A 54,741-nucleotide genomic window follows, 5' to 3' on the forward strand; every position below is an offset into this window, starting at 1 on the left:
CGCCGGACCCGTTACCGCACCCTCGGCACCGGACCGCCCGGGTCGCTGTCGTCTTCGCCGTCGCGCTGCTCGCGCTGGTCGTGCTGGCGCTGGTGTCGTCGGTGCTGGGTCAGGTGCCGACCACCGCGGCCGAGGTGCTGGGCAGCGTCGCGCACCGGATCGGGCTCGATCTCGGCCCCCTGCCCGCCCATCCGGCGGGCGAGGTGACGCTGTGGGAGGTGCGATTCCCCCGGGTGGCCCTCGCGATCCTGGTCGGCGCCGCGCTGGCGACGGCGGGAGCGTTGCTGCAGGGCGTGTTCGCCAACCCGCTCGCCGAACCCGGCGTGATCGGTGTGTCGGCGGGCGCCGCGGTCGGCGCGGGCACGGTCATCGTGGTCGGTGGCGCGTTCGTCGCGGCCTGGTCGGTGGCCGCCGCGGCGTTCGTCGCGGGCCTGCTCACCACAGTGCTCGTGTACCTGCTGTCCCGGTCGGGTGGGCGGACCGAGGTGGTGACGCTGATCCTGACCGGTGTCGCGATCAACGCGTTCGCGGGCGGTCTGATCGCCCTGCTGCTGTTCGTGGCCACTCCCGCCGCGCGCGATCAGATCGTGTTCTGGCAGCTGGGCAGCCTCAACGGCGCCACCTGGCAGGCCGTGGCGATCGTGGCCGTACTCACCGCGGCAGGGGTGCTCGCCGCCGTCCTGATCGCGCCACGCCTGGATCTGCTCGCCCTCGGCGACTCCGCCGCCCGGCACCTCGGTGTCGATGTCGAGCGGTTGCGCAGGCAGGTCATCGTGGTGGTGGCCGTGCTGACCGCCGCGGGTGTGGCGTTCAGCGGCATCATCCTGTTCGTCGGGCTCATCGTGCCGCACGTGGTCCGGATGCTGGTCGGGCCGGGCCATCGAGTGCTGGTGCCGCTGAGCGCGATCGTCGGCGCGGTGGTGCTGCTCGGGGCCGACGTCCTCGCGCGCACCCTGGTCGACAATGCCGACCTGCCCCTGGGCATGTTGACCTCGCTCATCGGCGGCCCGTTCTTCTTCTGGCTGCTGCGCCGCACCCGGGCCCGCGCGGGAGGCTGGGGATGACCGACATCCGACCCCACGATCCGGCGGTGGCCACACCGGTGACGCCCCCGCGCCGCGCCCGGTCCTGGCGCAGCCTGTTCGCCCGGACACCCGATGTGCCGCACCGGCCCGCACCCGGCACGGTGACCCTGCGCGCGGCCGGACTGACCGTTCGGCGGGGTAGCCGGACCGTACTCGAGAACATCGACTTCCAGGTGGCGGCGGGCGAGATCGTCGCCCTGGTCGGCCCGAACGGGGCAGGCAAGTCGAGCCTGCTCGCCGCGCTGGCCGGGGAACTCGAACCCGATTCCGGCGCCGTGCGGCTCGAAGGGCACGCGCTGTCCCACTGGACCCCTGCCGACATGGCTCGTCGCCGCGCGGTGCTGCCGCAGTCGCACGCGGTCGGATTCCCGTTCACCGCACGCGAAGTCGTCGCGATGGGCCGCGCACCGTGGCTGCACACCCCCGCCGCCGACCACGACGACGAGCTCATCGCCGCCGCGCTGGCGGCCACCGACGTCACCCACCTGGCCGAGCGGATCTTCCCGTCGCTGTCCGGCGGCGAACGCGCCAGGGTCGCGCTGGCGCGAGTTCTCGCCCAGGACACCGCCACCCTCTTGCTCGACGAGCCCACCGCCGCTCTCGATCTCGGCCACCAGGAGGCCGTGCTGCGCTTGGCCGCGACCCGCGCGACCGAGGGCGCGGCCGTGGTGGTCGTCGTCCACGATCTCGGGGTCGCCGCCGCTTACGCCGACCGGGTCACGGTGCTGGATGCCGGTCGGGTCGCCGCAGACGGCCCACCGCGCACGGTCCTGACCCCCGCACTCCTCACCGAGGTCTACCGTCACCCCGTCGACGTCTTCGATCACCCGGTCACCGGCGCCCAACTCGTCCTGCCCGAGCGTGGTCAGCACTGATCGCGAATTCGGGTCGAGTTATTGACCCAGAGGTATAGAATCTCTACGGTGACACCATGGCCAGGCCACGCAACTTCGACGCCGACACGGTGATCGATCGCGCCATGGACCAGTTCTGGTCCTACGGCTACGCCAACACCTCCCCCGCGCAACTCGCCGACGCCACCGGCATCGGCAAAGGCAGTCTCTACAACACCTTCGGCAGCAAGCGCGCGCTGTTCGATCAGGCGCTCGAACGCTACGGGCACAACGGCGTCGCCATGGCCGAGGACTACATGTCGCGCCCTGGCACCACCCGCGACTGTCTGCGTGCCTACCTGCGCGCCGCCGTGGATCTCGACTTCACCACACCGGTCCGGCGCGGCTGCCTGGCGGTCAATACCGCCGCCGAGTTCGGTGGCCAGGACCCGGCGATCACCGAGACCCTGCGTGGCATCGAGCGCCGCATCGTCGCGACACTGGCCGCCCGGATCGACCGAGGTCGCCGCGACGGCGATGTCGACGCCGCCGTCGATCCGGGCGCGGTCGCCGCCCTCCTGTTCACCACCAGCGCCGGCTTGCGCATCATGGCCAAGACCAACGACGCCCCCGAGCTCTACCGTCTCGTCGATGTCGCGCTGACCGTCCTCTGATCTCCCACTCGGCCATCGAGTGGCTTCCGCCTGTCCGAATATTTGACCTGTAGTTCAAGAAAGGTAGTTTCATGGATCTCGCACTCACCGGCAAGACCGCGGTCGTCACCGGGGCCTCCCGTGGCATCGGCTTGGCCGTCGCCGAAGCCTTCGCCGAGGCAGGCGTCCGCGTCGTCGGCGCGGCCCGCACCATCACCCCCGAACTCGAGAAGGTCTCGGCCGCTACGGTTTCCGCCGACCTCAGCACCCGGGACGGTGCGGTCACGGTCATCGACACCGCGCTCGAGGAACTCGGCGGCATCGACATCCTGGTCAACAACGTCGGCGGCGGCGACCCGGAATGGCTCGACCTGGACGGGTTCCTCCACAGCACCGACGACCAATGGCGCCACTACCTCGACCTCAACCTCTTCAGCGCGATCTGGGCCACCCGAGCCGCCCTGCCCAGCCTCCTCGACCGGCGGGGCGTCATCGTCAACGTGTCCTCGATCAACGCCCACGTCCCCGGCTCCGGTCCGGTCGGCTACAGCGAGGCCAAGGCCGCCCTGGCGTCGTTCGGCAAGCGTCTCAGCGAAGAGTTCGGTCCGCGAGGGGTGCGGGTCAACACGGTCTCCCCCGGCCCGGTCGGGACCCGGATCTGGCGCGACGAGCATCGCATCGGCGCCAAACTGGCCTCCGCCCAAGGAGTATCGCAGGAACAGTTCCTCGACGCGCTGCCCGCACAGTTCGACATCGCCTCCCGCCGCATCACCGAACCCGAGGAGGTCGCCGCCCTGATCACGTTCCTCGCCTCCGGCAGAGCCGCCAACATCGTCGGCGCCGACTTCGTCATCGACGGCGGCATCATCAAGACCACCTGATCCCCACCCGGCGGCTGGCCCGTACTCACGCGTCCGCCGCCCGGGTTCAGCCTCACAGCTCGCATGCGCGCCACCACTCGTGCGCAATGGCGATGTCCGCTGAGGTCACGGCGTGACCGACGGATAGCACACGATGGGTCACCGGCGCACCCGCACGACGCAGCCGTCCGGCCAATCGCCGACCGTCGCCAGCTGACCTGCGGTCGTCGTTCGCGCCGTCGACGATCAGCACCGGCGTGCGATCCGACCGGTAGCGATCGTCGTCGGCGAACGGCGACAGTGGCCGGAACAGAATCGCCCCCGCCAGCAACTCGGGGCGGGCCATCAGCAACGCCGCGGCCATGATCGCACCGTTGGAGAACCCGATCACGACCGGCAGGCGGGTGAGATGGAGTCGGGAGCACGACGTTTCGATGAACTCGGCCAGCACCGGCACCCGGGCGTCCAGGTCCGTTTCGTCCACCCGGCGATCCGGAAAGCGACGGAAGAAAGCGTACCCGCCATCCGTGACGACGGTTCCACGGATACCAAGTCGCGCCGCTCCCGGCGCGATGTCCTCGGCCCACGGCAGCAGGTCGGATTCGGTGCCGTCCGAGCCGTGTAGCAGAACGAGCGGAGCACGAGCGGTGTCGATACCGGAGAGGAATCGGTAGGCATGCGACAGTTTCGGCACGGAACCATCCAACACCTCGGTGCCGGCGAGACCCTGGTCAGCGCCGGATGATCTCGAGCAACGCCGGGTGCGGACCGTGCTGGGGTGTGCCCGTGGAGGGGAGGCTCTTTCGGCACCGAGGTCTGTGACAAACGGCCCTGCCTTCGCCAGCGACGCGGGGAGTGTAGTTGGAGGCATCCACGGTGAAGAGAAACACTCGCGGCGGCGTCGGCAGGGCCGGTTCGCATGATCATCGCGTCGTTGCGGTCATGCAGAGGGAGGTGGGTGCGATCAAGACGGTGACAGGGCTCCTGCCGCTGGCGGTCGTTCTCTTGGTGGTGGTCGTCCTGGTCTGGTGGTTGCTGGACCGCGACAGTCCCATGGGTGCGTGGTTGGTCGCGGCGATCCTGTTCGCACACGGCTGGGTGCATCTGGTCTTTCTGTTTCGGGCACCCCCGCGCGGGTCCGCTGACACGGATGCGGACAACTCGTTCGATACGGATCACTCGTGGTTGATCGGTCGGGGAATCGACAGCCGACTCGTGTACTCGGCGGGTCCGGTGCTGGCCGTGGTCACGTTCGTAGCACTGGCCGCGGCCGCGCTGGCGGTGCTCGGATGGCTGGTCCCGGACACCTGGTGGACCGGTCTCACATCGGCCGGAGTCGCCGGTTCCACAGTGTTGCTCGTGTTGTTCTTCGCGCCCACCCTCGTACTCGGGTTCATCATCAACGCCGGCCTGATTGCCTTGGCGTTCCAGACAGCCTGGGTGGTGCCGCGGTGACATCGACCCGCACGCCGCGATGTTGTCTGGAACGGCACCCGCAGCGGCGGGACTCGTCGCGATAGCCGCGCGATTTGTGGGCACGAAACCCGTCGGTGCATCGGCGAAGATTTTCCGGCCCGAGGAATCGGTAGGCATGCGACGGTTTCGGCACGGGGACATTCAACCGGCACGGGCTCGCCGGCAGGAAGATGCCGGCGAGCCTGCGATCAGCGCCAGATGATCTTGAGCAGGGCCGGGGTGAGGACCATGCGGATGATGGTCGCGTCGATGATGAGGGCCACGATCATGCCGTAGGCGATGTACTTCATCAGGACCAGATCGGAGAAGCCGAACGCACCGGTCACCACGATGAGGATCGCCGCGGCCGAGGTGATCACGCCGCCGGTGTGGGCGACGCCGTAGCGGATGGATTCGGTGGCGTCGGCGCCCGATGCCCGTTTCTCCGCGATCCGCGACAGCAGGAACACCTCGTAGTCGGTCGACAACCCGAAGATCACGGTGACGATCAACGCCACCACCGCGAACATCAGCGGGCCGGGCGTGAACTGGAAGGTCCCGGCGCCATGGCCTTCCACGAAGATCCAGGTGAGCACGCCCAGCGTCGAGACCAGGCTCAGCGCGCTCATCGCGACGGCCTTCACGGCCAGGATCACCGACCGGAACGCGATCACCATCATCGCCAGCGCCGCCGCCATCAGAATCGCCAGCAGCAGTGGCAAGCCGTCGATGAGGCCGTTGATACTGTCGCGTTCCAGCGCCGGGATACCGGCGACCATGATCCGCACGCCCGGTGGTTCGGGCAGGGCCCGCAGGGTGTCGATCACCCGGTCGGCGTCGCGCTTGTCGCCCAGCCCGGCCGAGAGCACGTTGACCCCGTCCTTCGTCGGCGCCGCGGGTTCGAACCGCCCGGTCAGCCCGGGCACCTGATTGGCCTCGTACCGGATGTCGCTGAGCTGCTGCGGCGTCGCGTTCACCACGACCAGCTTCAGCGGTTCGGTGCGGAACCCGGGAAACAGATGGTCGAAGTCCTCCTGCGCGACGCGCGCCGGATTGTCCGCGGCCAGGTACTTCTCGCTGATCCCGCCGAACTCGATATGGCGCAGCGGGATGCTCAACGCCAGCAGGCCGAGCACGATCGGGATGACGACCGCCCACGGCCGCCGCATCGCCCACTGCGCCAGCCGGGAGAAGAACCCGGCATCGATCTCGGCCTCGGTCTTGCTGCGGGAGAACCGCTTCCAGCCCAGCCAGTCGATGCGGCGGCCCGCGATGCTCAACGCGGCGGGCAGTGCGGTCACCGACAGCAGCGCCGCCAGCATCACCGCGGAGATGCCGCCGTAGGGCACCGACCGCAGCACGCCGTTGGGGAAGATGAACAACGCGCCGAGACTGATCGCGATGATCGCGGCGGAGAACAACACGGTGCGGCCCGCGGTCGCGACGGTGCGCGCGGTCGCCTCCTCCACGCTGCGCCCCGCCGCCAGCTCCTCCCGGAACCGGGTGACCGTGAAGAGCCCGTAGTCGATCGCCAAGCCGAGGCTGACCAGCGTCATCACCGCGCTGGCGAACACGTTGACCTCGATATGGGCGGTGAGGAACCGCAGGATGCCGGAGGTGCCGAGGACGGTGAGCCCGCCGATCATCACCGGCAGCAACGCCCCGATGACGCCGCCGAACACGAAGTACAGCAGGATCGCCACGATCGGCAGCGCGATGATCTCCGCCCGTCGGATGTCGTGCTGCATACCGATATTGATGCCCTCGACCACCGGCTGGAGCCCGGCCAGTTGCACGGTCGTGCCGCCCGGTCCCGCTCCGGCAACATCGGCGTTCAGATGCGGTTTGAGGGCCAGGTAGTTGTTGACCGTCGCCGTTCCGCCGCCACCGGCCAGACCGATACTGGCGAAGGCGTGCTGCTTGGTGGGGTCGGAAGCGTTCGCCGAGAAGGGACTGTCCCAGTAGCTGTCGATCTTGTGGATGCGCTCGCCGTAGCGTGCGCGCAGGTCCGCCAGCGCGGCGACGACGGGGCCACGCACCCCGGGATCGTCGACGGTGGTGCCAGGTGGCGCGGTGTAGATGACGATCAGGTCGCCGTCGGTGTCGCGGCCGAAGATGTCGTCGGCCAGCTTCGAGGCCGCCACCGACTCGCTGGACTCGTCGAACCAGCCCTCCTGGGTGTAGCGGCCGGCCATATCGCGGCCGAACCAGCCCGAGATCAGCACCGTCAGGACGAACACGCCGAGCACGAGGTAGCGGTGGCGGTGGACGAATCGGCCCCACCGCATCGCGCGCGATTCCCGCATCGTCAGCCGCAGGCGGCGGTGCGGTAGTCGGCCGAGCGCAGGATGCCGCACAGATCGGTGCGCGAGATCTTCCACTTCCCGTCGAGCAGCACGAAATGCACGATAGTGGTGCGGATGTTGGTGCCCGAACCGTCCTTGTCCAGGCGCATGGTGGCGGTCAGGGTGCCGTCACGATTGTCGAAGACCGGGTCGACGACGCCGTACACCGCGTGCGGGTTGTCGCGCAGCGCTTTGTACATATCGGGGATGGCGTCCTTGAACGCGGCGCCGTCCTCGATCAGGTCGGTGCGTTCGACATCGGGCAGGTTCGGGTCGAGCGCGCGCTTGATCTGCGCGTCGAGTTCCGCGGCGGTCGGCAGCGGCACATTGGCCTTGCTCGACGACACCGCGATGGAGGCGGACAGGGAAGCGTTGGCCGAAGACCGTGCGGCGTCGACCGAGGCCTCGTCGGTGCCTCCACCGCATGCGGTGAGAGCGACGAGGGCCGTGAGGCAGGCGGTGGCCGCAGCGGCCCTGGCGAAAAATGTGGAAGACATCACCATCTACATACCATCAATGACGGCACTGATCCGGCCCAGGATGCTCCGCACGGTCGTGGTGTCCCGCGGCGCGGCCCTCGGGACCGGGATCGCGTCGTGGATCAGATCGCGGACGAACGCGGTGACACTGCGCTCGTCCCCGAGGTCGATATCGGTGACCGGTGCCTGCGCGGTGGCGACCACATCATCGGCGCCGGGCACGGCTTCACCCAGGTCGGGGCGGTAGATCTGCAGCGTGAGGGTGGCGCGGCGGGTGCGGAAGGCGAACAGGCGGCCGTCGTCGGTGGTGCCGAAGCCGTGGGCGAACGGGCCCACGGTGATGTCATCGATGCCGAACCCCGCGGTTGTCCGGTCGGTCATCGCGATGATCTCCTGCCGTTCGCCGGTAACGGATTGTCGACACGTCAACAGTAACCCCCGTCACCGACAGGCCCGACGTGCGCCACCCGGTCGGAGCTACCGGTGAGTCATCATGGTCAGATGGTGATCAGCGGTCACCTCGTGAGATTAGGAGTTCGGTGCATGCGCCCTCGCGGCTCGGTCGCCTCAGCGCTGGTCGGCGCGGCGGCACTGGTATTGCTGACCGGATGCGCCGGTGAGGACGGCGCCCCGGACGTACCGACCAGAGAACCCGCCACCGCGGCCGTCTCCCCCGCCACCGCTACCGCCCCGGCGGGGCAGGTCGTCCCCGCCGCCGCCACGAAAGCCTTGCTGGCCGAACGCGAGACCGGCCGTCTTGCCGCGCTCGACACCGCGGGCACCACACTGTCGCTGATCGACCCGGCCGCGCCCACCGCCGCGCGGACCGTCACCCTGCCCGCCGCGGGCGCCGCCCTCGCCCAGGGCAAGCCGGGCGAAGTCCTCGTCGCCGCGCCGAACCGCGTGCTGCGGGTGGACGCGAGCGCGGGCACCGTCACCGAGGTCGCCGTCGACGGTGACGTGCACAGCGTGCAAACACGCACCGACGGCAACCTCGTGGTCGGCACGGCCGATGGCACGATCGTCGAACTACGCCCCGACGGCAGCGTCGCGCGCACCGTCACCGGCCTCGTCTCGGCCGACGCGATCGCGCTGACCGGCGAGCACATCACCGTCCTCGACCGCAAGCAGACCGCCGTCGTCAGCGTTCGCGACGACGCCCTCGGCCTGATGCTGCGCGCGGGCGACGGCGCCGCCAACGCGATCGCCGACCCGGAGGGACGGATCATCGTCACCGACACCGCGGGCGGCGAACTGCTGGTCTACTCGGCCGGTCCGCTCGTCCTGCGGCAGCGTTTCCCGGTAGCATCATCGCCTTACGCGCTCGCCTACGATCCGCGGTCCAGCACGGTGTGGGTGACCTGCACGCAGAGCAACGAGGTGGTCGGATACGACCTGTCGACCGGGATCGGCGTCGAGGTGGGGCGGTTCCCCACTCTGCGACAGCCCGACGCGGTGACCGTCGACCCCCGCACCGGCGACCTGTTCGTGGCCTCGGCCACGGGCGACGGTCTGCAGCGGATCGGCGCGGACGAGCGGAAGAGAGGGCAGTGATGGCCGCCAGATCTCACGGTTCGCGCTCGGCGGTACCGCCGAGCTGGGAAACCAGCAACGACGACTACGAATACGTCCCCCTGCGTCTGCCACCGGAGGTCACCCGGGTCACCGCCTCGATGCGGTTGGCCATTCAGGCCGAGTTCGGTGGCTGGGAGTTGTCGCGCGTGCGCGCCTACACCGACGGCAGCCGCCGGGTGTTGTTGCGCCGCCGCAAGAATGCCGTCCTGCCTGTGCCCGAGCCCGGAATGTGAGCCGACCCATGTACGCCCTGCTACTACGCCTGATGTTCCTGATCCCGCCGGAGCGGGTGCACCACCTGGTGTTCTCCGCCCTGCGGTTCGCCACCTGGTTCCCGCCGACCCGCTGGCTCGCGCGCAAGTTGACCGTCGTCGACGATCCGATCCTGGCCACCACGGCCTTCGGTGTCGACTTCCCCGCCCCGCTGGGACTGGCCGCCGGTTTCGACAAGAACGCCGACGGCGCGAACACCTGGGGCTCGCTCGGATTCGGTTTCGCCGAGATCGGCACCGTCACCGCGCACGCGCAGCCGGGTAACCCGGCCCCGCGCCTGTTCCGGCTGCCCGCCGACCACGGTCTGATCAACCGGATGGGTTTCAACAACCACGGTGCCGCGGCCGCCGCCGCCCGCCTGCACGGCGCGCACCCCACGGTCCCGATCGGCGCGAACATCGGCAAGACGAAGGTCACCGAACCCGAGGCCGCGGCCGGCGATTACGCCACCAGCGCCCGGTTGCTCGGCCCGCTCGCCGATTTCGTGGTCGTCAACGTCTCGTCCCCGAACACGCCCGGTCTGCGTGACCTGCAGGCGGTCGAGTCGCTGCGCCCGATCCTGCAGGCCGTGCTGGACAGCGTCAGCGTCCCGGTGTTGGTGAAGATCGCCCCCGACCTGTCCGACGACGACATCGACGCGGTCGCCGACCTGGCCGTCGAGCTGGGTCTGGCCGGCATCGTCGCCACCAACACCACCATCCGCCGCGACGGTCTGGCCACGCGTGCCGCCGAGGTGGAGGCGATGGGCGCGGGCGGCCTGTCCGGTGCGCCGGTCGCCGAGCGCTCCCTGGAAGTCCTGCGCCGCCTCTACGCCCGTGTCGGCGACCGGCTGGTCCTGATCTCGGTCGGCGGCATCGAAACCCCCGAGCAGGCCTGGGCCCGTATCCTCGCCGGCGCCACCCTGCTGCAGGGCTACACCGGCTTCATCTACGGCGGCCCGTTCTGGACCACCCGGATCCACCGCGGCATCGCCGCCAACCTGCGGGCGGGTGGTTTCCGTTCGCTGGCCGACGCGGTCGGCGCCGAGCACCGCGCCCCCTCGGCCTGAGGGTCTATCCGTAGTACGCCCGGGGTGCCCGGTCGTCGCTTCCCAGCAGCCGCGTCGGCCGCAGCCTGCTCGGGAAGTGGGCGGGCGCCGGTGGGTCGTGCACGGAATCGCCGGCCGCTCGGGATCGCTCGTCGACACGTTTGGCGAGCTTGATCAGCGCCTGCTGCCAGATGATGCCGAGCACGTCCGCGCGGGCGCTGATCTCGGCGTGCGCGAGGCGATCGTGGGCGGCCGCGAGGTCGCTGACGAGTTCGTCGAGTTCCATCCCCGCCCACGCCTGTTCTCGGGTGACGGTGAACTCGGGCAGCCAGCTCAACCGCCAGGTATCGGGTCCGATGCGTTGCGCGAATTCCGGCGTGCGGTCGCTGCGCAGCGTGTCGTCGGTGCTGTGAATAGTCATCGCGGACCTGCCTTCCCCGGCGGGGAGTCACACCCTCCGAGAGTCTGGCGGGGCATGCGCTCCCCGTATCCCAGTGTGGCATTTGCCTTTTGTTGCGGTCAATTGCCATTGTAGAGAGGTAATTGCCGCAAACCGGGCGCGGCAAACCCGGCATTGTGGCGATCGCAGTACGGCGTCCGCCGCCTCACCGGGGCGCGGGGCCGCCGTCAGGTCATGGGAGGCAGCATGCCGATGGTCCCTCAGGATGCTCGCGTCGCCGCCATTCGCAGCATCCTGACCAGGCTGGGCAAGTACTCGGGCCTGAGCGCAGAACGGCTGCGGCACACCGAGATCGACGCCGCGCCCCTGCTCGAGCTGCTGTCGGTGCGTCGACACGCGCGGCGAACCGGGGCCGGTCCCGAGGAGTCGATCCTGCCGGTGGTGCGTGAGGTCGCGCAGTGGCTGCCCCCGACCGACCGGCTGATCGTGGACGCCGCGCTCTCGCTCGGCCTGTTCCGTGACCGTCCCGGCGTCGGTATCGATGTCGAACGCCTCTATGCGGACAACCTCGGCGAACGTCGAGAGGCCTTGACCGAGCAGTGGGTCGCCCTGCACACCCAGCTCGACGTGGACCCGGTTCCCGAGGCGCCGACCGTCAAACGCCTGCGCACGGTGTCCGAGCACGGCGCCTTCACCGCGCTGGCCGGCCTGCTGGCCACCGACTCCGGCTATCCGATGGCCGGACCGGCCACCGGTCAGCCCGCGGAGGCGGTGTCGGCGCCGCGTGGTGTCGTCACCGTGCTCGGCGACGCGGTCATCGACCACCTCTACCGGGTGGATGCCTTCCCCGCCGCCGACGGCGCGGCCAACGGCAGTTTCACCGGGCATCCCGGCGGCAAGGGCCTCAACCGAGCCGTCGCCGCCGCCCGCCTCGGTATCGACGTGCATCTGGTGGCCGCGGTCGGCGGCGACGAGTACGGGCGCCGGATCCTGGAGTTCATCGAGGCCGAACGGGTCCGGCTGGACCTGATCAAGGTGGTGCCGTTCGCGCCGTCGCTGGTGACCGCGGTGGTGCTGACACCCAACGGCGAGTCCCGCATGATCGGCTGCCGCGACAGCCGGGTCCAGCTCCAGGACGAGGACGTACACCGGCCCGAACTGCGGTCCGCACTGGAAGCCTCCGACGTGGTGATCCTGAGCTTCGAGCCGCCGACGGCGATCATCGAGCAGGTGCTGTCGGTGGTGGCGCAGATCCATCCCAAGCCGCCGGTCATCGTGTGCCCGACGCCGTCGATGGCGGTGCCGCAGAGCCTCTATCAGTACCTGGGCGTGGTCGACTATCTGGTCGGCACCGCGGGTCAGCTCGCGGCGATGCTGCCCGACGTTCCCGCCGAGTCCGCCGACGACATCGCCCGGCTGCTGCGCGGCCTCGGCGTCGGCACCGTGTGCACGGTCGAGAACTTCCGCTGCGCCGTCTCCTCCGACACGGTCGAGACCGTCGTCGACCACTTTCCGCAGGTGCTCAAAGCCTCGGTGGGTGCCGCGGCGGCGTTCACCGCCGCCCTCGCCTACCGGCTCGTCAACGCCCGAACCCCGCTGGTCGCAGCCGATTACGTGTGGACGACGGCGGCGATGATCCCGACGCAGAAACTGGGCGCGGTGGCGGTATCGATGCCCAGTGTCGACGAGATCGACCGCATCGTCCGGCTGTACGCGGCCCCGGGACCGGACCAGGGGTAAAGTCGCGGCGTTCATCTCGCACGCCCAGTCCGACGACGGCGGTCGCGCCGCCCTGTCCCCGCACGGAGGATCGTTGACCATACTGTCGTTCGGCAGTGCCAGAACCGGGCGTGCCGGTGCCGACACCGCGCACCGACTGAGTCGCCGGGGCAGCGACCTCCCGGTCCGGGTCATCGAGATCGCCGATCCCACCGACGGCGGCTATCTGCTCGTCTTCGGCGAACCACGCGACGGCTGCCTCGTGCGGGTGCATTCGCGCTGCCTCTACGGCGAAGGCCTGGGCTCCGACGACTGCGATTGCGGTGCGGAACTGGCGACCTCGATGGACCGGATCCAGGCCGAGGGCGCCGGTGTCCTCGCCTATCTCGAGCAGGAGGGTCGCGGCGCGGGCCTGCTGTGGAAGGCCCGCGGATATCGCGAGAGCGAACGCACCGGCGCCGACACCTTCGACAGCTATCAGCGCTTGGGTCTCGACCCCGACACCCGGCGCTACGACGCCGCCGCGACCGCGGTACGCGAACTCGGGCTCACTCGAGTCCGGCTGCTGACCAACAACCCCGACAAGTGTCGTGCCCTGGACCGCGCGGGCATCGCCGTCGACCCCGTGGCCCTGACCATCACCTTGCATACGGCCCGGGGCAGGCAATACCTGCAGGCCAAGCGCCGACATCGCGCCCACACCATCCCGGCCGATCCGCTCGCCGAGGCGGCACCGAACGCCGCGTCCCCGTCTCGGTGGTGGCCACGTCGTCGGCGGTAACCGCCGCCACAATCCCGTATGTCCGGTTACGATGAGTGAGCTGTGCCACTGTGATGCCCATCGCTCGAGATGATGAGAGGGATTCACTCGCATTGGCTCGGCATCCGGAACGGCCTATTCGGGAACAGGGATATGACAGACATCGGTTTCGCGCACGCCTCGGGCGTCACGGTGCACACCGTGCCCGCCGCCTTCCAGCAGACCGCCGCGTTGCGGCCCGACCAGATCGCCTTGCGCACGGTCGGCGGCACCCAGCAGATCACCTGGGCGGAGTACGCGACACGGGTGCGGGCGCTGGCCGCCGGCCTGGCGAAACTCGGTGTGCGCCACGGTGACGCGGTCGGCATCATGCTCACCAACCGCCCCGAGTTCAATCTGATCGACACCGCGGCCCTGCACCTGGGCGCGACGCCGTTCTCGGTGTACAACACCAGCTCCCCCGAGCAGATCGCGCACGTGTTCGCCAACGCGGGCAACAAGGTGGTGGTCACCGAGCAGGCCTTCCTCGACGTCATCCGGGAATCCGGCGCCGAGGTCGAGCACACCGTGCTGGTCGACGGCACCGCCGAAGGCACCCTCGGCCTGGCCCAGCTGGAATCCGATCCGGAGCCCGACTTCGACTTCGACGCCGCGTGGCAGGCCGTGCAGCCGGGCGATCTGGCCACCCTGATCTACACCTCCGGCACGACCGGCCCGTCCAAGGGCGTCGAGCTCACCCAGAGCAATGTGATCGCGCAGGTCGTCGGCCTGGTGTCCGGTCCGCTGCCGGTCGGTTTCGACGACCGCGCGGTGTCGTACCTGCCCGCCGCGCACGTCGCCGACCGCATCTCCGCGCACGCGATGAGCCTGCTCACCGGCATCCAGATCACCACCGTGCCCGACCCGCGCGAGATCGCCGCCGCGCTGCCCGACGCCCGTCCCACCGTGTTCTTCGGTGTGCCGCGGGTGTGGCAGAAGATCAAGGCGGGCATCGAGAACAAGCTCGCGGTCGAGCCGAGCCCGGTGAAGAAGGCGCTGGCCAACTGGGCGATCGGGGTCGGTGTCGCGCAGGCCAAGGCCAAGCTGTCCGGTGAGGGCGGCTCGCTGCTGCTCGGCGTGCAGCACAAGGCCGCCGACGCCCTGGTGCTGTCAAAGCTGCGCGAGGCGCTCGGTTTCGGTGAGCTGAAGGTCGCCGCGTCCGGTGCCGCCCCGGTGCCCGCGGAGACCCTGGAGTACTTCCTGGGCCTCGGATTCGCGGTCAGCGAGGTGTGGGGCATGTCCGAGACCACCGGTGTCGGTACCTTCACCGATCTGGACAAGCCGCGTCCCGGCTCGGTCGGTCGCGTCATGGACGGTGTCGAGCTGCGGCTCGACGCCGACGGTGAGGTACTGATCCGCGGACCGATCGTCACCCCCGGCTACCGCAACATGCCCGACAAGACCGCCGAGGCGATCGACGACGCCGGCTGGCTGCACACCGGCGACATCGGCACCCTCGACGCCGACGGGTACCTGCGCATCGTCGACCGCAAGAAGGAACTGATCATCAGCGAGGCGGGCAAGAACATCGCCCCCTCCAACATCGAGAACGCGATGAAGGCCGCGTCCTCGATGATCGGTCAGGCCGTCGCGATCGGCGAGGCCCGCCCCTACATCACCGCGCTGATCATGCTCGATCCCGATGTCGCGGCATTGCGTGCCAAGGAGTTCGGTGCCACCGACGCGACCCACGCCGAGCTCGCCCGGCGCAGCGAGATCGTCGAGGAGGTCAAGGCCGCGGTGTCGGCGGGCAACCGCAAGCTGTCCCGGGTGGAGCAGATCAAGCGCTTCGTGATCGTGGAAACCCTGTGGGAGCCGGGCGGTGACGAACTGACCCCGAAGATGTCGCTCAAGCGCACCCCGATCGCGGCCAAGTACGCCGAGCACATCGAGCAGCTGTACGCCGCGACGCCGGCCGAACACGTCGTCAATGTGAAGTAGCACGAGAACGGCCGTGGCCCCGGGAATTCCGACTCCCGGGGCCACCGCCGTATGTGCTCAGTTCTGCTCGTAGGTCCCGATCAGAGTGGCCCGGCCGAGCGTGTGGAAGAACAGGTTGAACCCGAGGTAGGCCGGCGTCGCGTCCGGCCCGACTTCCAGCTCGGGCACGTCGACGGCGTGCACCACCACGAAGTACCGGTGCGGGCCGTGGCCCTGCGGCGGCGCGGCGCCGACGAAGCCCGGGAAACCGCCGTCGTTGCGCAGCGTGACCGCGCCCGCGGGCAGGGTGCCACCTTCACTGCCCGCGCCGGCGTCGAGCTCGGTGACCGAGGCGGGGATGTTGGCCACCGCCCAATGCCAGAAGCCCGAGGCGGTCGGCGCGTCCGGGTCGTAGACGGTGACCGCGAAGCTTTGTGTGCCCTCGGGGAAACCGGACCAGCTCAGCTGGGGCGAGACGTCTTTGCCGCCCGCGCCGAACACGCCGGACACCTGGTCGTTGGCCAGCGGCTGACCATCGGTGATGTCGGCGGAGGTGACGGTGAACGACGGAACCTGCGGCAGTGCGTCATACGGGTTGTAGCTCATGGGGTCTCCGATTCGTGGCGTCGGTGCTCAGCTGTGCAGGAGGAAGTGTTCCAGGACCCGGGTGCCGAATTCCAGTGACCGCACCGGGACCCGCTCGTCCACCCCGTGGAACAGGGCGGTGAAGTCCAGTTCCGGCGGCAGCTGCAGCGGCGCGAAGCCGAAGCAGCGAATACCCAACCGCGCGAACGCTTTCGCATCGGTGCCGCCGGAGAGCATGTAGGGCACGGTGCGCCCGTCGGCGTCGTGGGCCAGCACCGCGTCGTTCATGGCGTCGACGAGGTGGCCGTCGAAGGTGGTCTCGTAGGAGTCGAGCTTGGTGATCCACTCGCGTTCGACGTCCGGGCCGATGAGCTCGTCGACCTCGCGTTCGAACGCGGCCTGCCGCCCCGGCACCACGCGACAGTCCACCACGGCCTCCGCGGTCTGCGGGATGACATTGGCCTTGTAGCCCGCCTGCAGCATCGTCGGATTGGCCGTATCGCGCAGGGTGGCGCCGATGATGCGGGAGATGGTGCCGAGCTTGGCGAGCTGACCCTCGATATCGGGGCCCTCCGGGTCGAACTGCAACCCGCTCTCCTCGCTGACCGCGGCGAGGAACTCGGCCACCGAGTCCGACAGCACCACCGGGAAGGTGTGCCTGCCCAGCCGCGCGACGGCCTCGGCGAGGATGGTGACGGCATTGTCGTCGTGCAGGAACGAACCGTGCCCGGCGCGGGCCTTGGCCCGCAACCGCATCCAGCCCAGACCCTTCTCGGCGGTCTCCACCAGATAGAGCCTGCGTTCGGTGCCGTCGGGGCGCGGCACGGTCAGCGAGAAGCCGCCGACCTCGCCGACCGCCTCGGTGACCCCGTCGAACAGGTCGGGCCGGTTGTCCACCAGCCACTGCGACCCCCATTTGCCGCCGTTCTCCTCGTCGGCGAGGAAGGCGAACACCAGGTCGCGTGGCGGGACGGTGCCCTCGGCCTTGAACTGGCGGGCCAGGGCCAGCGTCATGCCGACCATGTCCTTCATGTCGATCGCGCCGCGGCCCCACACGTAGCCGTCGCGGACCGCGCCGGAGAACGGGTGCACGCTCCAGTCGGCGGCCTCGGCGGGCACGACGTCGAGGTGTCCGTGGATCATCAGCGCGCCCCGGCTGGAGTCGGCGCCCTTCAATCGCGCGAAGACGTTGCCGCGACCGGGCGCGCCCGACTCGACGTACTCGGTCTCGTAGCCGACCTCCTGCAATTGCGCGGCCACCCACTCCGCGCACTCGCGTTCGCCTTTGGTGGTCGCCAGCTCACCGGTGTTGGAGGTGTCGAACCGGATCAGCGCACTGACCAGCTCCACCACCTCGTCCACCGCGCGGGACCGTTCGTTCGAACCAGAACTCTCGCCAGATGCCGACACGTCCCCTTTCCTACCACCCCGGCGGTGTCCCCCGCGCCGACTCCCCTGGCTCACGCGGATTCCGCCGCTGCTGGCGACTACTGCTCGTGCTGAGCCGAATTCCCCGGATTCGCGTGTCCGCTGCCCGGCGTGTTTGGCTGTGGCGATGAGATCGCAGGTCGTTCGGGTCGGGACGCTGCTGCTGGCGGGCGCCGCGACGGCGGCGGGTGCGCTGGGTGTGGCGTTGCGTTACCTCGACTGGTCGGCGGAACCGCTGGTGCTCGCCGCGTCCGGCGCGCCCTACCTGATGGGCGGGGCGATTCTGGGCGCGGTGGGGTTCGCGGTGACCCGGCAGTGGGTCGCGACCGGCGCCGCGGTCGTGGTCGCCGGACTCGGTGTGGCGACGCAGGCGCCGTTGTACTTCGCCGACGGCGGGGGCGAGGGGCCGGCGATCACGGTGATGCAGGCGAATCTGCTGTTCGACGGCGCCGACCCGGGCGCGCTGGTGGCACAGGTGCGCTCGCGCGATGTCGCGGTGCTCACCGTCAACGAACTCACGCGTACCGCCGTGACCGAACTGGGGCGCGCGGGCCTGGACGAGGTGTTGCCGTACCACTATCTCGCCCCGGGGCAGACCGCGAGCGGGACCGGGATCTGGAGTCGATTCCCGTTGTCGGACACCGTCGAATACGACGGGTATGTCCTCAATCAGATCTCGGCGACCGCCATGATTCCGCAGGTCGGGCCGGTCTCGGTCTACGCGGTGCATCCGGTCCCGCCGGTCTACGACACCGGAGTGTGGGCCGACGAATTGTCCCGGCTCGGCGAGGTCCTACGCCGGTCCCCGGCCGATCGCCCGGTGATAGTGGGCGGGGATTTCAACGCTACCTACGACCACGCGCGGTTCCGGGCGCTGGCATCGGGCCGGTTCGCCGATGCCGCCGCGCAGGCCGGTGCCGGGCACCTGGTCACCTACCCGACGGATAAACGTCTGCCGCCACTGATCGGCATCGACCACGTGCTGCTCGCCGGGGCGCACGCCACCGCGGTGACGACCGTCGCGCTGCCCGGCGCCGATCACAAAGCGCTGGTGGCTCGCGTCGTGCTCGTCCGCTAGCGGGATCGCTCAGCCCGCGGCATGGTCGCGGGCCGCGAGGAGCGCGTCGATCCGTGCTCCGACCGCACGGCCGGCCGCGTGCAGCGGTTCGGCCGAGCGCATGGTTCTGGCCAGCACGAACGCGCCTTCCAGGGAGCTGAGCAGGCCGAGGACGAGGTCGCGGGCGTCGGCGGTGTCCAGACCACGGCGCACGAAATAGGCGGTGCCCTGGTCGATCCAGTCCGCGACGACCTCAGCGGCGACGGCCCGGAGCTCCGGTTCGCTGTCGGCGATCTCCCCGGCGACCGTGCCGACCGGGCACATGTTGATCCACCCCGACTCGGCCATCGTGCGCGCGGCATCGTCGAACGCCGCGGGCACCGCGACACGCAGATCGGGGTGTGGGTCCATCAGCAGGGGCAGCAGCTGGATGTAGGCGGCGCCGGAGCTGCGCAGCGCCTCCGCCGCGATCTGCACCTTGCCGTGCGGAAAGTGGTGGTAGAGCGACCCCATCGGCGCCTGTGCGGCGGCGGTGATCTGTTTGACGGTGATCGCGCTGTAGCCGTGCGTGCGCATCAGCTCGGCGACCGCGACGACCAGCCGATCCCGGGTAGCCGTTGACATCTTCTCGCTCACCACACCAGACTAGAGCAAACACACTAGAGCGAACACTCTAACGCTGGAGGGTCTCATGCCGACCGTCGATCTGCCCGCGGGCCGCATCCACTTCCACGAACGCGGCGAGGGCCCACCGGTCGTGCTGCTGCACGGTCTGCTGATGAACCACACCGTGTGGGATCACATCCTGGACCTGCTCCCGACCGGCTTCCGCTATGTACTGCCCGATCTGCCGCTGGGGGCGCATCCGGAACCGTTGCGGCCCGGCACCGACTTGAGCCTGCGCGGCCTCAACCAGCTCGTCGCCGACTTCCTCGCCGCCCTCGACCTGCGCGAGGTGACCCTCGTGCACTCCGACTGGGGCGGCGCCCTGTTTCTCACCGCCTACGATCTCGACGAGCGCGTCGGCCGGCTGATCGTCTTCCCTAGCGAGGCGTTCGACAACTTCCCGCCCGGCCTGCCCGGCAAGACCGCGACACTGGCCGCCTACCTGCCCGGCGGTGTCACCCTGGCACTGCGCCAGCTCCGCATCCGATGGTTGCGTGACAGTCCGCTGATGTTCGGCTGGATGGCGAAATACCCCCTGCCCGACGATCTCGTCCACGGCTGGACCGAACCGGGTCTGCGCGATCGGGGCATCCGCGCCGACGTGCTCGCCTACATGCGGTCGGGCTTGCGCAAGCCCGACCTCGTCACCGCAACCGAGGCGCTGCGCCGCTTCCGGGGCGAGGCCCTGATCTTGTGGTCGTCGGCGGGCAAGGTCATGCCGCGCGAGCACGGCCGTCGCCTGGCCGACCTCATCCCGCGCGCCCGGCTGGTCGAGATCGACGACGCCTACGTCCTGTCGATGCTCGACCAGCCCACCGCGGTCGCCGCCGCCGTCACGGAGTTCCTCGCCACCACCTCGGCGCAGCCGACCGAGCGCTGAGGTCGCTCAGGTCTGCTGCACCGGGTCGTAGGCGTCGGCGCCGAGCCCGAACGTCCACGCGACGCCTTCGCGGGCAGTGCGGGTGGTCGGCGGGACGCGCAGCCAGTACACGCGATGCGTACCGTCGGGCTCCGGCGTCGAATTCACCACCTCGACCATGACGACGTCCTCGTCGCCGACGAGATCGATGCGCCACAGAACGCCGGTCTCGTCGCGGTGCACGGGCCGAGCGTCGGATTCGGTCAGGTACCGGTCGTAGCCGTAGTGCTCGAGCATGACCCGGCGCAGTTCGGCGTTCTCTTCGTCGCGGATGCGCTGCGGCGTCAGCGAGTTCAGGCTGTCCAGGAACTCGGCGGGCACCGGCATGCCGCGCCACGCGTGCAAGGCGAAGCCGTCGGCGTAGGCCAGGGCGGGTCCGTCGGCGCGGTCGAGGCGCCCGGCCTCGTCGCGATGCAGCGCGATCGGGCGTTCGGAGATCACCGCGATCTTCGCGTAGGGCCACCACCAGCCCGCGTGCCGCGCCACCTCGGCCACGCCGTCGAGCGGGTGCCCGGGCGCGGTGTCGTAGGCGCTGAGCCAGGCCGCCTCGTGCTGACCGAGCACGGCATCGAGCAGCAGCACACGAATCCGCCGCTCCTGCGTGCGATCACCGCCGGCCGCCTCGGCGACGCCGGCGCGGATCCGGTCGATCACCATGGCGGTGACCTCCCACAGGTCGGCGCCGGTGGCCCGCCAGTGCGCGCTGTAACCGGGCGCGCCCAGTTCGGCGTGCAACCGGGCGCGTTCGGCCGCCCACGGTCCGCTGCGCACGGCCTCCCGTACCGGTGCGCCCGGATCGATCCCCGAGGTGAGGATGCGCACGGCTTCCAGCGGCGAACGCGCCCAGCGGATCTGCTCGGGTTCGGGCAGGCCCGCACGCGAATAGGCCAGGCGCACGCCCGCTTCGGCGGCCGCCCGGTCGCCGGGTCCGGTCGCGGCGGCGATCGCCCGCCAGTGGTCGTCCGTCCTCGTGGGCTCCCCGCTCATCAGTCGGCCACCACCCGCACGGAGCCGGGGAGGTACTCACGCTGGCGCACCACCCGGTACCAGCCCTTGGGCAGGCCGATGGGCGCGTGCTCCTCGTGCACCACCCGTCCGCCTTCGGGCAGGTGCAGCAGCATCGGGCCGAAAGCCCCTGCCTCCCTGATCAACCGACCGGGCGCGGCGATCGCATGCGCGTGCCCGGTCACCTCCCCGAGCGCCAGCACGAGCCTGCCCCGCCCGTCGCGGTGCTCGCCCCGCGCCGCCAGAGCACCGGCGGGGACCGCCGTCTCGGCCAGCGGCACGATCAGGACATCGCCTTGTCGATACATGAATTTCCTCCCGTCACGGCCCGCGACCGCAGCCGTGGCGAGGACGGTAGCGGCAGGTGCCGACAACTCGGCCCGCCGCGCGGATTGTCGGTGCCGCTTGGTAGAAACGCAGCAGTCACCACGGGGTCACTACGCCAGAAGGGGCGGGAACAGCTATGTCCATCGGAGAACATCTGCGCGGGTGGGGCGGTCTGCCTGCCTATCCGTTCCCGGACCCGGAGAAGGACGACGAAGCGCGGGAGACGGCGGTGCGGCTGCTGCCCGCCGCGGACGGTGTGGCGTGGCGGATCGGTGTCGATTCCTATGAGGCCGCGGAGACCTGGCCGGAGGCTTTCGCCCGGTTCCTCGACACGGTCGATACGGCGCGGGTGCGCGCGATCGTCGTCGGCTCGTGGGCCGACGCCTACGACAATCGCCCCGATGATGTGATCGACGCGATCATCGCCGCCCGCGCGCGGCTACCGATGCTGCGGGCGCTGTTCATCGGCGACATCATCGGCGAGGAGTGCGAGATCTCCTGGATCAATCAGGGCGAGGTCACCCGGCTGCTCGACGCGTTCCCGCGGCTCGAGGAGTTCGGCGTGCGCGGTGGCGAGCAGCTGGAATTCCCGGCGGTCCGCCACGAGCACCTGCGCAAGCTGAAGGTGCAGGCCGGTGGTCTGCCGGTGGCCGTCGTCCGCGGCATCGCCGCCAGCGACCTGCCCGCACTGCACGACCTGGAACTGTGGCTGGGGACGTCCGAGTACGGCGGCGACGCCGATGTCAGCGACCTCGCGCCGATCCTGTCCGGCGACCGGCTGCCCAACCTCAAGCGGCTGGCCTTGCGCAACAGCGAGATCCAGGACGCGGTGTGCGCCGCGGTGGCCTCGGCGCCGGTGGTCGCCCGGCTCGAGGTGCTCGACCTGTCGATGGGTGTGCTCACCGACGACGGCGCCGCCGCGCTGCTCGGCGGTCAGCCGCTGACCCACCTGACCTCACTGGATCTGCACTACAACTACGTAAGCAAGGAGATCGGCGCCCGCCTCGCCGACACCCTCACCCCGGCGGGCGTGGCACTGAATCTGGACACCGACGACGCCGAATCCGACGAGGACGACGACGGTTCGGTGTGGCGGTTCGTCGCGGTCGGCGAGTGATCCGACGTGCGCTGGGTGGTGGTCGGCAACGCCGAGAACCGGCGGGTCCGGCTGTGCACCGACGCGGCCCGCGCGGCCGGGTTTCCGGCACCGCGGGTGGTGGAATGGCTGTCGGTGCTGACCGAGGGCGGCCATGATCTCGCCGCCGACGAGCTCGTCCGGCTGGATTCCCCCGGTGAGAATCTTGCAGTCGATGCACTGTTGCGTGGGGTGAATGATCCGACCCGCGTGGAGGGTTCGGCCCGGTGGTACGCGGGCTTTCTCGCGGCGGTGGGGTCGCTGCGCGGCGGGCACCGGCTCGACGATCCGGCCGATCTCGCGGTGTTGTTCGACAAACGGCGCTGCCATGGCCACCTCACCGCGGCCGGGGTGCCGGTCCCGCCGTCACCGGTCACGGGCCCGCTCCACGGCTGGGTCGACGTGCGAGCGCAGATGCGGGCGGCGGGCATGGCGCGGGTGTTCGTGAAGCTCGCGCACGGTTCGTCGGCGTCAGGGGTGCTGGCGATCGAATCCACCGCGTCGGGTCGCTGGCAGGCGACGACCTCGGTCGAAATCAGCGCCGAAGGCACCCTGCACAACTCCTTGCGGGTGCGCCGGTACCGCGACGAACGCGAGATCGCCGCGATCGTCGACCGGCTCGCGCCCGACGGCCTGCATGTCGAACGCTGGATCCCCAAGGCCACCACCGGTGGCCGCTGCGCGGACCTGCGGGTCGTGGTGATCGCGGGCCGGGCGACCCACGTCGTCGTCCGCACCAGCCGTGGCCCCCTGACCAACCTGCACCTCGGCGGTGCGCGCGGGGATCTGGCCCACGTCCGTGCAGCGATGGGTGACCGGTGGGCCGAGGCGATGGACATCTGCGAACGCGCCGCCGCCTGCTTCCCGGCGACCCTGTGCGTCGGTGTCGATCTCCTGCCCGGCGCGCACTGGCGACGGTTCACCGTCGGCGAGGTCAACGCCTTCGGTGACCTGCTCCCCGGGCTGACCGGCCTGCCGGGAACACCGGCCGAGGGGATGGACACCTACACCGCACAGCTCACCGCCGCGGCCGCGATCGGAGCCTCCCGATGACCTTCTCGACCGGGTCGCGTCCCGATATGACCGAGGTCGTCGGCCGCGACGACCTGTTGCTGCTCACGCTCGACACGCTGCGCTACGACGTCGCGACCGAACTCGCGGCCGCGGGCAGACTGCCCACCCTGGCCGCACACCTGCCGCAGGGCCGCTGGGAAAAGCGCCACGCGCCGGGCAGTTTCACCTACGCCTCGCACCACGCGATGTTCGCCGGCTTCCTGCCGACCCCGGCCGCGCCGGGTCCGCATCCGCGCCTGTTCGCGGCTCGGTTCGCGGGGAGCGAGACCACCGCCGAGGGCACCTTCGTCTTCGAGGAGCCCGATCTGGTGACGGCTCTGACGGCGCGCGGCTACCACACCGTGTGCATCGGTGGTGTCGGCTTCTTCAACAAGCAGGGGGCGCTGGGCAGCGTGCTGCCCGGGCTGTTCACCGAAAGCCATTGGGCGCCGGAGTTCTCGGTGGCGTCGCCGACCTCGTTCGAGGCGCAGGTGGCCTGCGCCGAACGTGTCGTCGCGGCCGTGCCCGCCGACCAGCGGCTGTTCCTGTTCCTCAACGCCTCGGCCCTGCACCAGCCCAACTGGTTCCACCTGCCGGGCGCGACCCGCGCGGCGGGAGACAGCCGCGACACCCACGCGGCGGCACTGGAATACATCGACGCCCATGTCGGCAGGCTGTTCGACGCGATGCGGTCGCGCCGACGGTGTTTCGCGATCGTGTGCTCCGATCACGGCACCGCCTACGGCGACGACGGGTACACCGGCCACCGGCTCGGCCACGAATCGGTGTGGACGGTCCCCTACAGCCACTTCTTCCTGGAGCCCGACGCATGATCGATACCGCGCTACCGCGCCCCTACCAGAACTACGTCTACGCCTACCCGCACAAGACGGCCTATCGGCCGCTGCCGGACCGGCCACCGCTGGCGCGGGTGTGGGCCGGTGAAGCCCGGTCGGCGCTGTCGCTGTATCTGCACATCCCGTTCTGTGAGGTGCGCTGCGGTTTCTGCAATCTGTTCACGCGGGTCGGCGCACCGGAGGGTCTCACCGGCCGCTATCTCGACGCGCTCGCCCGCCAGGCGAGCGCGGTCCGGGACGGTCTCGGCGATGCCGAACGACCGCGCTTCGCCAACGCGGCCTTCGGCGGCGGCACCCCGACCTTCCTCACCGCCGACGAGCTGACCAGACTCTGCGATATCGCCGAGGCGATCATGGGCGCCGACCTGCGCGCGATCCCGCTGTCGGTGGAGGCCTCGCCGTCCACCGCCACCGCCGACCGGCTGTCGGTGCTGGCCGAGCGCGGGGCGACCCGATTGAGTCTGGGCGTGCAGAGCTTTCTCGACGACGAGGCCAAGGCGGCGGTGCGGCCACAACGTCGCGCCGAGGTCGAAGCGGCCCTGGGCCGGATCCGGGACGCGGGCATCCCCGTGCTCAATATCGACCTGATCTACGGCATCGACGGCCAGACCGCCGCGAGCTGGCGCGTCTCGCTGGACGCGGCCCTGGCCTGGCGGCCAGAAGAGATCTACCTCTACCCGCTGTATGTGCGGCCGCTGACCGGTCTGGCCAGGCACGCCGATCCCGCTGTCGCCGAACAGGACTGGGACCGCGATCGCCTCGCGCTGTACGCGTACGGGCGCGACCATCTGCTCGCCGCCGGCTACGAGCAGGTGTCGATGCGGATGTTCCGCCGCGCCGACGCCCCACCCCAGGGCCCCGACGACTACGCCTGCCAGACCGACGGCATGATCGGGCTCGGCTGCGGCGCCCGCTCCTACACGAGCACGCTGCACTACTCGTTCGACTACGCCGTCGACCTGCGCGAGGTACGCGGCATCATCGACACCTACATCGCGACCACAGATTTCACGTCGGCCCTGCACGGCCGGGTGATCGACGCCGACGAAGCCGCCCGCAGGCACCTGCTCCAGTCGCTGTTGCAAGCCGACGGACTTCTCCTCACCGACTACCGCGCCCGCTTCGGCACCGATCCCTGGGACGACTTCGGCGCCGAACTGCACACCTTGGCCGAGCGCGGCTGGCTGGCCGACACCGGCACCGATCTGCTGCGTCTGTCGCCGCAGGGCCTGGCGTACTCCGACGCGATCGGCCCCGAGTTCTTCTCCCCCGCCGTGCGCGCCGCCATGGCCGCCTACGAGCTGCGCTGACCATGGACCTGACCCTGCTGTATCGGGGGCCGCTGGCCTCCTGCGACTACGACTGCCCGTACTGCCCGTTCGCCAAGCGCCGCGACTCCACCGACCAGTTGCGCACCGACCGAGCCGCGCTGCGCCGCTTCACCGACTGGGCGCACGCCCAGACCGAGGACCGGCTGTCGGTGCTGTTCACGCCATGGGGCGAAGGCCTGGTGCGGTCGTGGTACCGGACGGCACTGATCGAGTTGTCGCACCGCCCGCACATCGATCGGGTCGCCATCCAGACCAACCTGAGTGGCCGGATCGACTGGACCGCCGACGCGGACCGCGACACCCTCGCCCTCTGGTGCACCTACCATCCCGGCCAGACGCCGTATCGCCGATTCCTCGACAAGGTTGAACGGCTGGCCGAGGCAGGCATCCGGTTCAGCGTCGGCATCGTCGGCCTGCCCGACCATCTCGACCACGCCCGCAGGCTGCGCGCCGACCTGCCCGACCACGTGTACCTGTGGATCAACGCCGCCGAGGGCCACACCTACACCGACGACGAGGCCGCGTGCTGGACCGCGATCGACGCGCTGTTCCCCTTCAGCAGGCACCCGCACCGCTCGGCCGGAGCACCGTGCCGCACCGGGGCGTCGGTGATCTCGGTCGACGGTGACGGCGAGGTCCGCCGCTGCCACTTCGTGCGCACGCCTCTGGGCAACCTCTACGACGGCTCCTACCGTGCGGCGCTGACCCCGCGCCCGTGCCCGCTGTCGGTGTGCGACTGCCACATCGGCTACGTCCACCTGGAGACGCTGCCGCTTTACGACGTGTTCGCCGGTGGTGTGCTGGAACGGATTCCCGCTCAGCCGACGTCGAGTGTGGTGCTCACCGGGGTGGCACCGGTCGACAGGTCGAGCACCGGGCAGTGCGCGTCGACGGCCTGCTGCAGTTCCGCGTAGCGCTGCGCGGACTCGGGGCCGGTGATCCGCACGTTCACCCGCACCGCCTGGAAGCCGGGGCGCACGGTGTCGTCGATGCCGAAGAAGCCGCGCACGTCCAGATCGCCCTCGGCGGTGATCGCAAGGTCGTCGACGGTGATGCCGAGCCGTTGCGCCCAGAATCGGTAGGTGACCACCTGGCAGGAGATCAGGGCCGCGAGATACACCTCGACCGGATTGGCGGCGGCATCGGCGCCACCGAGGGCGGGTGGTTCGTCGACGGCCACGCGGTGCGAGCGTGCGGTGACGACACTGCCCACCGTGCCCTCGGTGGTGCCTGCCGCCCGGAAGACGAAGCGCGCGTTGGCCGGATCGGCCGCCACCGCCTGCGCGGTCGTGTCGGAGATCTCGTTGAGCGTGGTGAGCTGACTGGTCATGCCGGGACGCTATCGCCGCGACGGCGGTCCGCCCACCCATGTATTCGGGCTGATTTCAACCTGCCTCGGGGCGACCGCCGAACAGGATCTGGACGGCTCGCCGCTGCGCTTCCTCGGGTGCGAGTGGCTCACTACCGGGCGGATAGATCGGCTCCGGGCGATCACCGAGCAGGTAGTCGCGGAAGGCGCACAGGTATTCGTCGAGATCGCGCTGATCGGCGAACCTGGTCCCGGTCGGATCGAACCACTCGTCGGGAGTCGGGCGCCAGGCGATCATGTAATCGAGAGATCGACGCAGCAGTTCGCCGTAGGTCGGGTCCCTGACGCAAGCGGCCCGCAGTGTGGGGACGCTGCCACGCATGCCGCGGCGGTACTCGGCGCTGTGCAGCGTCAGCAGCGGCCACGTCAGGCCGTCGATGTGCGGGATCTCGTCCCACCAGGTGCCCTTCGTGGACGGGGTCGCACCCGCTCGCACCCGGCGTGAGTCGGTGACGGGTGCCGGATAGTCGGTGGGCGCGCCGCGGCGGTCGATGCCCCGGGTCGGCCCGATTCCGAGATTCACCGGTGGATACCACACCCCGCGCCACACCGGGACCCCGAGACAGCGATTCAGCCGCATCGGCTCGGCCAGGGAGATGTCGGCCGTGATGCGGCGGACGGGCGGCAGCGGACCGTCCGCGACCTGCTCCGCCACCATCGACAGACAGTCCGGGACGTCGAATCCGGTCACGCCGACGCCCTCCCGGAGTCGTGTGTACGCAGACTCGTGCCGGTCGAATTCGATCCAGAACCGTCGCGGTGTGCTCACGCGAGATCGTCCTTCTGCCGCATCGTGCCGAGGTCTTGCGGGGTCAGCGCGCGATACCCAGCGACAAGGCGGCGAAGGCTTTCGGGGCGCCCGGCTGGTAGAAGCGATCGAGTTCGACGGTCTCGAATCCGGCGTCGGTGAGCAAGGCGGGGATGTCGCGCACGAGGTGGCAGCCGCCGGCGATCCGCTGCTGGATCGGGTCGAGCCGGTGCTGCCAGGTCCGCACCGAGGCATCGGGGGCGAGCCCGTGCTCGACGAAGTGCAGTGTGCCGCCGGGTTTGAGCACCCGGCGGATCTCGGCCAGCGCGGCGCCGACGTCGGGAATCGTGCACAGCGTGAAGGTCGAGAGCGCGGTATCGAAGGTGGCGTCCGGGAACGGCAGTGCCTGTCCGTCCAGTCCGGCCCGCTCGATCGGCACCCGGCTCGCCGCCACCCGCTTCGCCGCGATCTTCCACGCGGTATCGGCGGGTTCCACCCCGCTGACGCGCTCCACCGCCGCCGGATAGAACCCGACATTGGTCCCCGACCCGAACCCGACTTCGAGCACGGTCCCGTGCAGACCCGCGCAGGTGCGCCTGCGCAGAGGATCGTTGTTGGCCACCCCGCACACCGTGTCGACGATGTGCGGCAGGATCCGCTCGCTGTAGAAGCCCATGCCTCGATCATCCCCCGCTGTCCGGCCGCGCGCCGCCGAACGCACGACCGCCGGGTCCCGGCGGTCGTGCGGGGTCCCTACTTGCCGGGGAACGGCGCGGTGATCGTGGTGAAGTACTGGATCGCGGCCCCGATCGCGACGGGCGCGGTCACCAGCAACTGACCCGCCACCGTGCCGAGCGCACCGACCGCGAGTACGCCGCCGAGGCAGCCGACGGCGGCCGCGGGCAGGAACGGACCGAACAGCCCGATGATGGTCGCCGCGGCCACCGTCGCGCCGACGACCCCGCCGAGGACACAGCCCACGGCGGCACCGCCGAGACCACCGATCAGAGTGCCGACCGCGGCGCCGGTGGAGATGGTTGTGGTCATGCGCGCCCACGCGGCCTGTTCGCGGTCGTATTCGGACTTCCACGGCGCCTTGTCCTCGAACGGCAGCGCGACGGGCCGGTAGACCGCCTTGTCCATGGCCAGCTCCGGCGTCAGGGTCGCGGTGCGGCCGTCGATGTGCGCGGCGATCGGGAAGACGAAGTCGTCGACGGCGAAGTGCAGCGGGGTCGCGGCGACGACGGTGCCCGTGTCGGTCCTGGCGGTCAACGTGCCGTTCTCGACGGTGAGGGTGCCGGAATCGATCGCGATGATCGAGGCCGAATCGGTGGCGTGGGCGGTGAATCCGAGCGGTGCGGGGTCGGCGCGCTCCGCGTGCGCGGTGCCGCTCGCGGCGAGCACCGTGAGTGCGGCGGCGGCCAGGGTCTTGCTCATCATGGTGTTCCTCGTTCTTCAGTGCAGGGGTGCCGCGGTGACGGCGCGGACGTGGTCTTCGCTGACACCGGGCGCGCATTCGCGCAGCACCAGCCCGCAGGGTTCGATGTCGACGACGGCGAGTTCGGTGATCACCCGGTGCACGACGCCGACGCCGGTGAGCGGCAGGGTGCAGCGCGGCACGAGCTTCGACGCACCCGACTTGTCGGTGTGGGTCATCAGCACGATCACCCGGCGGGCACCGTGGACCAGGTCCATCGCGCCGCCCATGCCCTTCACCATCTGTCCTGGCACCATCCAGTTGGCGAGGTCGCCGGTGGCCGAGACCTGCATGCCGCCCAGGACGGCGGTGTCGATGTGGCCGCCGCGGATCATGCCGAAGCTCAGCGCGGAGTCGAAGAAGGCGGCGCCGTCGGTGACGGTGACCGTCTCCTTGCCCGCGTTGATCAGGTCGGCGTCGATATCGTCGGCGTGCGGGTAGGGGCCGGTGCCGAGGATGCCGTTCTCCGAGTGCAATGTCACCGCCACACCGGCGGGGAGCTGGTTCGGGATCAGCGTGGGCAGGCCGATACCCAGGTTGACGTACTCGCCGGGTCGCAGTTCGCGGGCGGCGCGGGCGGCCATCTGGGTCCGCGTCCACCCGGCGGTCACGGTCGGGTTCACGAGACGGTCCGCCTTTCGATCGGTTTGGTCTGCGGGCCGGTGTGCACGATGCGGTCGACGAAGACCCCGGGCAGGTGCACCTGCGCCGGATCGAGCGTGCCGGCGGGGACGAGGTTCTCGACCTGGGCGATGCATACCTTCCCCGCCATCGCGGCGAGCGGGTTGAAGTTGCGGGCCGCCTTGTTGAACACCAGATTTCCCGCGGTGTCCCCGACCAGGGCGTGCACCAGGGCGTAGTCGGCGGTGATCGATTCCTCGAGCACGAATCGGCGCCCGGCGAAGGTCCGGACCTCCTTGCGCGGCGAGGCGACCGCCACCGAGCCGTCGGGGTGATACCGCCACGGCAGTCCACCCTCCGACAGTGGCGTGCCTACCCCCGCGGCGGTGAAGAAGGCCGGAATCCCGGTTCCGCCCGCCCGCAGTTTCTCCGCCAGCGTGCCCTGGGGCGTCAGTTCGACTTCGAGTTCCCCGGCCAGATACTGGCGCGCGAACTCGGCGTTCTCGCCCACATAGGACGCGGTGACCCGGCGGATACGCTTCTGCGCCAGCAGGATTCCCAGGCCGTGCGCGTCGGTGCCGCAGTTGTTGGAGAAGATCTCCAGGTCGGCGGCATTGCCCGCCGCCAGCGCGTGGATCAGTGCGTCGGGGATGCCGCACACTCCGAATCCGCCGACGGCCAGCGAGGCGCCGGAGCCGATATCGGCGACCGCCTCGGCGGCAGTGGCGAACACCGTCGTCATCGGGCGAGCTCCGCGCTCTCGGTCATGGCGAGCAGGTCGTCGAGCAGTTCCTGCGCGCGCGGCCACGGACCGTAGCCTGCCGCCGGATTCAGGTGCCCGACGTCGCCGAGGTCGACCAGGCTGCTGCCCCACGCCTCGGCCATCCCGGCGACCCGGCGGCTGGTGGCCAGGGGGTCGGTGCTGCTCGCGGCGACGATGGTCGGGAACGGCAGCCGGCGGCGCGGCACCGGGGTCCAGCCGTGCGCGGCGAGGTCGGCGGCGCTGGGATACCCGGGTGGCAGCGGTGTTTCGAAGTCGGGCGGTGTCGCCAGCAGCGCGCCGCGCACGGCCCGGGTGGACTGCTGGGCCCAGTGCACGGTGATCATCACGCCCGCGCTGTGCGCGACCAGCACGACGGGCCCCTCGATGTCGGCGAGGACGGCGTCCAGGGCGGCGATCCGCGCGGGCAGGCTGAGTCCGTCGCGTTCCAGCGGCGGCACGACGGCCACCTTGTCCAGGGTCGCGGCCAGCAGGCTCTGCCAGTGGTCGGCGACGTGATCACGCAGGCCGGGCACGATCACGACGGTCGGGGTGGGAAGGGAATTCATCGGTGCGGTCATCCTTTTCGACGAGATTCAGTGCGGGGCCGCGGCGTGCACCGCGGCGAGTGCGCGCAGCCCCAGGGGGTAGACGCGCCTGCCAAGGAGCAGGGCGGCGACGGCGAGTACCGACACCACCGGTGTCACGCGCAGCGCGTCCCACAGGCCGAGGTGGTCGGCGAGCACCCCGACGACGAACGGTCCGAGGGCCAGGCCGAGCAGACTGTTGGCCAGGGTGAGGGTGCCGAACGCCGAGGCGCGTACGGAGGCATGGGTGAGATTGGCGACCATCGCCACGGTCGGGCCCGCCGAGCCGCCGGAGAAGAACGCGCCGATGCCGAGCAGAACCAGTTGCGGCACACCGGTGTCCAGGCCGAAACCGAGCCCGAGACTGACGAGCGAGATCAGGCAGAACACGATCGCGGTGAGCCATTTGCGGCTCATATCGGCGCGACCGACCCGGTCGGTGATCACCCCGCACACCACCATGCCGGTGCCGACAAGGGTCACGATGACCGCCGCCAGTCCCGCCGCCCGATCGGGCGCCAGCCCGTAGTAGCGGTTGAAGAAGCTCGGCATCCACGACAGCAGCACGGCGGCGGTGAACATCTGCAGGCCGCTGCCGACGTACGCGCACAGCACCGCCGGGTTGGTGAACAGGGTCGAAATGGGGGCGCGGTAGGCGATCTCGGGTGCGGGATCGGTGGTGTGGCGGGCGGTGCGCTCCTCGGTGACCACCGACCGGAACGCCACCGCCAGCACCAGCCCGAAGATCGCCATGGTCGCGAACGACCACCGCCAGCCCAGGTGCACCGCGATGACGCCGCCCGCGGCGACCCCGAGCACCGAGCCGAACGAGCCGCCCGCCATGAACGCCCCGCTCAGCGCCGCATGCCTGCGCGCGGCGAACACGCTGAGCACCAGCGCGATACCGACGCTGCCGTAGGCGGCCTCGCCGACGCCGACGAAGAAGCGGGCGGCCAGCATCTGCGGGTAGTTGTCGGCGAGCGCGCACACCAGGGTCGCCGCGCTCCACACCAGGGCCATCAGCACCAGGCTCTTGACCCGGCCCCACCGGTCGGCCAGCACCGACAGCGGGAGCGTGAGCAGTCCGACCATCAGGGCGACGACGCTGCTCAACGACGCCAGCTGCGAATCCGACAGCGCCCATTCGGCTTTCAGGAACGGGAAGACCGCGCTCAGCACCTGGCGCGACATGTAGTCGGCCAGTAGCAGGCCGAAGGCCAGCGCGAACACCAGCCACGGATAGGTTCGGGAGACGGACGGTGTTCGATGCGGCGCCGCGACGGCGGTCGTGGTGTGGTCCATGAGTGCTCCTGCGAACCGGTGGACGTCGTCGCTGACGTCCACCGGGTTGTCGAGACCGGGGAAGCTGATTCCCCGGGAAGGGGTCAGGCGTGGTGGGTGAACCCGACCTGGCCCGGCTTGCGGTTCGGGGCGAACCCGATCTTGGCCAGCGTCTCGTCGGCGTCGGCGTAGCGCTCGTCGAGCTTGTAGATCTCGCGCGCTTCCTTGCCGGTGGCGACTTCGCGACCGAGTTCACCGGCGATCCGGACCAGCTGCCGGATCTGCTGGACGGAGGTCATCTTCTCGCCCTTGCGGCCCCACAGGGTGTCCTCGTTGCCGCAGCGGGCGTGCAGGCCCATCGCGATGGCCATCGTGTTCACCGGCAAGACACTGCGCATCAGCGTCTCCAGGGTGAGCACGGCCCCGTCGGGGGTGCGGCGGATGAACTCCATCATGTTGTAGGGGTTGGGGCCGTCGAAGCCGCCGCCGATGCCGACCCAGGTCAGCATGAGCGGGCCGGTGTAGACGCCGCGCCGGATCAGCCGCTCGACGGTCTCCAGCTGCGGGATGCTCGACAGCTGGAAGTGCGGTTGGATGCCGTTGGCCTGCAAGCGCTTCAGATGCTCGGCGACCCAGCTCGGGCCCGCGGGCACGTACATCTCCCGGTAGGCCTCGTACACCTCGGGCCGTTCGAAGGAAGTGCCCGCGATGTCGTCCTCGGTCATCAGCTCGACGATGTTCATCTGGCTGGTGTTGATCGCGATGGTGACCTGGTCGGGCTTGGGGTCGAGTTCGGCCAGCATGTGCCGGGCGTCGTCGGGCAGCCACAGCGCGTCGGCGCCCTCACCTTCGGGCGAGAACGAGATCGACCCGCCCACCTGCAGGATCATGTCCGGCACGGCCTCGCGCAGGCGGCCGAGCAGTTCGTTGAACTTCGACAGGCGCTTGGAGCCCTTGCCGTCGAGTTCCCGCACGTGGATGTGCAGCACGGTGGCGCCGGCCTCGTAGCAGTCGACGGCCTGCTGGACGTGTTCGTCCATCGTCAGCGGAAGGTCTTCGCGGAAATCATCGAGTTCCCATTCCGGGCCGTACGGCGCGGCGGTGATGACCAGCTTCTCCTGGTTCTCGGGGAACAATGCGTCGTCGTGAAAATGCATGGGGGTACTCCGATCGGAATTGCGCGGATGAAAAGGAAAAGGGAGTTGGGCGTCAGAAGGGACGGTCGCCGACGATGCCCGCCCGCTCCATCTTGCGGACCGCGGGCCAGTAGTCCTGGACGGCGTAGTGCTGGGTGGACCGGTTGTCCCAGATCGCGAAGCTGTTCTCGGTCCAGCGCCAGCGGACCTGATATTCCGGAATGCTCGCCTGGCGCATCAGATAGTTCAGCAATTCACTCGCGCCGGGCGCGTAATCGGCGCCGAATCGCACATTTTCCGGCGTATGGAAATTCACCAGATGAGTGGTAAAGGAATTGACGAACAGGATCTCCTCACCGGTTTCCGGGTGAATACGCACCACCGGATGTTCGGCGTCGGGGAATCGGTCGTGCAGTGCGAGCCGGTCCTCCTCGAGCATGGCCGCACCGAAACTCGCCTCGATGCTGTGCCGGGCCCGCAGATGCGCGATCCGCGAGCGCACCGACTGCGGCAGCCGCCGGTAGGCCTCGACCATGTTCACCCAGATGGTGTCGCCGCCGACCGGCGGCGTCTCCACACATCGCAGTACGGCACCCATCGGCGGATTCACCCGCCAGGTGGCATCGCAGTGGTAGGCGTTCTCGTAGTGCTCGGGTCGGCTGTCGAGGTCCTTGTAGATGCGGACCAGGCCTGGATGGTCGGGGTCGCCCGAGGCGACCGGGTGATCCTCGAGCGGGCCGAAACGTTCGGCGAGCGCGACGTGTTCGGCCCGGGTGATGTCCTGGTCACGGACGAACAGCACCTTGTGGCGCAGCAGCAGGGTGCGCAGTTCGGCGAACAGGGCATCGTCGGCGGCGACCTCGGCGAGGTTCACCCCGTGCAGTTCGGCACCGATGGTCGCGGTCAGCGGCACCGCGTGCAGGGCGGTACGGACGGTCATGGCTGGTTCCTTTCCGGTGGACGCGTCAGAGCGTGAACACCGACGCGCCGACGCTGCGGCCGGCTTCGAGGTCGCGGTGGGCCCGCACGGCGTCGGCGAGCTCGTAGCGCTGGTTGATCTCGACGCGCAGGCGGCCCGCGGTGAGGTGGTCGAAGAGTTCGCCGGCGAGTTCGGCGCGTTCGGCCGGGTCGGCGATGTAGTCGGCCAGGGCGGGCCGGGTGACGAACAGCGAGCCCTTCACGGCGAGCTGCATCGCCTCGATCGGCGGCACCGGGCCCGACGCGGTGCCGAAGCACACCAGCAGGCCACGCCGGGCCAGCGAGTCCAGCGAGGACTGGTAGGTGGTCTTGCCGATGCTGTCGTAGACCACGGGAACGCCCGCGCCGTCGGTGATCTCGCGCACCCGGGTCGCGACGTCTTCCCTGGTGTAGATCACCACGTGCGCGCAGCCGTTGGCGCGGGCGACGGCCGCCTTCTCCTCGCTGGAGACGGTGCCGATCACCTGGACGCCGAGCAGCGTGGCCCACTGGGTGAACAGCTGGCCGACTCCGCCCGCCGCGGCGTGCAGCAGGACGGTGTCGCCCGACCGCAACGGATGGATCCGCCGCAGCAGGTAGGCCGTGGTGAGCCCGCGCATGGTGGTGGCGGCCGCGGTGTCGAAGGCGATGCCGTCGGGCAGCGCGATCAGGTGCTCGGCGGGCATGACCCGGGCGGTGCTGTAGGCGCCGAGCGGGCTGCCGGTGTAGGTGACCCGGTCCCCCGGCGCGAACCCGGCGACTCCGGGGCCGACCGCCTCGATGACGCCGGCGGCCTCGACCCCGAGTCCGGCGGGCAGGGCGGCGGGGTACAGCCCGGTGCGGAAGTAGGTGTCGGCGAAGTTGAGTCCCACGGCCTCGTGGCGGAGCCGGACCTCGCCGGGCCCCGGATCGCCGACCTCGGTGGTCTCCCACCGCATGACGTCGGGGCCGCCGATCTCGGCGAAACGAATTGCGTGTGCCACTGCATCTCCTTCGGTGTGATGGACATAACAGTAGGGACGCCCGGCTCTCAATGCTTATCCTGACGGGACAGAAAACTATTCATCTCGGGACTTGGAGGAGGTGGTCCGGTGAAGCCGTTGTCCCGGTACGCGTCGTTGAACGACTACGTCGAACTGGCGCGATCGCTCGGGCTGGAGCCCGCGCGGCTGATCCGCGACTGCGGCCTCGACCCGGCCGGTTTCGGCACCCAGGATCGCTGGGTGCCGGCCGAGGCCGTGGCCGAACTGCTGGAACGCTCGGCCGCCGAATCCGGTCGGGAAGACTTCGGCCTGCGGTTGGCGCAGCTGCGGCGCTTCGCCAACCTCGGCCCGCTGAGCCTGGTCATCCGCGAGGAGCCCGATGTGCGCAGCGCGCTGCGGCTGCTCTCGCGCCACGAGCACATGTACAACGAGGCGCTGCACACCGAGATCATCGAGGCCAACGGCGTAGCCACGCTGCGGGTCTCGGTCGATGTAGGCAGGCAGGTGCCCGTGCGCCAAGCCGTCGAGCTCACGACCGGGGTGTTGCACGGACTGCTGCGCGGCTTCGCCGGGCCCACGTGGCGGCCGATACAGGTCTGCTTCTCCCACCCCGCGCCGCGCGATCGCGCCACCTACGTCAAGATGTTCGGTCCGCACGTGGAGTTCGATCAGGATTTCGACGGAATCCTCACCTACAGCACCGATCTCGACGCCCCGAACGCCATGGCCGATCCGCTGCTGCGCACCTACACCCAGCAGCTGGTGGGCACGCTGACCCCGACGCGGGAGGCCACCGTCACCGACCGGGTCCGCGAACTCGTGGAACTGCTGCTACCGACGGGACGCTGCACCGTCGATCAGGTGGCCCGCAGTCTGGGTGTCGACCGGCGCACCGTGCACCGCAGGCTCGCCCAGGACGACACCACGTTCACCGCGATCGTCGACGAGACCCGCGCCGCGCTGGCCGAACGCCTGGTCACCACCCGCCGCCACTCCCTCACCGCAGTCGCCGATCTGCTCGGTTTCTCCTCGGTGAGCAACTTCTCGCGCTGGTTCCGCGGCCACTACGGCACCAGCCCCCGGCAGTGGCGCGAGCAACGCCCACGCCACTGACCGGCCGCGCTCAGGCCAGGCGACGGTCGAACACCTGGGTGCCGACACCGGAGGCGGCATCGACGGTGACCACGCGCAGCGTCACCTTCTCGGGGCTCAGGTCCATCACCATGAAGCCCAGTTCGTGCTGGGTCTCGTAGAGCGCGGGATGCGCGGAATCCTTGGGCGTCGCCGGACGACCGGCGGCCGTCTTGCCCGCCGCGCCCGAGACGATCTGGCGGGTGCCCTTCGACGCGGCGGTCGGTTCGAGCACCTGGAGGGTGTGGTCGTGCCCGGACAGCAGGAACGAGACCTTGCCCAGCACATGGTCTTCGAAGAATCGCTTGGCGTGCACGCCGTTGATCGGCTCGATCGGCAGACCCTCGTAGTTGCCCGCGTCGCCGTGTGGTCCGTTGCTGAGGTAGGGGTGGTGGGTGCAGGCGATCTTCCACGGCGCGGTCGATTCCGCGAGCGCCCGGTCCAGCCAGGCGCGCTGCTCGTTCATGTACTGACCGTCCACCGACCAGTACGGGTCGAGCAGCGGCGGGATGTAGGCCGCGAGCGGGTTGACGTCGAGCACGAAGAACTCCACCACCGGGTTCTCCTCGGGCACCCGCACCGAGTAATAGCGGCTCGGCATCCACCAGCGACGCGATCTCGCGTGGTATTCGACCTCGTGGTTGCCGCGCAGCAGCCAGCCGCCGTCGCCGGGGAACACCGCGGAGGTGTCGTGGTTGCCCAGGACCATGGCCCACGGAAAGTCCAGTCCCGCATTGGGATCCTCGAACTTCGTGGCGAATTGCACGTCGTCGGGTCCGTCGGGACCGGACTCGTAGATATTGTCGCCGAGGCCGACCGCCATCGTGAACGGTTCGCGCGCGTGGAAGGCGCGGGCCGCGTCGGCGACCGCCCACTGGGTGCGGCTGCCGGTGCCCGCGTCGCCGGTGATCAGGATCCGGGCGGTGCGCCCGGCGCCCGGCGCGAACTTGGGCACCTCGGCCGGGACCGCCGCCGCGGGCGTGAGCCCCACGAGGGTGATGCCGGCGACGACGCCCGCGGCGCCGGCCAGAACTTCGCGTCGGCCGATACCGGCCGGGGTGGAGCCCGGGATGGAGTGCGACACGTGGATGCTCACCTTCTGGTCTGGGATCGCTGGAAACTTACACCGCGCACATCGACTGGATGACGCCGCGCACGATCGGTGCGCCGTAGTCGGTCGGCGCGAAGGCCAGCTTCTGCACGATCGACAGCGGCGTGAGGACCGCGTCGGCGACCCCCGCGTACCCGGCGAGGGAGGTGCCGGCCGAGAACAGCAGGCTGGTGATGTCGAGGGTCAGGGTGGCCAGGTCGAAGGCGTTCTCCACCTGCACCTGGGCCAGCGGCACGGTGTCGAGGGCCGTGCCCGCGGCGACGTCGGCGCCGAGGTTGGCCAGGAAGGTCAGCGGACCCAGGTCGAGGGCTTCCACCAGCGGCCCGAGCTCGTCGGAACGGCGCATCAGCATCACCTCGGCCACCCGATTGCTCGCCAGGAACACCTGCAGGTCCGCGGCGGCCTGGTCGACCGCGGTCTTGTCGACCTGTACGGCGCCGCTGGTCAGGAATGTTCGCGAGCGTTCGACGACAGCCGCGATGGTCAGGTCGGCGATCGGAGTACAGGTGCCGTCGGCGGCCATGACCAGGGCGGCCAGGTCCTCGATCGGTCGCGGTACGTCGACGGGTTCGATCGCGACCGAGGCCGGGTCCAGCGGCGGGTAGACGTTCGGGGCCACGCAGCCCGCGTCGATCGAATTCTGTACCGCCCGGGCCAGGGCCTTGGTGCCGGTGAAGGCGGCGCCGACGATCGGTTTCAGGAAGATCCCCACTGTGGGGACCATCCCGGCGGCGAGCTTGGCCGGGATCTTCACGATGCCGGTCGCGAGGATGAACACTTCGATCGCGTCGTCGACAGTCAACTGCGAGACCGACATCGTCTGGTCGATCCGGCCGGTGCGCACCGCGTCGAGTCCGTTGACCAGGTAGGTGACGATCGGGTCGTCGAGCTCGGCGAGTCGGGTGCCCACCCGCTCCGGCCGCATCGGCAGCCCGTCCCGATGCACTCGCACAGCGGCGATTTCGGCACGGAATCCGGCGACCTGCTGGTCGTAGGCGGCCAGCTGCGCGGGTCCGACCATGCCGCGCAGGACCGACGCGGCCGCGGTGACCACATCGTCGAATGTCGGCGCGCCCGTGGTGCACAGCACCGCCGCGTCACCGATCGGGGTAGCCGCGAGGGTGTCCTCGGTGCTCGCCCGTGCGGTGCCGGGCGCGAGCAGAATGCCGGCGGCCACGGTGAGCGCGGTGAGGGAACCGACGCAGGGCGCGGTGACGCGGGACAGGGACAGAGGCATGCGCTGTGATCTCCGGCTGGGCGGGCGCTCGGCGCACCGCCGAGGGCATCGGGTGAGGGTGCGACACGAACCTAGGCCGCACAGTTTCCGAAACAGTGCTGTTTACATGAACAATCAGCCAACTTGGACAAACGTTCAGTTAATCTGCACTCACCGAAAAGGGCGTTCGCCACGATGTAGCGGCCCGAGTGCAGGCCATCGTGAGGGCGAGCCCGCGTGGCCGCCGCGCATGGGCGAGCGTCGCGGAGGTGGTCGCCGAACCGGCACGCTCGCGGTCGTGGCTGTCGTCGACATCCGAGGACAACCTGGGTTGCCCGATGGATACTGGGTCGATGCCCGACCGGTTGTCCCCCCTGGTGCTCAGCACCGAGAGCGTCTCCCCCAGGGAGGCTTTCGACTTCTGGCGCGACAGCGTGTGCGCGATGTATTTCCGTATGCAGGTCGACCCGATGACCACCGCCGACTACCACGCGCGCATCGAGTACGCCACTTTGGAGAACGCCGTCGGCCTGTCCCGTGTCCGCGCCGACGCGCAGCGGGCGCGCCGTCGCCACGTCGACCTGAGCGCCGACACCGAGGACTGTGTGCTGGGCGTGATCACCCTCGACGGGAGCGCCGTGCTCGAACAGGACGGCCGCACCGTCGCAGCCGAGCCCGGCACTCTGGTTTTCCTCGACAGCACCCGCCCCTATTCCGCGACCTGGACCTCCACCTTCGAGGAACTGGTCGTGCAGGTGCCGACGCGGCGGATCTCGGTCGCCGACACCCGCTCGCTCACCGCCAGGGCCTACGGGCCCGGCACCGTCGCCCCGACTGTCATCTCCTGCTTCACCGCCCTGTTCGACCTCGTCGCCGCCGATCCGGCGCAGGCGGCGCCGCTGGTCCCGCACGCGCTCGGACTGTTCGGTGCCGCCGTGGCGACCGCGGTCCGCCGCAAGAGCGAGCCCGAGGAGATCACCGCGGTGCTGCGGCAGCAGGTCTTCGACTTCCTGCGCGCCAACGCCTGCGATCCCGAACTCACCGCCGACACGGTCGCCTCGGCGTGCGGGGTCTCGCGGCGCACGCTCTACCGCCTCGTCGGTGGCGGCGGGATCGCCCACCACATCAAGCTGATCCGCATCGATCGCGCCAAGAAACTGCTGCAGCGCGAGCGGTACCAGTCGATGGGCGCGATCGCCGCCGCCTGCGGATTCGGCAGCGAATCCGGATTCCATCGCGCGTTCCGGGAGACGGTCGGCGCGACACCGGCCGACTACCGGCAGATGGTGCGGCCCTAGCGATCAGCCCGCCGACGCGGGCCGTCCGACACCGGTCGCGGCATCCATGTCCTCGAGCGACATGCCCTTGGTCTCGGGCACGAACCGCGCCACGAACACCAACGACAGCAGCGCGAACGCCGCGTACATGCCGTAGGCGAAGCCGAGCGAGAAACTCTTCAGGCTCGGGAAGGACACGGTGATCGCCCAGTTCGCGGCCCACTGCCCCGCCGCCGCCAGCGACAGTGCGGCGCCACGGATCCGGTTCGGGAACATCTCCCCGAGCAGCACCCACACCACCGGGCCCCAGCTCATGCCGAAGAACACCACGAACAGGTTCGCCGCGACCAGCGCGATCGGCCCGCTCGCCCCGGTCAGCTGCGGCTCCAGGGTGCCCTCGGAGTTGGGCACCTGGTCGGCGGTGCCGAAGCACACCGCCATCGTCGCCAGGGTGACCGTCATGCCGATCGAACCGACCAGCAGCAGCGGCCTGCGCCCGATCCGGTCGATGAGCATGATCGCGACGATGGTGGTGGCGATGTTGACCACCGAGGTGAACACGCTGATCTGGAACGACTGGGACTCTTCGAATCCCACGGCCTCCCACAGCACGTTGGAGTAGTAGAAGATCACGTTGATGCCGACCGCCTGCTGGAACACCGACAGCAGCAGACCGACCCAGACGATCGGATAGATCCCGCCCGCCGGGCGGCGCAGGTCCTTCCACGACGGCTTCACATCGCCCTTGAGGCTGTCCTCGATCCGGCCGATGGTCAGTTCGAGGTTCTTCTCACCGAACAGCAACGCCAGCACCTTGCGCGCCTCGGGGATGCGATGGGTGGCCACCAGATACCGCGGGGACTCCGGAATCGTCGAGGCCAGCACGCCGTAGACGACCGCGGGCACCATCATCGACAGGAACATCCACCGCCAGGCCTCGAGACCCAGCCACAGCGTCTCACTCGCACCGCCGGCGATCTCGGCGAGCACATAGTCCACGAGCAGGGCCAGGAAAATGCCGAGCACGATTGCGAGCTGCTGCAGTGAGCCGAGCCTGCCGCGGATGCGGGCCGGTGAGGTCTCGGCGATGTAGGCGGGGGCGATGACCGAGGCGACGCCGACCCCGAGGCCGCCGATGATGCGCCCGATCACCAGGAGCCACACGCTGGGCGCGAGCGCGGTGAGGACCGCGCTGAGGAAGAACAGCACGGCCGCGATCTTCATGACCTTGATCCGGCCGATCCGGTCGGCGATGCGGCCCGCCGTCATCGCGCCCGCGGCGGCACCGAGCAGCGCCGAGGCCACGGCGAAGCCGAGAACGGCGTCGTCGACACCGAATTCGTCCTGGATCGCCGCCACCGCGCCGTTGATCACCGCGCTGTCGAAACCGAACAGCAAACCACCCAGCGCCGCGACGGAAGCGATCCGGATGATGTGGCTGCCCGGCGCGCTCTCGTCGTCGGGAGCGGCGGACTGGTCGGTGAAAGAACCTCCGTCGGACATCGGCGTCGTCCTCTCCGCGGCGCGGCATCCCTGCCACGCTGGTCGCTGTGTGGTCTGGTCGCAGTATGCCCCGACCCGCGGGTCGCTCCGTCCAGGACACGCTCACCACCGACGCGGGCCGAAGGCCCGGCCACGACCCGGTGCGCCGCGGTCCCACACCGCGCGTTCACCTCGCCGTCACGCTCGTGGCTTAGCGTCCGCGAGATGACCGATGTCGAGACGCGTCAGATCCCCCGCGAGGTCAGCGAGATCGCCGATCTCGCCACCGCTGTGAACCTCGCCGACACCACGGCGTTCACCGTCGACGACAGCGACGACGACGATCCCGTGCTGCTCACCGCGCCCGGCGGGCTGATCGTCGACACCTGGCGCGAGGGCTACCCCTACGACGAACGCCTGTCGCGCACCGAATACGAGCTGGACAAGCGGCTGCTGCAGATCGAGCTGCTGAAACTGCAGAACTGGATCAAGGCGACCGGGCGGCGCATCGTCATCGTCTTCGAGGGCCGTGACGCCGCGGGCAAGGGCGGCACCATCAAGCGGTTCATGGAGCATCTGAATCCGCGCGGCGCGCGGGTGGTGGCGCTGGAGAAGCCCTCGGCCCGCGAATCCACCCAGTGGTATTTCCAGCGGTATGTCGAGCACCTGCCCGCAGCTGGGGAAATCGTGCTGTTCGACCGGTCCTGGTACAACCGGGCCGGTGTGGAGCGGGTGATGGGCTTCTGCACGCCCGAACAGCATCGGCGGTTCCTTGGCCAGGCCCCGCTGTTCGAGAAGATGCTCGTCGACGACGGCATCGACCTGGTGAAGTTCTGGTTCTCGGTGTCGCCGCTGGAACAGCGCACCCGCTTCGCCATCCGCCAGGTCGACCCCGTCCGGCAGTGGAAGCTGTCCCCGATGGACCTGGCCTCGCTCGACAAGTGGGAGCAGTACACGGCGGCCAAGGAAGAGAACTTCGAGCACACCGACACCGACCACGCGCCGTGGATCGTGGTCAAGAGCAACGACAAGAAGCGGGCCCGGCTCAACGCGATGCGGTACGTGCTCAACCGCTTCGAGTACGACACCAAGGACGCGGAGATCGTCGCGACCGCGGACCCGCTGATCGTGGGCCGCGGTCGCGACGTGATCGGTTCCTAACGGACCAAGGCGGCGGTGTGCGCGGCCGACATCAACGCGGCCAGTTCGTCGCGTTCGGCCGCGTCGAGGGCGTCGAAGCAGGGTGCGACGAGTTCGTCGGTCAAGGTCTCCGCGGCATCCCAGCGGGCCCGGTGCTCGTCGGTGATCGGCTCGAACGGTTCGGACCAGCCGAGCATGCGCGCGTGAGTCGGACCGTCCGACACCGGGGATCCCGCGATCAGGATCGCCTGCAACGGGGTGAGCCCCTGGGCCAGCACCGCGATCAGGTGCAGGCCGCCGCGCAGTTCCCGCAGCACATGGGTCAATTGCAGGGCGGCGGCGCGGCCGTCGGTGGGCAGCGGCATCGCGCGCCAGCCGGCGAACAGCGGCAGCCCGGTCGACGGCGCCGCGGCGACGACGCGGCCGAGCAGCTCGGCGAGCCGGTCGGCGTCGTCGTAGGCGGCCAGCTTGCGCCGACCGAAGTCGTGACAGGCCGCGAGGTAGGCCGCGGCCGCGTCGGCGGCGGGCAGCGGCACGGATTCCCAAGCGGCCCGGACGCATCCGGGCTCGAAGAAGCCGAAGGCCGCGGCGACGACATCGGCGTCGACGTCACCGAGGACGCCGCCGCGTCCGCGGGTGTAGGCGCCGTGGAAGCCGGGGACCCCGACCGCCTGCCCGAATTCCCTGGCCTCACGCGAGATCATGAATGCTCCACCGAGTTCGAGCACCTGCTGCTTCACTGCTGTCGACGACATCGTCCACCTTCCGCTGTGTACATCCAGGCAGACTTTAGCGTGCAATAGCCAGATTCGGCACCCCTCATCGAGATCGGCGGGAAATTCTCGTCGACCACGCCGACCGACCGACCTACGCTGAACCGCATGACCAGCCGACCTCTCGTGGCGATCCTGTCCGGCGCCGGTGTCTCCACCGACAGCGGGATCCCCGACTATCGCGGCCCGCAGGGCCTGTGGCAGCGCGATCCCGACGCCCAGAAGCTGGTCACCTACGACTATTACATGCGCGATCCCGACATCCGTCGCCGCTCCTGGCTCATGCGCGGCGAACACCCGGCCTGGCGGGCCGAGCCGAATGCCGCCCACCACGCCGTGACCGCGCTGGCGGCGAGCGGGGTGGCGGTGCGAGTGATCACCCAGAACGTCGACGGCCTGCACCAGCTCGCCGGCCTGCCCGACCGCAAGGTCGTCGAACTGCACGGCAACGCCCGCACGGCGGTGTGCACCGAGTGCGGTGACCGCACGACCACCGAGTCCGCCCTCGAACGGATCGCGGCGGGCGAGGACGATCCGGCCTGCCTGCGCTGCGGCGGCATTCTCAAGACGGCCACCGTCATGTTCGGCCAGGCCCTCGATCCCGGGGTGCTCGCGCAGGCGATGACGATCGCCCAGGCGTGCACCGTGTTCATCGCGGTCGGCACGAGCTTGCAGGTCCAGCCCGCCGCGTCGCTGGCCGGGGTGGCCGCCGAGCACGGCGCCCGGCTGATCATCGTCAACGCCGAACCCACGCCCTACGACGACCTCGCCGACGAGGTGATCCGCGAGCCCATCGGCACCGCTCTGCCCGCCCTCCTGGCCACCCTCGGCTGATGCGGCCCGGCGCGAGGGCGGCCACCCGGCTGGTGCCGGGTCATGACCGTCGACACCGACACCGAATGAACCCGCCGCGCAGCTGTTTCGTAGCACTCGAACGGCCGACGACGCGGCCACGGCAGCGACGGAGGCCTGATGCGAGTGATGTTCGTGGCCATGCCACTACTCGGGCACCTGTTTCCGATGATGCCGCTGGCCGCCCGCCTGCAGCGGCGCGGACATCGGGTCATGATCGCCACGGGAGGCGCCGCCACCGCGGCCGTGCGCACGCAGCTTCCGGTCGCCGAGGTCGCTCCCCCGATCGACTACGTCCGTTCGGCGGTGCGCGGGCTCGGGGCCCATCCCCTGCTGGCCGTGCGGTCGGCGCGGGGGATGGCCGATGCGCAGGGTGGCGCACGGGTCTTCGCCGTCACCAATCGGCCGATGCTCGCGCCCTTGCTCGCGGCGGCCCGTGAGTTCCGGCCGGAGCTGATCGTGCACGAACCGTTCGCCTCGGCCGCCGCGATCGTGGCCGCCCAGCTGGGTGTTCCCACGCTCCTGCACAACATCGCCCTCGACGACGGCACCGTCATCCGCCGGGAACTGCTGCGGCTGCTCACCGACGCCGATCTCCCCGCGCCCGTGCGAACCCTGTCGATCGCGCCGCCGAGCATCGTCGAGGTCAGCGGGCGTCCGCTGCGCTACACCCCGTACGCCCCGCCCCAGGCCCGCACCCCTCCGTTCCTGCGCGAACCGTCCACGCGCGCCCGCATTCTGGTCACGCGCAGCACGATGCTCGGCGACGGCCCCGACGCGATGGTGCGTGCGATCGTGCGCGCGGCCCCCGAGGTCGACGCCGAGATCGTCATCGTCCGGCCCGATCGAAAGATCCAGCGCGCCACCGCACTTCCGGCTGGTGTCACGACGACGGGCTGGATCGCCCTGCACGAAGCCCTGCCGCACTGCACGGCCATGGTGAACCACGCGGGCGCGGGTTCGGTCTTCGCCGCCCTCCAGGCCGGTGTCCCGCAGCTGGCCACCCCCGCTCCCGGCGATCGGGCCTGGAACGCGACCGCGGTGCGACGCCGCGGCGCCGGGATCGCGGTGGCCGCCCGCTCGATCACGGCCGCGCACCTCACGAGCCTGATCGATGACCGCGACCTCGCGACCACCGCCGCATCGGTCGCGAGCGAGATCGCCGCGATGCCCGGCGTCGACGAGGTCGCCGACGAGGTGGTCGCGCTCCTGGCCGCGCGTTGAGCGATCAGTGGTGCGGCTTGCCGAACTCCTCGATCAGCACCGGATACTGTTCGCCGCCGTGCCCGGCGGCGATCGCGCGATCGGCCATCGCCTTGATCAATACCGGCAGCTCGGCGTTGACACCCAGCGCCTCGCACTCCTCGATCAGATGCGCCATCGACCGCACGTCGGTCTCCAGGGCGGCGACCTCGGCGGGGTAGGCGCCCCGGTCGATCTGGGCGGCATAGCCGGGCAGCCACGTCGCGACACCGGTGGCGATCTGCTGGGCGAACGGGGCGTAGGTGGCCGCGTCGACCCCGGCGGTCCGCAGCATCGCCGTGCCTTGGAGCCAGGCGTTGAGCACGCTCCACATCATCGCCAGACCGGCCACGTCGTAGAGGGAGGCCAGGCCGTGGTCGGCACCGAGATGGCTGACGGTGCCGAGTGCTTCCAGCGTCGATCGGTGCGTGGTGACGTCCTCGGCTGCTCCGCTGACCAGGATCACCGCCTCGGCGGTGCCGATGGTCGAGGGGATCGCCATGATGGCGCCGTCGAGGTAGCGGACACCGTGCTCTGCGGCCCAGCGGGCGGTGTCCCTGGCTTGGGCCGAGTCACCCGACGTCAGGTTGAGCAGTGTCGTGCCGGTGGGCGCGACATCGTCGAACAGGGCGCGCACGGCCCGGTAGTCGGTGACGCAGACGATCGTGAGGGGTCCGGCGGCGACGGCCTCGCCGACGGTCGCGGCGCGGTGTGCGCCGCGGGCGACGAGCTGCTCGGTCTTGGCGCTCGTGCGGTTCCAGACGGTGACGGGATGGCCGGCGTCGAGGAACGCGCCGGCGAGTGCGCGGCCCATCAGGCCGAGTCCGAGAACGGTGACGGGTGTGGCGGTGGTGTTGTCCATGGCAGCATCGTCGACGTTCATACCGGTGTGAAGGTCAAGTGAGGATGCGGATGCGGATCGGGGAACTGAGCCATCGGACGGGTGTCAACGCCCATCAGCTGCGCTATTACGAGGCGCAGGGTCTGCTGCCTGCCGAGCGGAGCCCGAACGGCTATCGCGTCTACGACGAGGGTTCGGTGCTGCGGGTCCAGCAGATCCGGCATCTGCTGGGCGCGGGACTGTCCTCCGAGGACATCGCGTTCCTGCTGCCGTGCGCGCAGGGTGAGGTTCCCGAGTTGCCCGGCTGCCCGGAGTTGCTGGGCGCCATGCGATCACGGATGCGCCGGATCACCGAGCAGATCGATCGGCTCACCCGGTCCCGGGACGCGCTCGCCGACTACATCGCGGCCGCCGAGCGTACCGGTGGCGACAGCTATCCGCCGCTGGATGTGCCCGCCTGAGGCTCGAAGGCCTGGCGGGCGCACAGTGGGGTGCAGCGGCGGCCCCGGCCGGTTGCTTCACGAGCCGGGCACCGGGTTCCAGCCATGCGGATCTGCACCCCCCCATTCGCGCCGACGACCGAGCTCACGGCTGGAAGGTGGTCTCCGCGATGCGCAGCAACGACCACACCAGCAGGGCGCCCGCGCCGATCGTGAAGAACACGAGCATCGGAATGTCGCCGTCGTCACGGGCTTTCGTGAGGATCTTGATCGCGCCGGCTTCGAGGAACAAGGTCAGCACGAGCAGGGTGAGGACCGCGACCGCCGCCCACATGGCGCCGGGCTGATACGCCCAGTAGCTCGCGATCCAGCCGAACAGCAGCGTGACGGGCAGACCGAACAGCATCCAGCCGAACCCGAGCACGACCAGGTTCTCACCGTGCGCCTTCGCCTCGGTCTCGTTCTCGGCGGCACCGACGGGCAGCACCCGGGCGATCTGCACGACCGCGTGCCCGACACACGCCACCACACAGGCGATGATCAGCGCGAAGTATCCTTCCGCCGGGCCCAGCGATGGTGTGCGCGCCCAGCGGAACGGCAGCCAGCCCGCGCACACCACGAGCCCGACAGCCCCGACCACGATGGGCCGGGCCCGCAACCGGGTCCGCACATAGCCCGCGGGAAACAGGTCACCGCGCCGCCCGTAGAGCCAGCCGACACACATCGGCGCCACCGCACCGACGATCACCGTCAGCCAGCGCCAGTGCGCGGGTGCCAGGAACATCGAGACGAACGCGAGCAGCCACGTCGTGACCACGAGGGCCTGCGCCGGTCGCGCGAGGGCGGTCCACAGCCGGTCGGCCAAGGCCCTGGCCTCGGCTCGCGGATCGAGCTCTGGCGCCGGCTCTGCTTGCACGACAACGATTTCCGGCTCCCCTCTTGCCGCCTCGACGCTGGGCGGGGCGGGCCACTCCCCCTCGAACGCCGAACCCGGACACAGCACGAGGCTGTCGTCGGCGCGGTAGTCGTAGTCGAGGTCGACCTCGCCGTAGTGACGCATCAGCTCCATCTGCCGGGTGATGGCCAGCCCGTGCCAGGATTCGCCGCAGTAGGGGTTCGGGCAGTCCGGGTAGGTCGGGTCGTCGTAGTCGTAGCCGACCCGGGGTTCGCCGTCGCGCATGCTCGCGTCCACGAGCTGGTCGATCTCGTCGAGCAACCGCTGCACAGGCTCGGACTCGGCGCTCAGCGTGGACCCGGCGGGCTCGGCCGCGACGGCGCCTGCGCCGGCCACCGGGTATTCGGTGGCCACCACGTCGACATCGCCGACCACGGGCGGGCTCGCGAACCATCGCCGCCGCACCGCGATCGCGTGGGCGGTGCCGCCCACCATCAGCACGAACAGACACAGGTCGAAGATGGTGTCGCGCGCCGGGTCCGGCTCACTCGCCCACACCTCCACCGCGAACAGACCCAGGTATCCGAGGGCGGCACCGGCCAGCGGCCACGACCGTGCCCGGACGGCCAGGACGGCGAACAGCGGCCAGGTCAGCAGGCCGAGCGAGAACAGGGGGACGAACGAGACCACCCAGCTGGCACCGCTGCGTACGGCTGACACGACCTACCCCCACTGCCCGGAAACGATCCGACGATCCTAGGGTCGCCGGATCGTCCGGTCCACACGATTGCCGCCTGTGCCCGGCTACTCCGAGGTGGAGCCGGCAGCGGGCCGTCGACGCTCGCGCACCACCAGGACCACCGCCGCCAGCGACCAGATGACGGCGTAGGCGACCGCACGCATCGGGCTCCAGTTGGTGAGCAGCAGGATCACAGCGACGCCACCGAGGAGGCCGAGGATGCGGGTGGTGCTGGCCGGGCCGGTCATCCGGCGATCATCGCATGATCACCGCTCACCCGTCGACGCGGGCGTCGAGCGCCGGCGCCTGCGCGTCGGCGCGGGGCCTGCGGCTGCTCCAGGCCAGCGCCGGGACGATGAGCAGGGCGATCGCCGCACCGAGCAGGGCCAGGCCGGGGTAGTCGGCCGCCGCGACGATCAGTCCCGAGCCCAGTCCGCCGCCCGCCCCGGCGACGGCGATCCCGACGTCGACGGTGCCCTGCGTGCGGGCACGGGTCGCGACGGGGGTGGCGTCGGCGATCATCGTGGTGCCCGCGACCAGCCCGAGGTTCCAGCCGAGCCCGAGCAGGCCGAGGGCGGCGGCCAGCGCGAGGACCGAACTCGGCGGGGCCAGCGCCGCGGCCAGACCGGCCGCGACCAGGGTCCCCGCGGCGGCGACGGCGACCAGCCCCGCGCCGATCCGGTCGACGAGCAGACCCGACAGCAGCGAGGGCAGATACATTCCCGCCACGTGCACCGCGATCACCACGCCCGCCGCACCGACACCGTGGCCGTGGTGCTGCATGTGGATCGGGGTCATGGTCATCACCGCCGCCATCACCAGCTGGGTCACCACCATCACGGTCGCGCCCGCCACGATCGGCGCCGACCAGGTCTTGCCTGCGGCGAGCTCGGCCGCCGCCGTGGGTTCGTCGGTGCGGACGAGCTCGCGGGCCAGCACGAGCGGATCCGGCCGCAGCAGCACCCACAGCACCAGACCGGCGAGCAGGTAGGCCGCACCGGAGAGTACGAACGGCCCCGACAGCGGCGGGATTCCCCAGGCGGTGGCCAGACTCGCCATGGGATGCAACAGATTCGGCCCGACCACGGCGCCCACCGTCGTCGCGACCAGCACCGTGCTGATCGCGCGGGCCCGATGCGCGGGTGTGGCGAGGTCGGCGCCCGCGTACCTGGCCTGCAAGCTGGTCGCGGTACCGGCGCCGTAGACGATCAGCGAGGCGAACAACAGCCCGAGACTTCCGGTGACCGCCGCGGCGACGACACCGAAACTGCCCAGCGCTCCGACCAGGTAGCCGACGGTGAGACCGGCCCGGCGCCCGGCGCGCTGCGAGATCCGGCCGACACCGACCGCGGCGGCCGCCGACCCGACGGTGAACATGGCGCTGGGCAGTCCGGCCAATCCGGTCGACCCGAGCATGTCCTGCGCCAGCAGCGCGCCGACCGTGATACCCGCGGCGAGTCCCGCTCCGCTGAAGATCTGGGCCGCCACGAGCACGGTGAGAGTGCGCCGCTGGGCGGGATGTTCGCTCATGGTCGTCAACAGTGCGGCAAAGGTGGACGTCCGTCCAATCGTTTCCTTCGCGCACGATCGGCTCGTGTCCAGCGTTTCACTCGGCGTGCGCGAATCAGGCCACCAGATCCATCCGCAGGAACTCGGTGATGCGCAGCAGCTTCGGCGGCCGCGCCACATTCTCGGGCAGCGCCCGGAATGCCTCGTCCTCGCCCACGACGACCGGTGCGGTCAGTTCCAGCTCCCGCCCGTCGACCCGCAGTCGGGCCCGGCCCGCGGCCAGCACGTTGCGCGCCCAGTCGCAGCGCGCGCCGTAGACGAGGACGAACACATAGCCCCCGTCGACGGGATAGGCGTCCAGGGGCGTGCGATACGTCGTCCCCGACCGTCGGCCGACATGGATGAGCACCGGCCATTTCCCGCCCTCGATCGCGCGCGGATTGAACACGCGCTTGTTGATCTGACCCCACCACCGCGGCATCGGCATCGGGTTCTCCTCCCTGCGACATCCCGGATGGACTTACATATGTAAGGCTGTCTTACGTCTGTAAGCTTGTCAACACTTCCAAGCCCAGGAGCTGCCGTGACCCGACCACCCCTCAGCCGCGAACGCGTCCTCGACGCCGCCATCCGCGTCGCGGACCGCGCCGGCGCCGAAGCGATCACGATGCGGCGGGTGGCCCAGGAGCTCGGGGTGGAGGCGATGTCGCTGTATCACCACGTGCCGAACAAGGACGCGATCCTCGACGGCGTGGTCGACACGGTGTTCGCCGCCATCGACCTACCCCCCACCGACCGCGACGACTGGCGCGAGGCGATCCGTGCCCGCGCGGCCTCCGCGCACCGGGTCCTGTCCCAGCACACCTGGGCACTGGGACTCATGGACTCCCGGCGCCACCCCGGCCCGGCGACGCTGCGCCACCACGACGCCGTCCTCGGGGTGCTGCGCACCGCCGGATTCAGCCTGCCCATGGCGGCGCACGCCATCTCACTCATCGACAGCTACGTCGGCGGCTACGTCCTACAGGAAGCGAACCTGCCCGTGAGGACGCCCGGTGAGGTCGCCGAGGTCGCCACCGACATCCTCGCGACCCTGCCCGCCGAGGACTTGCCGTATCTCACCGAACTGATCGTCGAGCACGCCCTGCGCCCGGGCTACGACCACACCGCCGAGTTCGCCTATGGGCTCGATCTGATCCTGGACGCGCTCGAACTACGCCGCGCCTGACACGACGACCATCGCCGGGCGGGTGGGCACCCGCCCGGACGTGGACTACCGCCGCACTCAGTGACCGGCGGGATCGGTCAGGTGCAGTCCCTCGCCGACCTTGATCCGGCGATGTTCGGCCAGCACGATCGCCACTCCCGACAGCAGGCACACACCGCAGATCAGCCCTGCGATCACTGCCCACCCGGCGAAGCCGGAACCCGCGGCCGTCAAGGTCGCGGCGAGAAAGACGATGCCGACACCGATGAGGAACAAACCGGGCCAGTTGAGGGAGTCCTGGATGGACTCCCCCGCGTGGGAGCGGAAGGTGCGTTCGGTATCAGGGAACCTGTGTACGTGCGGATCGCGGTGCGAAGCCCACGGATCGGGGTGTGTAGCCATGGCCTGCCGTCCTTTCGACGAGCGTCCCGTATCCCATGCCTACCCCTGATCGCGCCGAACTACCAGCGGAGTTGTGCGTCAGTCCCGACCGAGAACGAAGAAATAGGGATCGGGGAGGTCACGGAAGTCCATCAGACCGAACACGGTGTCCTCGTCGACCCGGCGGAACACGTCGATGATCGCCAGGTGGTCGTAGACCATCGCCGCCGTCACGACTCCGCGATGTTGTACCGAACGCAACCTGGCCCGGTACCGACGAGTGCGCAAGACCGGCTTCAGCACTCCGAGCAGTCCGCGGCCGCGCCGCACCAGCGAGTGCGGCACCTTGTCGGCCACCCCCAGCGGCACCTTCTTCGGGTCGACGGCGAAGATCTCGCCCGCGGGATCGCAGAACAGCAGCGGGTGCACACTGTCGAGGCCGTCGAACTGCTTGCCGTACCAGCCCGAGGCCTCGAGCAACCCGTCGAGCCCGTGCCCGGTGGCCAGCTCGCGCCCGTGCCATCGGCCGGTCAGCTCGGCAGGCGAGACGGCCGGGAGGCTGTCGAACAGGGCCAGCGCGTCCGCCCTGTCGCAGGCGGAGCCGAGCGCGGCGAGGTGATCGGTGGCGGTCATGGAGTCCTCTCCGGAACGGCTCATGCGGGCAACCGCAGCGCGCCCGGCGCCGAGGCGGGCACGACGGGATGGGCGGGGGCGACGGGCGCGACCCGCTGATAGGCGGCACCCAGGGCTGGGCGCGGATCGGCCTCGCCCTTGTTGGGCCAGTACGCCATCGCGCGTTCGGCCTGCGCGGTGATGGTCAGCGACGGGTTGACCCCGAGGTTCGCGGTGATCGCGCTGCCGTCGGCGATGTGCAGGCCGGGGTAGCCGTAGATCCGCTGGTAGGGGTCGATCACGCCGGTATCGCTCGAGTCACCGATCGTGCAGCCGCCGATGTAGTGCGCGGTGGCGGGAATGTTGAAGATGTCGGTGGCGATATTGCCGCTGACACCGTCGCATTCGTCGGCGTACTTGCGGGCGATCTCGTGCGCGAGCGGAATCCACTCGGGATTCGGTTCGCCGCTGCCCTGTTTGGTGACCAGCCTGCGTCCCTTGAGATACGAGGTCAGCGAGTTGTCCAGCGACTGCATGACCAGCAGGATCACCGACCGGTTCGAGGCGCCGTGCGCGTTCTGCGACCGCAGGAACTGGATCGGGTGCAGCAGGATCGTCAGCAGCAGGCGCAGGAACCGGAACGCGCCACCGTCGACCATCGGCACCGTCTGCAGGAACAGCGCGTTCTGCCCGGTGCCGTAGGTGCACACCTCGACGTGGGTCTGCGGCTCCGGATGGATGGAGGAGGTGATGGCCACGCCCTGGGAGAAGTCCTTGCGGGACTTGCTGGTGACGCCGATGATCGCCTCGGAGTTGCTGCGCGTCAGCTCCCCGACCCGGGGCGAGAGCTGGGGCAGCGTGCCGTCGGCGCGCAGCTTGTGCAGCAGCTTCTGGGTGCCCAGCGCCGCGGCCGCGAACACCACCTGCTGGGCGGTGAACGTGCGCCGCTGCTTGCGCAGCCACCCGTTCGAGGCGACGGTCTCGACCCGGTAGCCGCCGGCACCGTCGGGCGCCACCGAGGTCACCGTGGTCAGCGGATGCACCTGCGCGCCCCGGCTTTCCGCCAGATGCAGGTAGTTGACCGTGGTGGTGTTCTTCGCGTTGTGCTTGCAGCCGGTGAAGCAGTCCGAACAGTGGATGCAGCCCGCCCGCCGCGGACCGGCGCCGCCGAAGTAGGGGTCGTCGACCTCGACGCCTTCCTCGCCCTCGTTGAAGAACACCCCGACCTGGGTGCGATGGAAGGTGTCGGCGACGTTCATGCCGCGCGCGACCTGCAGCAGCACTTCGTCCTTCGGGCCGATCCGCGGATTCTCCACGACACCCAGCATCCGCTTGGCCTGGTCGTAGTAGGGCGCGAGTTCGCTCTTCCAGTCGGTGATGTGCGACCACGCGCGGTCCTGGTAGAACTCCGGCAGCGGCTCGTAGAGGGTGTTGCCGTAGATCAGCGAGCCACCGCCGACGCCGGAGCCGCTGAACACCAGGCATTTGCCGAGCACGCTGATGCGCTGCGGTCCGGTCAGACCCAGCCGCGGCGCCCAGATGGCCTTGGGAATGTTCCAGTTCGTCTTCGGGTAGTCCTCGGCGTTCCAGCGCCTGCCGGATTCGAGAACACCGACCCGGTAGCCCTTCTCGGTCAGGCGCAGCGCGGTCACGCTGCCACCGAATCCGGAGCCGACGACGATCACGTCGTAGTCGTAGTCAGTCATGCGGAGATCACCTCGTAGTCGGCGGCGTCGAATCGCGCCTGCTTCTTGTATTGGATGCCGAGCAGCGGCCAGTTCGTGGTGATGCGGCCGTCGGCCTGCCGATACCACGACGAGCACCGGCTCCACACGCTGTCGGTGAGCTGAGCCTGGATACGCGTGTCGTAGGCCTGTTCGACCTCGGGCCGCACGGTCAGCGGTTTGCCGGTGGCGGCCAGATGGGCCACGTAGTCACCGAGGTACTCGGCCTGGGTCTCGAGGAAGTAGATGATCGAGCCACCACCGGTATTGGTGTTGGGCCCGTACATGATGAACAGGTTCGGGAACCGCGGCACCGTCATGCCGTAGTAGGCGTGCGCGCCGGTGCGCCATTCCTGGTCGAGCGCGAGCCCGCCCGCGCCGGTGATCGACATCGGCGCGAGGAACTCGGTCGACTTGAACCCGGTCCCCCAGATGATGACGTCGACCTCGTGTTCACGGCCGTC

Annotated in this window: 59 protein-coding genes (2 of these 59 cut by a window edge); 25 read left to right on the forward strand and 34 right to left on the reverse strand. The window is 69.9% G+C overall.

Annotated features, from left to right (window positions below):
- The 4 genes from ACIO52_RS19235 to ACIO52_RS19250 all read left to right on the forward strand — a co-directional run.
- A protein-coding gene (locus ACIO52_RS19235) for a FecCD family ABC transporter permease (protein ID WP_402645474.1) crosses the window boundary here: on the forward strand, positions 1 to 1,064 show its 3' portion. The gene continues 58 nt to the left of window position 1, outside the view; the window shows 1,064 of its 1,122 coding nt (coding positions 59–1,122); the start codon falls outside the window, past its left edge; its stop codon occupies positions 1,062 to 1,064.
- Positions 1,061 to 1,960, forward strand: a complete 900-nt coding sequence (locus ACIO52_RS19240) for a heme ABC transporter ATP-binding protein (protein WP_218720227.1) — start codon at positions 1,061 to 1,063, stop codon at positions 1,958 to 1,960. Before ACIO52_RS19235 ends, ACIO52_RS19240 begins: the two co-directional genes overlap by 4 nt.
- A 56-nt stretch (positions 1,961 to 2,016) precedes the next feature.
- Positions 2,017 to 2,592: a TetR/AcrR family transcriptional regulator gene (locus ACIO52_RS19245; protein ID WP_218720228.1), complete on the forward strand. Its 576-nt coding sequence runs from the start codon at positions 2,017 to 2,019 to the stop codon at positions 2,590 to 2,592.
- Between the two features lie 71 nt (positions 2,593 to 2,663).
- Positions 2,664 to 3,452, forward strand: coding sequence for an oxidoreductase (locus tag ACIO52_RS19250; protein WP_316574828.1), 789 nt, complete (start codon positions 2,664 to 2,666; stop codon positions 3,450 to 3,452).
- A 52-nt stretch (positions 3,453 to 3,504) separates the two neighbouring features.
- Here ACIO52_RS19250 and ACIO52_RS19255 read toward each other — a convergent pair whose 3' ends face one another.
- On the reverse strand, positions 3,505 to 4,125 hold the full coding sequence (locus ACIO52_RS19255; protein WP_218720231.1) for an alpha/beta hydrolase: 621 nt from the start codon (positions 4,123 to 4,125) through the stop codon (positions 3,505 to 3,507).
- Between the two features lie 167 nt (positions 4,126 to 4,292).
- On the opposite strand from ACIO52_RS19255, the gene ACIO52_RS19260 reads away from it, so the two are divergent.
- Positions 4,293 to 4,886 carry a hypothetical protein gene (locus ACIO52_RS19260; RefSeq protein ID WP_402645479.1) on the forward strand — a complete coding sequence of 198 codons (594 nt, stop codon included), beginning with the start codon at positions 4,293 to 4,295 and terminating at the stop codon, positions 4,884 to 4,886.
- A 209-nt stretch (positions 4,887 to 5,095) separates the two neighbouring features.
- On the opposite strand, the gene ACIO52_RS19265 is transcribed toward ACIO52_RS19260, so the two are convergent.
- The 3 genes from ACIO52_RS19265 to ACIO52_RS19275 are packed head-to-tail and all read right to left on the reverse strand — an operon-like array spanning position 5,096 to position 8,091.
- Entirely contained in the window at positions 5,096 to 7,192 is a 2,097-nt protein-coding gene (locus tag ACIO52_RS19265; protein ID WP_316574831.1) for an MMPL family transporter, read from the reverse strand.
- Positions 7,193 to 7,194: 2 nt separating this feature from the next.
- Positions 7,195 to 7,728: a hypothetical protein gene (locus ACIO52_RS19270; protein ID WP_316574832.1), complete on the reverse strand. Its 534-nt coding sequence runs from the start codon at positions 7,726 to 7,728 to the stop codon at positions 7,195 to 7,197.
- Between the two features lie 6 nt (positions 7,729 to 7,734).
- Positions 7,735 to 8,091, reverse strand: a complete 357-nt coding sequence (locus ACIO52_RS19275; RefSeq protein WP_218720236.1) for a hypothetical protein — start codon at positions 8,089 to 8,091, stop codon at positions 7,735 to 7,737.
- A gap of 162 nt (positions 8,092 to 8,253) precedes the next feature.
- Here ACIO52_RS19275 and ACIO52_RS19280 point away from each other — a divergent pair, with 162 nt between their 5' ends.
- The 3 genes from ACIO52_RS19280 to ACIO52_RS19290 are packed head-to-tail and all read left to right on the forward strand — an operon-like array spanning position 8,254 to position 10,606.
- Positions 8,254 to 9,264, forward strand: a complete 1,011-nt coding sequence (locus ACIO52_RS19280) for a YncE family protein (RefSeq protein WP_218720238.1) — start codon at positions 8,254 to 8,256, stop codon at positions 9,262 to 9,264.
- Positions 9,264 to 9,518 (forward strand): DUF5703 family protein, encoded by a 255-nt coding sequence (locus ACIO52_RS19285; protein WP_218720240.1) that lies wholly within the window; start codon positions 9,264 to 9,266, stop codon positions 9,516 to 9,518. Before ACIO52_RS19280 ends, ACIO52_RS19285 begins: the two co-directional genes overlap by 1 nt.
- 8 nt (positions 9,519 to 9,526) lie before the next feature.
- Positions 9,527 to 10,606, forward strand: a complete 1,080-nt coding sequence (locus ACIO52_RS19290) for a quinone-dependent dihydroorotate dehydrogenase (RefSeq protein WP_402645484.1) — start codon at positions 9,527 to 9,529, stop codon at positions 10,604 to 10,606.
- A 4-nt stretch (positions 10,607 to 10,610) separates the two neighbouring features.
- On the opposite strand, the gene ACIO52_RS19295 is transcribed toward ACIO52_RS19290, so the two are convergent.
- Positions 10,611 to 11,006 carry a hypothetical protein gene (locus ACIO52_RS19295; RefSeq protein ID WP_218720244.1) on the reverse strand — a complete coding sequence of 132 codons (396 nt, stop codon included), beginning with the start codon at positions 11,004 to 11,006 and terminating at the stop codon, positions 10,611 to 10,613.
- Positions 11,007 to 11,231: 225 nt separating this feature from the next.
- Between ACIO52_RS19295 and ACIO52_RS19300 the strand changes: the two genes are divergently transcribed.
- The 3 genes from ACIO52_RS19300 to ACIO52_RS19310 all read left to right on the forward strand — a co-directional run bounded on the left by ACIO52_RS19300 (position 11,232) and on the right by ACIO52_RS19310 (position 15,444).
- Complete coding sequence (locus tag ACIO52_RS19300) at positions 11,232 to 12,725, forward strand: PfkB family carbohydrate kinase (RefSeq protein ID WP_402645488.1); 1,494 nt, start codon at positions 11,232 to 11,234, stop codon at positions 12,723 to 12,725.
- A 73-nt stretch (positions 12,726 to 12,798) separates the two neighbouring features.
- Positions 12,799 to 13,485, forward strand: coding sequence for a GTP cyclohydrolase II RibA (ribA, locus tag ACIO52_RS19305; protein WP_218720248.1), 687 nt, complete (start codon positions 12,799 to 12,801; stop codon positions 13,483 to 13,485).
- Between the two features lie 132 nt (positions 13,486 to 13,617).
- Positions 13,618 to 15,444, forward strand: a complete 1,827-nt coding sequence (locus ACIO52_RS19310; RefSeq protein ID WP_218720249.1) for a long-chain fatty acid--CoA ligase — start codon at positions 13,618 to 13,620, stop codon at positions 15,442 to 15,444.
- A gap of 57 nt (positions 15,445 to 15,501) precedes the next feature.
- Here the strand turns inward: ACIO52_RS19310 and ACIO52_RS19315 are convergent, their stop codons facing one another.
- Positions 15,502 to 16,029, reverse strand: a complete 528-nt coding sequence (locus ACIO52_RS19315; RefSeq protein ID WP_316574833.1) for a YbhB/YbcL family Raf kinase inhibitor-like protein — start codon at positions 16,027 to 16,029, stop codon at positions 15,502 to 15,504.
- 27 nt (positions 16,030 to 16,056) lie between these two features.
- Positions 16,057 to 17,418, reverse strand: coding sequence for a M20/M25/M40 family metallo-hydrolase (locus ACIO52_RS19320; protein ID WP_218720252.1), 1,362 nt, complete (start codon positions 17,416 to 17,418; stop codon positions 16,057 to 16,059).
- Between the two features lie 145 nt (positions 17,419 to 17,563).
- Here ACIO52_RS19320 and ACIO52_RS19325 point away from each other — a divergent pair, with 145 nt between their 5' ends.
- Positions 17,564 to 18,514: an endonuclease/exonuclease/phosphatase family protein gene (locus ACIO52_RS19325; RefSeq protein WP_402645493.1), complete on the forward strand. Its 951-nt coding sequence runs from the start codon at positions 17,564 to 17,566 to the stop codon at positions 18,512 to 18,514.
- Positions 18,515 to 18,523: 9 nt separating this feature from the next.
- On the opposite strand, the gene ACIO52_RS19330 is transcribed toward ACIO52_RS19325, so the two are convergent.
- Positions 18,524 to 19,129 carry a TetR/AcrR family transcriptional regulator gene (locus ACIO52_RS19330; protein WP_402645496.1) on the reverse strand — a complete coding sequence of 202 codons (606 nt, stop codon included), beginning with the start codon at positions 19,127 to 19,129 and terminating at the stop codon, positions 18,524 to 18,526.
- Between the two features lie 55 nt (positions 19,130 to 19,184).
- Here ACIO52_RS19330 and ACIO52_RS19335 point away from each other — a divergent pair, with 55 nt between their 5' ends.
- Positions 19,185 to 20,039, forward strand: a complete 855-nt coding sequence (locus tag ACIO52_RS19335) for an alpha/beta hydrolase (protein WP_316574835.1) — start codon at positions 19,185 to 19,187, stop codon at positions 20,037 to 20,039.
- A 6-nt stretch (positions 20,040 to 20,045) separates the two neighbouring features.
- Here ACIO52_RS19335 and ACIO52_RS19340 read toward each other — a convergent pair whose 3' ends face one another.
- The gene (locus ACIO52_RS19340) at positions 20,046 to 21,065 is read right to left on the reverse strand and encodes a DUF6745 domain-containing protein (RefSeq protein ID WP_402645499.1); all 1,020 of its coding nucleotides are present in this window, start codon (positions 21,063 to 21,065) and stop codon (positions 20,046 to 20,048) included.
- The gene (locus tag ACIO52_RS19345) at positions 21,065 to 21,391 is read right to left on the reverse strand and encodes a hypothetical protein (RefSeq protein ID WP_218720261.1); all 327 of its coding nucleotides are present in this window, start codon (positions 21,389 to 21,391) and stop codon (positions 21,065 to 21,067) included. The genes ACIO52_RS19340 and ACIO52_RS19345 overlap by 1 nt, the downstream gene beginning before the upstream one ends.
- 155 nt (positions 21,392 to 21,546) lie before the next feature.
- On the opposite strand from ACIO52_RS19345, the gene ACIO52_RS19350 reads away from it, so the two are divergent.
- The 5 genes from ACIO52_RS19350 to ACIO52_RS19370 are packed head-to-tail and all read left to right on the forward strand — an operon-like array spanning position 21,547 to position 26,700.
- On the forward strand, positions 21,547 to 22,527 hold the full coding sequence (locus tag ACIO52_RS19350; protein ID WP_218720262.1) for an STM4015 family protein: 981 nt from the start codon (positions 21,547 to 21,549) through the stop codon (positions 22,525 to 22,527).
- 6 nt (positions 22,528 to 22,533) lie between these two features.
- On the forward strand, positions 22,534 to 23,598 hold the full coding sequence (locus tag ACIO52_RS19355) for an STM4014 family protein (protein WP_402645502.1): 1,065 nt from the start codon (positions 22,534 to 22,536) through the stop codon (positions 23,596 to 23,598).
- Complete coding sequence (locus tag ACIO52_RS19360) at positions 23,595 to 24,431, forward strand: STM4013/SEN3800 family hydrolase (protein WP_255588264.1); 837 nt, start codon at positions 23,595 to 23,597, stop codon at positions 24,429 to 24,431. Before ACIO52_RS19355 ends, ACIO52_RS19360 begins: the two co-directional genes overlap by 4 nt.
- A complete protein-coding gene (locus ACIO52_RS19365; protein WP_316574838.1) occupies positions 24,428 to 25,765 on the forward strand; it encodes an STM4012 family radical SAM protein in 1,338 nt (445 codons plus the stop codon). Before ACIO52_RS19360 ends, ACIO52_RS19365 begins: the two co-directional genes overlap by 4 nt.
- Positions 25,766 to 25,767: 2 nt before the next feature.
- A complete protein-coding gene (locus tag ACIO52_RS19370) occupies positions 25,768 to 26,700 on the forward strand; it encodes an STM4011 family radical SAM protein (protein WP_402645505.1) in 933 nt (310 codons plus the stop codon).
- On the opposite strand, the gene ACIO52_RS19375 is transcribed toward ACIO52_RS19370, so the two are convergent.
- The 11 genes from ACIO52_RS19375 to ACIO52_RS19425 form a co-directional block, all read right to left on the reverse strand.
- Positions 26,604 to 27,116, reverse strand: coding sequence for an OsmC family protein (locus tag ACIO52_RS19375; protein WP_218720269.1), 513 nt, complete (start codon positions 27,114 to 27,116; stop codon positions 26,604 to 26,606). The genes ACIO52_RS19370 and ACIO52_RS19375 overlap by 97 nt on opposite strands.
- A 55-nt stretch (positions 27,117 to 27,171) precedes the next feature.
- Positions 27,172 to 27,924, reverse strand: a complete 753-nt coding sequence (locus ACIO52_RS19380; RefSeq protein WP_342799844.1) for a hypothetical protein — start codon at positions 27,922 to 27,924, stop codon at positions 27,172 to 27,174.
- A 43-nt stretch (positions 27,925 to 27,967) separates the two neighbouring features.
- Positions 27,968 to 28,579: a class I SAM-dependent methyltransferase gene (locus tag ACIO52_RS19385; RefSeq protein WP_218720272.1), complete on the reverse strand. Its 612-nt coding sequence runs from the start codon at positions 28,577 to 28,579 to the stop codon at positions 27,968 to 27,970.
- 77 nt (positions 28,580 to 28,656) lie between these two features.
- Positions 28,657 to 29,340 carry a hypothetical protein gene (locus ACIO52_RS19390; RefSeq protein ID WP_374104895.1) on the reverse strand — a complete coding sequence of 228 codons (684 nt, stop codon included), beginning with the start codon at positions 29,338 to 29,340 and terminating at the stop codon, positions 28,657 to 28,659.
- Positions 29,341 to 29,358: 18 nt separating this feature from the next.
- The gene (locus tag ACIO52_RS19395) at positions 29,359 to 30,003 is read right to left on the reverse strand and encodes a 3-oxoacid CoA-transferase subunit B (RefSeq protein ID WP_308248597.1); all 645 of its coding nucleotides are present in this window, start codon (positions 30,001 to 30,003) and stop codon (positions 29,359 to 29,361) included.
- A complete protein-coding gene (locus tag ACIO52_RS19400; RefSeq protein WP_316574843.1) occupies positions 30,000 to 30,743 on the reverse strand; it encodes a CoA transferase subunit A in 744 nt (247 codons plus the stop codon). Before ACIO52_RS19400 ends, ACIO52_RS19395 begins: the two co-directional genes overlap by 4 nt.
- Entirely contained in the window at positions 30,740 to 31,330 is a 591-nt protein-coding gene (locus ACIO52_RS19405; RefSeq protein WP_374104896.1) for an RBBP9/YdeN family alpha/beta hydrolase, read from the reverse strand. Before ACIO52_RS19405 ends, ACIO52_RS19400 begins: the two co-directional genes overlap by 4 nt.
- A 27-nt stretch (positions 31,331 to 31,357) precedes the next feature.
- Positions 31,358 to 32,650 (reverse strand): MFS transporter, encoded by a 1,293-nt coding sequence (locus tag ACIO52_RS19410; RefSeq protein WP_402645513.1) that lies wholly within the window; start codon positions 32,648 to 32,650, stop codon positions 31,358 to 31,360.
- Positions 32,651 to 32,733: 83 nt separating this feature from the next.
- Entirely contained in the window at positions 32,734 to 33,786 is a 1,053-nt protein-coding gene (locus ACIO52_RS19415; protein ID WP_218720279.1) for a 3-keto-5-aminohexanoate cleavage protein, read from the reverse strand.
- A 52-nt stretch (positions 33,787 to 33,838) separates the two neighbouring features.
- Positions 33,839 to 34,705, reverse strand: coding sequence for a TauD/TfdA dioxygenase family protein (locus ACIO52_RS19420; RefSeq protein ID WP_402645516.1), 867 nt, complete (start codon positions 34,703 to 34,705; stop codon positions 33,839 to 33,841).
- A gap of 25 nt (positions 34,706 to 34,730) precedes the next feature.
- Positions 34,731 to 35,705 (reverse strand): quinone oxidoreductase family protein, encoded by a 975-nt coding sequence (locus tag ACIO52_RS19425; protein WP_402645519.1) that lies wholly within the window; start codon positions 35,703 to 35,705, stop codon positions 34,731 to 34,733.
- 108 nt (positions 35,706 to 35,813) lie between these two features.
- On the opposite strand from ACIO52_RS19425, the gene ACIO52_RS19430 reads away from it, so the two are divergent.
- The gene (locus tag ACIO52_RS19430; protein WP_316574847.1) at positions 35,814 to 36,818 is read left to right on the forward strand and encodes an AraC family transcriptional regulator; all 1,005 of its coding nucleotides are present in this window, start codon (positions 35,814 to 35,816) and stop codon (positions 36,816 to 36,818) included.
- Between the two features lie 10 nt (positions 36,819 to 36,828).
- On the opposite strand, the gene ACIO52_RS19435 is transcribed toward ACIO52_RS19430, so the two are convergent.
- Both ACIO52_RS19435 and ACIO52_RS19440 read right to left on the reverse strand, forming a co-directional pair.
- Positions 36,829 to 37,920, reverse strand: coding sequence for a metallophosphoesterase (locus tag ACIO52_RS19435; protein WP_316574848.1), 1,092 nt, complete (start codon positions 37,918 to 37,920; stop codon positions 36,829 to 36,831).
- A gap of 37 nt (positions 37,921 to 37,957) precedes the next feature.
- Positions 37,958 to 39,184, reverse strand: a complete 1,227-nt coding sequence (locus tag ACIO52_RS19440; RefSeq protein ID WP_402645524.1) for a hypothetical protein — start codon at positions 39,182 to 39,184, stop codon at positions 37,958 to 37,960.
- Positions 39,185 to 39,516: 332 nt separating this feature from the next.
- Between ACIO52_RS19440 and ACIO52_RS19445 the strand changes: the two genes are divergently transcribed.
- On the forward strand, positions 39,517 to 40,461 hold the full coding sequence (locus ACIO52_RS19445; protein ID WP_402645527.1) for an AraC family transcriptional regulator: 945 nt from the start codon (positions 39,517 to 39,519) through the stop codon (positions 40,459 to 40,461).
- Positions 40,462 to 40,464: 3 nt separating this feature from the next.
- On the opposite strand, the gene ACIO52_RS19450 is transcribed toward ACIO52_RS19445, so the two are convergent.
- On the reverse strand, positions 40,465 to 41,943 hold the full coding sequence (locus ACIO52_RS19450) for a sugar porter family MFS transporter (protein WP_218720288.1): 1,479 nt from the start codon (positions 41,941 to 41,943) through the stop codon (positions 40,465 to 40,467).
- A 204-nt stretch (positions 41,944 to 42,147) separates the two neighbouring features.
- Here ACIO52_RS19450 and ppk2 point away from each other — a divergent pair, with 204 nt between their 5' ends.
- Positions 42,148 to 43,083 carry a polyphosphate kinase 2 gene (gene ppk2 / locus ACIO52_RS19455; protein WP_218720290.1) on the forward strand — a complete coding sequence of 312 codons (936 nt, stop codon included), beginning with the start codon at positions 42,148 to 42,150 and terminating at the stop codon, positions 43,081 to 43,083.
- Here the strand turns inward: ppk2 and ACIO52_RS19460 are convergent.
- Positions 43,080 to 43,817 carry an SCO6745 family protein gene (locus ACIO52_RS19460; protein ID WP_218720292.1) on the reverse strand — a complete coding sequence of 246 codons (738 nt, stop codon included), beginning with the start codon at positions 43,815 to 43,817 and terminating at the stop codon, positions 43,080 to 43,082. The genes ppk2 and ACIO52_RS19460 overlap by 4 nt on opposite strands.
- Positions 43,818 to 43,943: 126 nt before the next feature.
- Between ACIO52_RS19460 and ACIO52_RS19465 the strand changes: the two genes are divergently transcribed.
- A complete protein-coding gene (locus ACIO52_RS19465) occupies positions 43,944 to 44,669 on the forward strand; it encodes a Sir2 family NAD-dependent protein deacetylase (protein ID WP_255588267.1) in 726 nt (241 codons plus the stop codon).
- A 138-nt stretch (positions 44,670 to 44,807) separates the two neighbouring features.
- The gene (locus ACIO52_RS19470) at positions 44,808 to 45,911 is read left to right on the forward strand and encodes a glycosyltransferase (protein WP_402645531.1); all 1,104 of its coding nucleotides are present in this window, start codon (positions 44,808 to 44,810) and stop codon (positions 45,909 to 45,911) included.
- A 4-nt stretch (positions 45,912 to 45,915) separates the two neighbouring features.
- Here the strand turns inward: ACIO52_RS19470 and ACIO52_RS19475 are convergent, their stop codons facing one another.
- Positions 45,916 to 46,791 carry an NAD(P)-dependent oxidoreductase gene (locus tag ACIO52_RS19475; RefSeq protein WP_218720295.1) on the reverse strand — a complete coding sequence of 292 codons (876 nt, stop codon included), beginning with the start codon at positions 46,789 to 46,791 and terminating at the stop codon, positions 45,916 to 45,918.
- A 50-nt stretch (positions 46,792 to 46,841) separates the two neighbouring features.
- Here ACIO52_RS19475 and ACIO52_RS19480 point away from each other — a divergent pair, with 50 nt between their 5' ends.
- Positions 46,842 to 47,231 (forward strand): MerR family transcriptional regulator, encoded by a 390-nt coding sequence (locus ACIO52_RS19480; RefSeq protein WP_218720296.1) that lies wholly within the window; start codon positions 46,842 to 46,844, stop codon positions 47,229 to 47,231.
- Between the two features lie 124 nt (positions 47,232 to 47,355).
- Here ACIO52_RS19480 and ACIO52_RS19485 read toward each other — a convergent pair whose 3' ends face one another.
- The 4 genes from ACIO52_RS19485 to ACIO52_RS19500 form a co-directional block, all read right to left on the reverse strand.
- The gene (locus ACIO52_RS19485; RefSeq protein WP_402645535.1) at positions 47,356 to 48,825 is read right to left on the reverse strand and encodes a hypothetical protein; all 1,470 of its coding nucleotides are present in this window, start codon (positions 48,823 to 48,825) and stop codon (positions 47,356 to 47,358) included.
- Positions 48,826 to 48,909: 84 nt separating this feature from the next.
- Positions 48,910 to 49,092: a hypothetical protein gene (locus ACIO52_RS19490; protein ID WP_316574853.1), complete on the reverse strand. Its 183-nt coding sequence runs from the start codon at positions 49,090 to 49,092 to the stop codon at positions 48,910 to 48,912.
- A gap of 25 nt (positions 49,093 to 49,117) precedes the next feature.
- Positions 49,118 to 50,374: an MFS transporter gene (locus ACIO52_RS19495; protein ID WP_402645538.1), complete on the reverse strand. Its 1,257-nt coding sequence runs from the start codon at positions 50,372 to 50,374 to the stop codon at positions 49,118 to 49,120.
- Positions 50,375 to 50,468: 94 nt separating this feature from the next.
- On the reverse strand, positions 50,469 to 50,840 hold the full coding sequence (locus tag ACIO52_RS19500) for a nitroreductase family deazaflavin-dependent oxidoreductase (protein WP_342800246.1): 372 nt from the start codon (positions 50,838 to 50,840) through the stop codon (positions 50,469 to 50,471).
- A 96-nt stretch (positions 50,841 to 50,936) separates the two neighbouring features.
- Here ACIO52_RS19500 and ACIO52_RS19505 point away from each other — a divergent pair, with 96 nt between their 5' ends.
- On the forward strand, positions 50,937 to 51,581 hold the full coding sequence (locus ACIO52_RS19505; protein ID WP_316574855.1) for a TetR/AcrR family transcriptional regulator: 645 nt from the start codon (positions 50,937 to 50,939) through the stop codon (positions 51,579 to 51,581).
- A gap of 57 nt (positions 51,582 to 51,638) precedes the next feature.
- Here the strand turns inward: ACIO52_RS19505 and ACIO52_RS19510 are convergent, their stop codons facing one another.
- The 4 genes from ACIO52_RS19510 to ACIO52_RS19525 form a co-directional block, all read right to left on the reverse strand.
- Positions 51,639 to 51,962: a hypothetical protein gene (locus ACIO52_RS19510; RefSeq protein ID WP_218720304.1), complete on the reverse strand. Its 324-nt coding sequence runs from the start codon at positions 51,960 to 51,962 to the stop codon at positions 51,639 to 51,641.
- Between the two features lie 78 nt (positions 51,963 to 52,040).
- Positions 52,041 to 52,574 carry a DUF4334 domain-containing protein gene (locus ACIO52_RS19515; RefSeq protein ID WP_218720555.1) on the reverse strand — a complete coding sequence of 178 codons (534 nt, stop codon included), beginning with the start codon at positions 52,572 to 52,574 and terminating at the stop codon, positions 52,041 to 52,043.
- A 20-nt stretch (positions 52,575 to 52,594) separates the two neighbouring features.
- Complete coding sequence (locus ACIO52_RS19520) at positions 52,595 to 54,259, reverse strand: GMC family oxidoreductase (protein ID WP_316574856.1); 1,665 nt, start codon at positions 54,257 to 54,259, stop codon at positions 52,595 to 52,597.
- Positions 54,256 to 54,741, reverse strand: partial view of an NAD(P)/FAD-dependent oxidoreductase gene (locus ACIO52_RS19525; protein ID WP_218720307.1) — the final stretch only. Its footprint extends 963 nt past the window's final position; only the last 486 of its 1,449 coding nucleotides appear in the window; the start codon falls outside the window, past its right edge; the stop codon is at positions 54,256 to 54,258. Before ACIO52_RS19525 ends, ACIO52_RS19520 begins: the two co-directional genes overlap by 4 nt.

The organism is Nocardia sp. NPDC087230, assembly GCF_044744725.1.
In the GTDB taxonomy this organism is placed as follows: Bacteria; Actinomycetota; Actinomycetes; order Mycobacteriales; family Mycobacteriaceae; genus Nocardia; species Nocardia canadensis.

Coding starts and splice junctions, on each gene's coding strand:
- ACIO52_RS19240 (WP_218720227.1), top strand. CDS start 1,061: ATGACCGACATCCGACCCCACGATCCGGCGGTGGCCACACCGGTGACG.
- ACIO52_RS19245 (WP_218720228.1), top strand. CDS start 2,017: ATGGCCAGGCCACGCAACTTCGACGCCGACACGGTGATCGATCGCGCC.
- ACIO52_RS19250 (WP_316574828.1), top strand. CDS start 2,664: ATGGATCTCGCACTCACCGGCAAGACCGCGGTCGTCACCGGGGCCTCC.
- ACIO52_RS19265 (WP_316574831.1), bottom strand. CDS start 7,192: ATGCGGGAATCGCGCGCGATGCGGTGGGGCCGATTCGTCCACCGCCAC.
- ACIO52_RS19270 (WP_316574832.1), bottom strand. CDS start 7,728: ATGTCTTCCACATTTTTCGCCAGGGCCGCTGCGGCCACCGCCTGCCTC.
- ACIO52_RS19275 (WP_218720236.1), bottom strand. CDS start 8,091: ATGACCGACCGGACAACCGCGGGGTTCGGCATCGATGACATCACCGTG.
- ACIO52_RS19280 (WP_218720238.1), top strand. CDS start 8,254: ATGCGCCCTCGCGGCTCGGTCGCCTCAGCGCTGGTCGGCGCGGCGGCA.
- ACIO52_RS19285 (WP_218720240.1), top strand. CDS start 9,264: ATGGCCGCCAGATCTCACGGTTCGCGCTCGGCGGTACCGCCGAGCTGG.
- ACIO52_RS19290 (WP_402645484.1), top strand. CDS start 9,527: ATGTACGCCCTGCTACTACGCCTGATGTTCCTGATCCCGCCGGAGCGG.
- ACIO52_RS19295 (WP_218720244.1), bottom strand. CDS start 11,006: ATGACTATTCACAGCACCGACGACACGCTGCGCAGCGACCGCACGCCG.
- ACIO52_RS19300 (WP_402645488.1), top strand. CDS start 11,232: ATGCCGATGGTCCCTCAGGATGCTCGCGTCGCCGCCATTCGCAGCATC.
- ACIO52_RS19310 (WP_218720249.1), top strand. CDS start 13,618: ATGACAGACATCGGTTTCGCGCACGCCTCGGGCGTCACGGTGCACACC.
- ACIO52_RS19315 (WP_316574833.1), bottom strand. CDS start 16,029: ATGAGCTACAACCCGTATGACGCACTGCCGCAGGTTCCGTCGTTCACC.
- ACIO52_RS19325 (WP_402645493.1), top strand. CDS start 17,564: ATGAGATCGCAGGTCGTTCGGGTCGGGACGCTGCTGCTGGCGGGCGCC.
- ACIO52_RS19335 (WP_316574835.1), top strand. CDS start 19,185: ATGCCGACCGTCGATCTGCCCGCGGGCCGCATCCACTTCCACGAACGC.
- ACIO52_RS19340 (WP_402645499.1), bottom strand. CDS start 21,065: ATGAGCGGGGAGCCCACGAGGACGGACGACCACTGGCGGGCGATCGCC.
- ACIO52_RS19345 (WP_218720261.1), bottom strand. CDS start 21,391: ATGTATCGACAAGGCGATGTCCTGATCGTGCCGCTGGCCGAGACGGCG.
- ACIO52_RS19350 (WP_218720262.1), top strand. CDS start 21,547: ATGTCCATCGGAGAACATCTGCGCGGGTGGGGCGGTCTGCCTGCCTAT.
- ACIO52_RS19360 (WP_255588264.1), top strand. CDS start 23,595: ATGACCTTCTCGACCGGGTCGCGTCCCGATATGACCGAGGTCGTCGGC.
- ACIO52_RS19365 (WP_316574838.1), top strand. CDS start 24,428: ATGATCGATACCGCGCTACCGCGCCCCTACCAGAACTACGTCTACGCC.
- ACIO52_RS19370 (WP_402645505.1), top strand. CDS start 25,768: ATGGACCTGACCCTGCTGTATCGGGGGCCGCTGGCCTCCTGCGACTAC.
- ACIO52_RS19375 (WP_218720269.1), bottom strand. CDS start 27,116: ATGACCAGTCAGCTCACCACGCTCAACGAGATCTCCGACACGACCGCG.
- ACIO52_RS19385 (WP_218720272.1), bottom strand. CDS start 28,579: ATGGGCTTCTACAGCGAGCGGATCCTGCCGCACATCGTCGACACGGTG.
- ACIO52_RS19390 (WP_374104895.1), bottom strand. CDS start 29,340: ATGAGCAAGACCCTGGCCGCCGCCGCACTCACGGTGCTCGCCGCGAGC.
- ACIO52_RS19400 (WP_316574843.1), bottom strand. CDS start 30,743: ATGACGACGGTGTTCGCCACTGCCGCCGAGGCGGTCGCCGATATCGGC.
- ACIO52_RS19405 (WP_374104896.1), bottom strand. CDS start 31,330: ATGAATTCCCTTCCCACCCCGACCGTCGTGATCGTGCCCGGCCTGCGT.
- ACIO52_RS19410 (WP_402645513.1), bottom strand. CDS start 32,650: ATGGACCACACCACGACCGCCGTCGCGGCGCCGCATCGAACACCGTCC.
- ACIO52_RS19415 (WP_218720279.1), bottom strand. CDS start 33,786: ATGCATTTTCACGACGACGCATTGTTCCCCGAGAACCAGGAGAAGCTG.
- ACIO52_RS19420 (WP_402645516.1), bottom strand. CDS start 34,705: ATGACCGTCCGTACCGCCCTGCACGCGGTGCCGCTGACCGCGACCATC.
- ACIO52_RS19440 (WP_402645524.1), bottom strand. CDS start 39,184: ATGCCTCTGTCCCTGTCCCGCGTCACCGCGCCCTGCGTCGGTTCCCTC.
- ACIO52_RS19445 (WP_402645527.1), top strand. CDS start 39,517: ATGCCCGACCGGTTGTCCCCCCTGGTGCTCAGCACCGAGAGCGTCTCC.
- ACIO52_RS19450 (WP_218720288.1), bottom strand. CDS start 41,943: ATGTCCGACGGAGGTTCTTTCACCGACCAGTCCGCCGCTCCCGACGAC.
- ppk2 (WP_218720290.1), top strand. CDS start 42,148: ATGACCGATGTCGAGACGCGTCAGATCCCCCGCGAGGTCAGCGAGATC.
- ACIO52_RS19460 (WP_218720292.1), bottom strand. CDS start 43,817: ATGTCGTCGACAGCAGTGAAGCAGCAGGTGCTCGAACTCGGTGGAGCA.
- ACIO52_RS19465 (WP_255588267.1), top strand. CDS start 43,944: ATGACCAGCCGACCTCTCGTGGCGATCCTGTCCGGCGCCGGTGTCTCC.
- ACIO52_RS19470 (WP_402645531.1), top strand. CDS start 44,808: ATGCGAGTGATGTTCGTGGCCATGCCACTACTCGGGCACCTGTTTCCG.
- ACIO52_RS19475 (WP_218720295.1), bottom strand. CDS start 46,791: ATGGACAACACCACCGCCACACCCGTCACCGTTCTCGGACTCGGCCTG.
- ACIO52_RS19480 (WP_218720296.1), top strand. CDS start 46,842: ATGCGGATCGGGGAACTGAGCCATCGGACGGGTGTCAACGCCCATCAG.
- ACIO52_RS19490 (WP_316574853.1), bottom strand. CDS start 49,092: ATGACCGGCCCGGCCAGCACCACCCGCATCCTCGGCCTCCTCGGTGGC.
- ACIO52_RS19495 (WP_402645538.1), bottom strand. CDS start 50,374: ATGAGCGAACATCCCGCCCAGCGGCGCACTCTCACCGTGCTCGTGGCG.
- ACIO52_RS19500 (WP_342800246.1), bottom strand. CDS start 50,840: ATGCCGATGCCGCGGTGGTGGGGTCAGATCAACAAGCGCGTGTTCAAT.
- ACIO52_RS19510 (WP_218720304.1), bottom strand. CDS start 51,962: ATGGCTACACACCCCGATCCGTGGGCTTCGCACCGCGATCCGCACGTA.
- ACIO52_RS19515 (WP_218720555.1), bottom strand. CDS start 52,574: ATGACCGCCACCGATCACCTCGCCGCGCTCGGCTCCGCCTGCGACAGG.
- ACIO52_RS19520 (WP_316574856.1), bottom strand. CDS start 54,259: ATGACTGACTACGACTACGACGTGATCGTCGTCGGCTCCGGATTCGGT.